Annotated in this window: 47 protein-coding genes, 1 pseudogene and 1 riboswitch (2 of these 49 running past the window's edge); of the genes and pseudogenes, 9 read left to right on the top strand and 39 right to left on the bottom strand. The window is 41.5% G+C overall.

Translation table 11 applies throughout. The annotated features are described in order from the left end of the window. The 5 genes from sftI to ACIFPW_RS08255 form a co-directional block, all read right to left on the bottom strand. Positions 1-1078 carry the 5' portion of a sulfoquinovose isomerase gene (sftI, locus tag ACIFPW_RS08275; RefSeq protein ID WP_430243419.1) on the bottom strand. It extends 266 nt beyond the left edge of the window, so the window shows 1078 of its 1344 coding nt (coding positions 1-1078); it begins with the start codon at positions 1076-1078; its stop codon lies beyond the left edge, outside the window. Positions 1079-1171: 93 nt separating this feature from the next. Then, complete coding sequence (locus tag ACIFPW_RS08270) at positions 1172-3214, bottom strand: alpha-glucosidase (RefSeq protein WP_430243417.1); 2043 nt, start codon at positions 3212-3214, stop codon at positions 1172-1174. Between the two features lie 26 nt (positions 3215-3240). Next, positions 3241-5022 (bottom strand): solute:sodium symporter family transporter, encoded by a 1782-nt coding sequence (locus tag ACIFPW_RS08265; protein ID WP_430243415.1) that lies wholly within the window; start codon positions 5020-5022, stop codon positions 3241-3243. A gap of 14 nt (positions 5023-5036) precedes the next feature. After that, complete coding sequence (locus ACIFPW_RS08260; RefSeq protein ID WP_430243413.1) at positions 5037-5702, bottom strand: DUF4867 family protein; 666 nt, start codon at positions 5700-5702, stop codon at positions 5037-5039. 164 nt (positions 5703-5866) lie between these two features. Then, a complete protein-coding gene (locus ACIFPW_RS08255) occupies positions 5867-7270 on the bottom strand; it encodes a zinc ribbon domain-containing protein (protein WP_430243411.1) in 1404 nt (467 codons plus the stop codon). A 197-nt stretch (positions 7271-7467) separates the two neighbouring features. Between ACIFPW_RS08255 and ACIFPW_RS08250 the strand changes: the two genes are divergently transcribed. Continuing rightward, positions 7468-7953 (top strand): zinc ribbon domain-containing protein, encoded by a 486-nt coding sequence (locus ACIFPW_RS08250; protein ID WP_430243409.1) that lies wholly within the window; start codon positions 7468-7470, stop codon positions 7951-7953. Between the two features lie 15 nt (positions 7954-7968). After that, complete coding sequence (locus ACIFPW_RS08245; protein WP_430243407.1) at positions 7969-9528, top strand: hypothetical protein; 1560 nt, start codon at positions 7969-7971, stop codon at positions 9526-9528. Between the two features lie 106 nt (positions 9529-9634). Here the strand turns inward: ACIFPW_RS08245 and galE (ACIFPW_RS08240) are convergent, their stop codons facing one another. From galE (ACIFPW_RS08240) to ACIFPW_RS08190, 11 genes are all read right to left on the bottom strand, one after another. Then, the gene (galE, locus tag ACIFPW_RS08240) at positions 9635-10618 is read right to left on the bottom strand and encodes a UDP-glucose 4-epimerase GalE (RefSeq protein WP_430243405.1); all 984 of its coding nucleotides are present in this window, start codon (positions 10616-10618) and stop codon (positions 9635-9637) included. 58 nt (positions 10619-10676) lie between these two features. Continuing rightward, entirely contained in the window at positions 10677-12689 is a 2013-nt protein-coding gene (locus tag ACIFPW_RS08235) for a beta-galactosidase (protein WP_430243403.1), read from the bottom strand. Positions 12690-12765: 76 nt separating this feature from the next. Beyond that, on the bottom strand, positions 12766-14298 hold the full coding sequence (gene galT / locus ACIFPW_RS08230; protein WP_430243401.1) for a UDP-glucose--hexose-1-phosphate uridylyltransferase: 1533 nt from the start codon (positions 14296-14298) through the stop codon (positions 12766-12768). A 25-nt stretch (positions 14299-14323) separates the two neighbouring features. Next, entirely contained in the window at positions 14324-15502 is a 1179-nt protein-coding gene (locus ACIFPW_RS08225; RefSeq protein WP_430243399.1) for a galactokinase, read from the bottom strand. Positions 15503-15521: 19 nt separating this feature from the next. After that, positions 15522-16511 (bottom strand): LacI family DNA-binding transcriptional regulator, encoded by a 990-nt coding sequence (locus ACIFPW_RS08220; protein ID WP_430243397.1) that lies wholly within the window; start codon positions 16509-16511, stop codon positions 15522-15524. 15 nt (positions 16512-16526) lie between these two features. Continuing rightward, positions 16527-18731: an alpha-galactosidase gene (locus ACIFPW_RS08215; RefSeq protein ID WP_430243395.1), complete on the bottom strand. Its 2205-nt coding sequence runs from the start codon at positions 18729-18731 to the stop codon at positions 16527-16529. Between the two features lie 13 nt (positions 18732-18744). Beyond that, positions 18745-20463 carry a glycoside hydrolase family 35 protein gene (locus ACIFPW_RS08210; protein ID WP_430243393.1) on the bottom strand — a complete coding sequence of 573 codons (1719 nt, stop codon included), beginning with the start codon at positions 20461-20463 and terminating at the stop codon, positions 18745-18747. A gap of 12 nt (positions 20464-20475) precedes the next feature. After that, on the bottom strand, positions 20476-21267 hold the full coding sequence (locus tag ACIFPW_RS08205) for a carbohydrate ABC transporter permease (RefSeq protein WP_048312872.1): 792 nt from the start codon (positions 21265-21267) through the stop codon (positions 20476-20478). Between the two features lie 107 nt (positions 21268-21374). Beyond that, complete coding sequence (locus ACIFPW_RS08200) at positions 21375-22226, bottom strand: carbohydrate ABC transporter permease (protein ID WP_430243391.1); 852 nt, start codon at positions 22224-22226, stop codon at positions 21375-21377. Positions 22227-22287: 61 nt separating this feature from the next. Continuing rightward, positions 22288-23568 carry an ABC transporter substrate-binding protein gene (locus ACIFPW_RS08195; RefSeq protein ID WP_430243389.1) on the bottom strand — a complete coding sequence of 427 codons (1281 nt, stop codon included), beginning with the start codon at positions 23566-23568 and terminating at the stop codon, positions 22288-22290. Positions 23569-23806: 238 nt separating this feature from the next. Further along, a complete protein-coding gene (locus ACIFPW_RS08190; RefSeq protein ID WP_430243387.1) occupies positions 23807-25099 on the bottom strand; it encodes an ABC transporter substrate-binding protein in 1293 nt (430 codons plus the stop codon). Positions 25100-25353: 254 nt separating this feature from the next. Here ACIFPW_RS08190 and ACIFPW_RS08185 point away from each other — a divergent pair, with 254 nt between their 5' ends. Next, on the top strand, positions 25354-26778 hold the full coding sequence (locus ACIFPW_RS08185) for an MBOAT family O-acyltransferase (protein ID WP_430243386.1): 1425 nt from the start codon (positions 25354-25356) through the stop codon (positions 26776-26778). Positions 26779-26799: 21 nt separating this feature from the next. Next, positions 26800-28014, top strand: a complete 1215-nt coding sequence (locus ACIFPW_RS08180) for a DHHW family protein (RefSeq protein WP_430243384.1) — start codon at positions 26800-26802, stop codon at positions 28012-28014. Positions 28015-28139: 125 nt separating this feature from the next. On the opposite strand, the gene ACIFPW_RS08175 is transcribed toward ACIFPW_RS08180, so the two are convergent. The 9 genes and pseudogenes from ACIFPW_RS08175 to ACIFPW_RS08135 all read right to left on the bottom strand — a co-directional run bounded on the left by ACIFPW_RS08175 (position 28140) and on the right by ACIFPW_RS08135 (position 37526). Continuing rightward, the gene (locus tag ACIFPW_RS08175; RefSeq protein ID WP_430243382.1) at positions 28140-28706 is read right to left on the bottom strand and encodes a class I SAM-dependent methyltransferase; all 567 of its coding nucleotides are present in this window, start codon (positions 28704-28706) and stop codon (positions 28140-28142) included. 138 nt (positions 28707-28844) lie between these two features. Continuing rightward, complete coding sequence (gene galE, locus ACIFPW_RS08170; RefSeq protein WP_430243381.1) at positions 28845-29873, bottom strand: UDP-glucose 4-epimerase GalE; 1029 nt, start codon at positions 29871-29873, stop codon at positions 28845-28847. A 196-nt stretch (positions 29874-30069) separates the two neighbouring features. After that, positions 30070-30855: pseudogene (tagH, locus tag ACIFPW_RS08165) on the bottom strand (teichoic acids export ABC transporter ATP-binding subunit TagH); the annotation flags it as partial. Between the two features lie 15 nt (positions 30856-30870). After that, the gene (locus tag ACIFPW_RS08160; protein WP_226615391.1) at positions 30871-31674 is read right to left on the bottom strand and encodes an ABC transporter permease; all 804 of its coding nucleotides are present in this window, start codon (positions 31672-31674) and stop codon (positions 30871-30873) included. 2 nt (positions 31675-31676) lie between these two features. Continuing rightward, a complete protein-coding gene (locus tag ACIFPW_RS08155) occupies positions 31677-32879 on the bottom strand; it encodes a CDP-glycerol glycerophosphotransferase family protein (protein ID WP_430243379.1) in 1203 nt (400 codons plus the stop codon). Positions 32880-33006: 127 nt separating this feature from the next. Further along, complete coding sequence (locus ACIFPW_RS08150; protein ID WP_430243377.1) at positions 33007-35166, bottom strand: bifunctional glycosyltransferase/CDP-glycerol:glycerophosphate glycerophosphotransferase; 2160 nt, start codon at positions 35164-35166, stop codon at positions 33007-33009. 47 nt (positions 35167-35213) lie between these two features. Further along, positions 35214-35609, bottom strand: coding sequence for a glycerol-3-phosphate cytidylyltransferase (tagD, locus tag ACIFPW_RS08145; RefSeq protein WP_194218652.1), 396 nt, complete (start codon positions 35607-35609; stop codon positions 35214-35216). Between the two features lie 128 nt (positions 35610-35737). After that, positions 35738-36511, bottom strand: coding sequence for a CDP-alcohol phosphatidyltransferase family protein (locus tag ACIFPW_RS08140; protein ID WP_430243375.1), 774 nt, complete (start codon positions 36509-36511; stop codon positions 35738-35740). Continuing rightward, complete coding sequence (locus tag ACIFPW_RS08135) at positions 36471-37526, bottom strand: glycosyltransferase family 2 protein (protein ID WP_430243374.1); 1056 nt, start codon at positions 37524-37526, stop codon at positions 36471-36473. The genes ACIFPW_RS08140 and ACIFPW_RS08135 overlap by 41 nt, the downstream gene beginning before the upstream one ends. Positions 37527-38381: 855 nt before the next feature. Between ACIFPW_RS08135 and galU the strand changes: the two genes are divergently transcribed. Further along, positions 38382-39272: a UTP--glucose-1-phosphate uridylyltransferase GalU gene (gene galU, locus ACIFPW_RS08130; RefSeq protein WP_303534280.1), complete on the top strand. Its 891-nt coding sequence runs from the start codon at positions 38382-38384 to the stop codon at positions 39270-39272. Between the two features lie 56 nt (positions 39273-39328). Here the strand turns inward: galU and ACIFPW_RS08125 are convergent, their stop codons facing one another. Continuing rightward, positions 39329-39706 (bottom strand): DUF4870 domain-containing protein, encoded by a 378-nt coding sequence (locus ACIFPW_RS08125; RefSeq protein ID WP_430243373.1) that lies wholly within the window; start codon positions 39704-39706, stop codon positions 39329-39331. A gap of 136 nt (positions 39707-39842) precedes the next feature. Between ACIFPW_RS08125 and ACIFPW_RS08120 the strand changes: the two genes are divergently transcribed. The 3 genes from ACIFPW_RS08120 (at position 39843) to ACIFPW_RS08110 (ending at position 42434) form a co-directional block, all read left to right on the top strand. Continuing rightward, entirely contained in the window at positions 39843-40373 is a 531-nt protein-coding gene (locus tag ACIFPW_RS08120) for an AAA family ATPase (RefSeq protein WP_430243371.1), read from the top strand. Positions 40374-40648: 275 nt separating this feature from the next. After that, positions 40649-41806 carry a response regulator transcription factor gene (locus ACIFPW_RS08115; protein WP_430243370.1) on the top strand — a complete coding sequence of 386 codons (1158 nt, stop codon included), beginning with the start codon at positions 40649-40651 and terminating at the stop codon, positions 41804-41806. A gap of 61 nt (positions 41807-41867) precedes the next feature. Continuing rightward, entirely contained in the window at positions 41868-42434 is a 567-nt protein-coding gene (locus ACIFPW_RS08110) for a histidine phosphatase family protein (RefSeq protein WP_430243368.1), read from the top strand. A 104-nt stretch (positions 42435-42538) separates the two neighbouring features. On the opposite strand, the gene ACIFPW_RS08105 is transcribed toward ACIFPW_RS08110, so the two are convergent. The 7 genes from ACIFPW_RS08105 to ACIFPW_RS08075 form a co-directional block, all read right to left on the bottom strand. Further along, the gene (locus ACIFPW_RS08105; RefSeq protein WP_430243366.1) at positions 42539-43039 is read right to left on the bottom strand and encodes a DUF6843 domain-containing protein; all 501 of its coding nucleotides are present in this window, start codon (positions 43037-43039) and stop codon (positions 42539-42541) included. A gap of 180 nt (positions 43040-43219) precedes the next feature. Beyond that, on the bottom strand, positions 43220-44614 hold the full coding sequence (locus tag ACIFPW_RS08100) for an L-cystine transporter (RefSeq protein ID WP_194218645.1): 1395 nt from the start codon (positions 44612-44614) through the stop codon (positions 43220-43222). 527 nt (positions 44615-45141) lie between these two features. Beyond that, positions 45142-46236: an iron-containing alcohol dehydrogenase family protein gene (locus tag ACIFPW_RS08095; RefSeq protein ID WP_430243364.1), complete on the bottom strand. Its 1095-nt coding sequence runs from the start codon at positions 46234-46236 to the stop codon at positions 45142-45144. Between the two features lie 100 nt (positions 46237-46336). Beyond that, the gene (locus ACIFPW_RS08090; protein ID WP_194218643.1) at positions 46337-47011 is read right to left on the bottom strand and encodes a methionine ABC transporter permease; all 675 of its coding nucleotides are present in this window, start codon (positions 47009-47011) and stop codon (positions 46337-46339) included. Next, positions 47001-48035 (bottom strand): methionine ABC transporter ATP-binding protein, encoded by a 1035-nt coding sequence (locus ACIFPW_RS08085; RefSeq protein WP_430243362.1) that lies wholly within the window; start codon positions 48033-48035, stop codon positions 47001-47003. The genes ACIFPW_RS08090 and ACIFPW_RS08085 overlap by 11 nt, the downstream gene beginning before the upstream one ends. Positions 48036-48056: 21 nt before the next feature. After that, positions 48057-48863, bottom strand: coding sequence for a MetQ/NlpA family ABC transporter substrate-binding protein (locus tag ACIFPW_RS08080; protein WP_430243360.1), 807 nt, complete (start codon positions 48861-48863; stop codon positions 48057-48059). A 169-nt stretch (positions 48864-49032) separates the two neighbouring features. Beyond that, a riboswitch (SAM riboswitch) is annotated at positions 49033-49141 on the bottom strand. 109 nt (positions 49142-49250) lie between these two features. Beyond that, a complete protein-coding gene (locus ACIFPW_RS08075) occupies positions 49251-51251 on the bottom strand; it encodes a prolyl oligopeptidase family serine peptidase (RefSeq protein ID WP_430243358.1) in 2001 nt (666 codons plus the stop codon). Between the two features lie 394 nt (positions 51252-51645). On the opposite strand from ACIFPW_RS08075, the gene ACIFPW_RS08070 reads away from it, so the two are divergent. Next, the gene (locus ACIFPW_RS08070; protein ID WP_159785356.1) at positions 51646-51795 is read left to right on the top strand and encodes a BH0509 family protein; all 150 of its coding nucleotides are present in this window, start codon (positions 51646-51648) and stop codon (positions 51793-51795) included. 139 nt (positions 51796-51934) lie between these two features. Here ACIFPW_RS08070 and murQ read toward each other — a convergent pair whose 3' ends face one another. The 6 genes in view from murQ to ACIFPW_RS08040 are tightly spaced (at most 25 nt apart) and all read right to left on the bottom strand, a layout consistent with a single transcriptional unit that may run on beyond the window. After that, positions 51935-52834, bottom strand: coding sequence for an N-acetylmuramic acid 6-phosphate etherase (gene murQ, locus ACIFPW_RS08065; protein WP_430243356.1), 900 nt, complete (start codon positions 52832-52834; stop codon positions 51935-51937). Positions 52835-52846: 12 nt separating this feature from the next. Further along, positions 52847-53815: an N-acetylglucosamine kinase gene (locus tag ACIFPW_RS08060; RefSeq protein ID WP_430243355.1), complete on the bottom strand. Its 969-nt coding sequence runs from the start codon at positions 53813-53815 to the stop codon at positions 52847-52849. Further along, on the bottom strand, positions 53802-54626 hold the full coding sequence (locus tag ACIFPW_RS08055) for a carbohydrate ABC transporter permease (protein ID WP_430243353.1): 825 nt from the start codon (positions 54624-54626) through the stop codon (positions 53802-53804). Before ACIFPW_RS08055 ends, ACIFPW_RS08060 begins: the two co-directional genes overlap by 14 nt. Before the next feature lie 12 nt (positions 54627-54638). Beyond that, on the bottom strand, positions 54639-55589 hold the full coding sequence (locus ACIFPW_RS08050) for a carbohydrate ABC transporter permease (protein ID WP_430243352.1): 951 nt from the start codon (positions 55587-55589) through the stop codon (positions 54639-54641). A 15-nt stretch (positions 55590-55604) separates the two neighbouring features. Further along, on the bottom strand, positions 55605-56873 hold the full coding sequence (locus ACIFPW_RS08045; RefSeq protein WP_430243458.1) for an ABC transporter substrate-binding protein: 1269 nt from the start codon (positions 56871-56873) through the stop codon (positions 55605-55607). Between the two features lie 25 nt (positions 56874-56898). After that, positions 56899-57671: the 3' portion of a serine hydrolase domain-containing protein gene (locus ACIFPW_RS08040; protein ID WP_430243350.1), read on the bottom strand. Its footprint extends 247 nt past the window's final position; the window shows 773 of its 1020 coding nt (coding positions 248-1020); the start codon falls outside the window, past its right edge; it ends in the stop codon at positions 56899-56901.

Here is a 57671-nt window from a genome sequence, read left to right as displayed (position 1 = left end):
CTGGCTTTAAACCGAATTCCATCGTAAAGCCGAGCTTACGGTTTGGATGAACGCCAGGTCGAGCGCCTTGATCAGGATGTGCAAGCGAATACGCGCCTGCGCCGCAATGCCAGAACACAACTGAATTACTCGCCTCGTTCACGTGAACCATATCACCAAGGTATGGGGCGCTTCCTGTTAGCTGCTGAAGAATAAACATCGAAACGGAACCATGAATATCCGATTCACACGATGAAACCACACCGTCTTCTGTAAATTGAGAAAGAGTTGAGCATGCTGCAGCGCCAAGTTCATTGAAAAAGTCAGGCCAACAACGTATCGCAAGCGCCGAAACATCTTCCGCATCAATTTGCTCCTGCACGTACGTTGTAAACTGAGCAAACCGCTGAACAGTTTCTTCGTTACGATTAAGGCCAATTACTTGCTGCTCCGCTCGTTCAATCGCGCCTTCCCATCTTTCCCGAGGGAGCTTCACACATTCCTCAAACGCTTTGTTTAAATCAAAGTTTTTCACTGTCACACCAAGCTGTTTCTGCAAGGCTTCTTCATCCGTTCCTGAGAAGAAAAAGCCTGGAGGATGCTCCCCGATCACACCAATGGTGAGACCTTTAAGATCTTCAATCACCTTTTGAACCTTTAGCTGAATCTTGATTTTCTTTTGCACCTGCGCTTCATCGCCATTCCCAAATACAAAGCTAAATGGATGATTCGCACATCGAAGCACATGACTTGTGCTATTGCCGCCGGTTAAGGAGTTTAAGCGAAGTCTCCCGCCAACACTTGGTTCACGAACGGACCAGACGATCACTGGCGCTTCTACTTTTTTAATGAGGGCCTCAATGAATTCACCGTCCGCAAACGTGACGCTTTGATAAATACTAGCAACAATGTCTTCGCTGTTAACGTTTTCAAGAAATGCTTCTAGATCTTCAGGTGATGTGATGATCTCTTCAGGCTCAATCACATTTGCCGTCACACTATGAAGAAATTCTGAACTTTTCTTTCTTTGTAGTTCCCCCGCTTCAAGATCAAACGTTTTTCTACCAATTGGTACATATAGAATGCTTGTTTTAGCCACGATTGGTCACAACCTTTCTCCTCTGTTTGTTACAAATACTATATCATACATTATTATGTTTTAAAATAGGTAGTAACCTTTATATTTACTTTCTTATTTTAACTCAACGGCTGCTTTTTGGAATACGTCTGCATAAGAAGAACCCTTTCGATAGAAAACAGGAGTTTCTCCGATTGGAGCCTTTACTTCAACTTGTCCTCCACGCATCTCTTTGCCACTCCATAAATGAACCCATTCATCTTCAGGTAAGTACACGGACCAGTTTTCTTTTCCTTCTTCATAAACCGGGGCGACAACCATATCTGATCCAAGCATATATTGATATTTAATGTCATAAGAGGCTAGATCATTCTCATATTCCATAAACAATGGACGTTGCATCGGAATTCCTTTTTCAGCATTTTCTTTGCTTAGCTCTTTAAGATAAGGCTTAAGTGCTGTATAAACGTTCGTCATTTTCACAAAATGCTCAAGCGTCTCTTCGTCTTGATCAAACTGGAAGCAATCGTCAGGACGGTTGCCTTCGTGCGTTCGCATGACGGGAGTGAATGCCGCCATATCAACCCAGCGAAGCAACAGTTCTTTGTTCCGCTTGTTCCCATGAAGACTTGTATATCCGCCGATATCACTATGGTGAACGCCATTCCCACTCATTCCAGCAGATAAAGCAGCTGGAATAACAGATGCAAGACCATCGTCAAGGCTCCAATCGACACTTTGATCACCAGCCCATAGAAGTGGACAATACCCCTGACTTCCTGAGTATCCTGCGCGCATAAAGTAAACAACATCGCCCCATCGTCCAGCTTTCTTTACAGCATTGTGATTCACTTTTGCCCACATCACTGGCCAAGCATTGTGCATTTTTGTAGCAGATTCACCATTGTGAAGTCTTAGATCAGTCGGCAAGTACTCACCAAAATCGGCCATCCACCCGTCCATACCAAAATCAATCATGTTCTTTTGAATGACATCTTCGTACCATTCACATGCTGCTTCGTTTGTAAAGTCGACCACGCCGCAATAAAACTCACCAAAGTCAACGATATAATCACCGCCATCTAACGCTGTAGCAAGATAGCCGTTGTCATAAGCTTCACGGTAAAGATCACCTTCCACAGCGACATATGGGTTAATATAGCCCATAAAACGAATCCCTTTTTGCTTCCATTCTTTCACTTTTTGGTCAAGCTCTGGGTACTCCTCCGGATTCCATTTCCAATTCCACATTAATCGCTTACCGAATGATGTCACACGCTTTCCCTGCCAGTCTTGACACCAAACAGCACCGATTTTCATCCCTTTACCAATAGCACGATCAAGCTTATTTTGTACTCGTTCTGTTCCTCCTTGCATTCCGAGCCAGATGCCATTATATGTCCACTCCGGCAGCTCGGGTTGTCTGCCGAGACGAGAAGTTAGTTTTTCAACGAGATCCTTATATGTTTGACCCGTTTCAAAAAGAATCGAGGCTGGCGCTTCCCAGATATGCAGCTCATGAAAATCGTCTCGTTGAAAATCAAAGTCTGCAAAAGCAGTTGTCTCTACATGGCAATAATATTTATTCGTAGATACATAGGTTGGTTGCGGATAATTCGTATTGTAATAGTCACCACCAGCTTGATCTTTCACGTCGGCCTGCCAAGTTGTATACGTAGATTTATTCCGCCCCACACCAGGTTCAGATGTCCATAAAGGGAAATTCTTTCCCCTTAAATTAAAGTAGGAAAGCTGTTCCCCACAACCGTAAATCTTCTCATCTGCATCGGCTACAACGCGAACCCAGAAGCGATTAAAGAGTGGATCGACGAGCTCGAAAGATACGCGAAGTCCATCTTTGTCCTGCTTTAATACCATTGTTAGTAATTCATGATCATGAGAGAAGTGACGAAAGCCAATTCGACACGTCTCTCCTTCATACCGCACTGTGGCATAACGAAGAGCTACTCGTTCCACTACATAATCCTTTATTTTAAAATTCCCTCTATACATATCAATCGTTTCTTCACCGCTACCAATGAAAATAAACGGGCGGGCAGGTGAATGCCGAAACAATAAGCGACGGTCAAAATAAACTTCGAATTCTTCTCCATTTTGCTTCACTTCAAAACCAGGTTTAGTCTTTAGTGTATTCAATGTAATTCCCCCTACGTACTTTTTGTTTAAGCACTTCTAAATTTTTTCTCAGCGTTTACCGCTTCTTCATGTTTTCTTGTTACAAAACCTGAGTATTTTTTATTCCAGGATTTTAATGCGAAAAGATAACAAAGCGTTCCGACTACAGCCGCACCTAGTATTGATGGCCAGAACCATGCTGAAACCATTCCACCCGCATAAGCAAGTCCAATAGGTGAGAATAGGATATAAACCATAACAACTAGACTAATCAGAACAACAGAGACTGGAATCGTAAACTTCCATGGAACCATATCAACCTTAGGGTTTGCTCTAAATTCATACGCTTCAGGAAGAGGACTAATGCGACCGACGACCATCATGATAGCGACTTCAATAAGGAAAAGAATCGCCGAGATATGAATAAAGTTCATCGTAATCTCAATGCTAAATAGCTGGTTTAATCCCCATACAAGCATGTAGTACGTAATCACATGGAAGATAATCGCGATTTTTGCACCAAGCGCAGGAATGCGTTTGGAAACTATCCCCACAAGAACAATCGCAATGATCGGTATGTTAAAGAATCCTGTAAAACGGCGAATCAAATCCCATAATCCATCAGGTGCGTTCATCAGCATTGGCGCAATGAAAAAAGAGACAAGTGCGAGAACGCTTCCAAAATACTTACTGACATTGATTAGTTGTCGATCTGTTGCATTTTTATTAATACCTGCTTTGTATACATCAAGCGCAAACATCGTAGCCGCACTATTTAATAGAGAGTTAAAACTTGAGAACACGGCACCAAGAAGCACAGCTAGAAAGAGTCCAGACATAAATGTAGGTAGCAAATTTGATACAACCGTTGGATAAGCTAGATCAACAGGATCCATTGAACTGCCATAAAGGTGAAAGGCAATAACACCTGGAATCATCATCATAAACGGAACAGTTAATTTATAGAATCCTGATAAAAGAACTCCTTTTTGTCCTTCAGCAAGGTTTTTCGCCCCAAGCGTTCGTTGAATCACGTACTGGTTTGTTCCCCAGTAGAACATATTCATAAAAATCATACCGGTAAAAATCGTTGAAAACGGAACAGAATCCGTACTTGAGCCAATTGCATTTAATTTCTCAGGGTTTTCTGTCGTAATGGTTTTTATCCCATCTAACATGTCGCCATTTCCAAGTGCTATAAAACCTAGTACTGGAACAATTAATCCAATAAAGAGAAGACCAATTCCGTTCAGGGTATCGGAGACTGCCACCGCTTTTAATCCTCCGAAGATCGCATAGATGGCACCGATAATACCAATAACCCAAATCACGAGCCAGACAGAGGATTGAAAGGAGATACCGAGTAGCTCTGGTACATCAAAAAGTCGAAGAATAGCAAGCACTCCTGAATACAGTACTGATGGAATGGTTACAAACATATAACCAAGCATAAACAGAATAACTGTATACCTACGAACGCTTTCATCGTATCGTTTACTTAAAAACTCAGGTAATGTTGAGAAGGCTCCGCCAAGATAGCGCGGCAGCAAAATTAATGCCATAATGACAATTGCAAAAGCCGCCGTTACTTCCCAGGCCATGTTGGAAAGATTTGTTCTATAGGCCTGTCCATTCAAACCAATTAACTGTTCTGCTGATAAGTTTGTGAGCAAAAGAGATCCTGCAATAAATCCTCCTGTTAACCCACGACCTGCGAGAAAGTAACCATCCGAGTCATTAACTGAATTTCTTGTTTTTAAGTATGAAACCCAAGCAACAAGTGCCATGAAAAAGACGCACGATACTAATGTGAATGTAATACCAGACATGAGCTTGTCCTCCTTTATAGCTTGCTGTAAGCAACTGTTATATTTTCACCGACTATTCCTTCGTGTGCGCCCTGTGCCATAAAACGTTCATGTTCACGATGAGCAAGAAGCCATTTATTTTTCATGAATAGAAGCGGATCGTGCCCTCTTTGCGATTGCGCTAATGGTAAATTTGTGCCTTCAGGTAAGATCACCGTACATTTAAATCCTTCATCACTTACTTTACAAGGAGCAAGGTGAAGCGTCGTTTGGTACATTTCAATCGCGGTGCCCTCTGGAACATAAAATACCTGGATGTTCTTCACATCGTATGTATGATCCACAACGTCATTCATATGTCCTAGTAGGAGCACAAAATCCGTCACTGCCACGTTTATCTCGCTGCCCTTATGAAACTCAAGTCCTCCAAGAGAAGAATTATTCCCGTCGCAGTACCCAATTTGGACCGGCATCCCTCCATAGTAGCTGTTCTCGATGAACTTTTTGATACGATCATCCTCAAGTTCTTCTTTTGAAGGAACGTACTGATTTCCTTGTTCAGGAATAACCGTTTCCCTCATTAACTCCGACATCTGTTCATATGGGAAATCATGAAGAATTCTGCCATACGTCTTAAAAGCTGCCGAGTCAACCGACTGCACATCCAGATTTGGATTCCGTTCCTTTACTATTTCAATCATAGCCGAACCTCCGATATAAGTAGTAATGTTTATTTAAACATCATAACCTTTTATAACATTATATTGTAAACGTATTCATGATTGCAATGGTTTTTTTGAAATTATCAGTAATTTATATCACAGAGGTGGTCAGGTACGCGCCTGACCACCTCTGCGATACCACTTTAATATACCACAGCATTTGTTAAATCGATGTTATCCACTTCTTCTCGACTATCAATCAACCATTCCCCTCCGCTTTTTACAAGTTTATAATGAAACGCACTTGAGGTTACCTCTGTCTTCACATTGCTCTCGCCTCGGTCATGGTTCGCTGAATCCATCGTAATGAGAACGTCGATTTCTGCTTTCTTTCCGGAAGATTCGATGTAGAGGCTGTCGAGGTCAAAAGCTGCTTCTAACACTACTCCCGTAAAGGCCGCATTATTTTCTTTCACTGAAATAAAGCGATCTTCAAAATATGAATTTAGCTCAGGTGTTAGATTTGAAAAGTAACCCGTATCTAAATTCTCATAAGCCATTATCCAGTCATATAAATACGTGTTTACTGCCGCTATTACTGCATTCGTCTCATAATGACCACTCTCTGGAACATCGATTGCCACTTCCTTCTCGATCACTACAGGCTCTTGTTCACTATAATCAATAACGAAATAAACATCATCACCTTCAAATTGAACGGAAGGACTTTTAACTACGCCAGCTTCGAAGTTTTTTTCTGCATGCATCACAACCGAACCGTCTGTTGGATAGGGACCTATTTGACCAGTTTTGCTAATCGTTTCCCCGGTATCTTTCCCATTAATAAACAAGCGAGCATCCTCATAATTGGAATCAGGTGTTAGAAACGCACCGTTTACAGGAAGGTCGACTTCTAAATGTTTGCCCGGTTTAATCAATTCTACTTCCGCTTCTCCCCGCATCTTATAACCTTCATTTTCTAACTTTGTTTCAAAATGATAGTCACCTGGAAGGAACGGACCCATTTTCTTCCCCTTTTCTCCAATTGTGCCGCTATCTTCCTCGTTAATAAATAGAGCTGTTTTAGCGAATTGTGTATGAAGCTGTACGTAAATAGGTACAGGTGAAATGACATAATCATTGAAAAGATAAAAAGTTTTTCCTTCCTCTACTAATTCCAATTGGATAAGCAAGTCTTCGTTTCGACTCAGGAGTGTATGGTCCTCTATCGCTCTTGCTTGTCGTTCTAAATCTTGAAGCAACAGCGTCCGTTGATCTGGATGATTCTTTAATAACGATACAAAACTCTCAATCTCAGCTTCATGTGAAAGGACAGGATTAACCTTTGGAATAGCCTTCCCGATCGCTTCATAATCCTCTTGCAACAGAGCCTCTCGAAATTGATCAACTGCACGTTCAGGAGAAGATATCCAACTTAATGTAAAAAAACTGCCTATTAGTACGATCATAATTCCTACAACGATTGCTCCCCATAACAGCCACCCATTTTTCTTTACCTGTGCAGGAGCTGTTCTCGTTACCTTTTGTCCACATTTTACACAAAATGCACCGGCCTCTTCCCTATTGCAGTGATGACACCAATTCATCTTCCCACCTCCACCCATTATTCCAAATCATATGGGAGAGATTTCTAATTATGACCACTTTTCCCTACTATTTTCCTATGCATTTTTTAACATGATTAAGGACTTTGTACATAACTATGAAAAAGTACGTGAAAAGCACAAGCTCCCTGAAAATCCTGACAAGAAACTTTTATTTCACTTAATAAGGAGGAATGATAATGTCAGATTTGCAAACTAAAATAGGCGGAGGACTATCAAAACTTCAAGATGGTCTTCAGCAAGGAAAAAGCAAGCTTCAAACAGCTCAGGAAGTTTCACAACTTAAGAAAAACGCGAGCGATGCTGCCACAAACCGAACAAGAATCATTAGTCAGCTTGGCGAACTCACCTATCGTTTGATCCGTAAAGGGGAGATCCAACAACCCGAATTAAATGAACAAGCTGAGCGCCTTCTTCAATATGATCTAGAACTCTATCAAGCGAACAGAGCTTTAGAGAGTCAATTGCGAAAGGAACCGGGTGGTGACGTATGTGAGTGCGGAGCAGCCGTTAATGAAGAGGATACGTTTTGCGGCAGCTGTGGCAATCGAGTTCAATTATCAGAAGCACCAATACCAGTACCGACAGTTCAATGTACCACCTGCAAGGAAGAAATCCCTGAGACGGCTTTATTTTGTGGGTGTTGTGGTTCGAAAAACGGCTAGGAGGTGATCAAAGTCATGTACTGTACAACGTGTGGTAACGAAGTTCCGTTTGGTGATAATTATTGCCCCTTTGATGGGACATTTCAGCTTCACACAGAACATCACACCGTCACGACTGCATCACCTAAGTTTTGTTCAGATTGTGGTACATCGAATACTTGTGATCATCCCTACTGTATTCAGTGCGGTTCTTTTCAACTCACTCTCATTCCATTTAAAGTAGAACGCGTAAAAGAAAAAGTAACAGCTCCCTCGCACACGATACCAGATCTTAGCGCCATTAATAAAAAGCTTGCGATACTATGCGGTTTTCTCGCATTTCTAGTTGTTGGTATTATGTCGTTTATTGTATCGGAGGGATTTCAGCAACAAGCCGCTACTTTTCAGCAAACCCTTGAAGAATTCACTGAGTTAGGTCCAACGGGAGTAATTAATGAATTTTATTATTACTTTGGCAACGAAAATTCCGAGTTAACTGTAGAACCTTTTTATGGAATGACAGACTACTGGATGTCAGCTCACCTTCTCAATTCAACCCTTTCTTTCAACACGCAAGGGGCGGGAAATTTATTGAGCGGAGAGATCGAACTCCATTCAGGAATGCTCATTCTTTTATTACTACCTCTCATTGCACTACTGCTTGCTGGATATATGTATGGACGAAAAACAACGTGTACCCTCCAGCAATACTGGCTTTCTTCACTTCTTATCGGAATGATTTACGGATTACTGACAGCGATGATCGCTCTTTTCGCTGGATTCAACTTTGAAGCTTCTGCACAAGAGGGTGGAATCGTTTCGAGTTTATCAATTGAAAATAACTATCCGCTTTTGAAAGCTTTATTTGGTGGTTTATTCCTTGGAACAATCTTTTTGTTTATTGGTAGTTTGTACGGCAGTCGTTCAATGAAAGAATTAACTTCTTCTCCCCTTAAAGAAGGAGTGCGCACACTCACACTAGGGGTCTCCATCTCAATCGTCTTGATGATTCTCTTCCTTTATCGCTTTATGTTCGAAGATAACTCACTTATTAGCTTTCAAGATATTCCGGCGAGTTATTTTCTTATCATCGTATTTCAAGGAGGGTTTCTTCTATGGAACACACTGAACCTTTCTTCCCTTACCTTCGATATAAATATTCCAGGCGAGAAATTTCAAATGATCTATTCAGTACTTGGTGGGATGAAGATCGAAACAAATGAATCTTTTTATATTTTCACCTACTTATTTAGCGACCCAGGTAACACGAAGATTTACATGATGATTGGTTTGCTGATTCCAATATGTTTATTCATTTGGGCAGGTTATCGGATGCACCAGGGAGGAGCGATTCAGTTCCATCGCATGATTATCTTCGGCTTGCTATACGCCTTTATGATGTCGCTATTAGCAGCAGGCTTGAATACAGGATTCACCTTTAATTTGGAGAGCTTCGCCGGAGAAATTAGCGACATAACAGAAGTCCCGTTTCTATTCATTGGTTTCTCGGCAATTGCTACATTTTTTAAGTGCTTTATCTACTCAACTCTCCTAGCCATTTGTGGCGCCTATTGGAAGAGATACCGAACACAATAAAAAGGGACTGTCTTTCGTTCCTATTCAGTCCTCTGAGGGTGGACATTTCCTTCTTTTTGTCTTTTTAGGGGGTCAGGCTCGCGCCTGACCCCCTTACATTTTCCCCTCACTCATATCCATTCGGATTATTTTGATGCCAGCTCCAGGCATGAGATACAATCTGCGCGAGCTCTGGGTATACTGGCTTCCAGCCAAGTGCGCTCATTGCTTTCGACGAAGAGGCTATCAGTGTCGCTGGATCTCCGGCACGGCGTGGCGCTACTTCTGCTTCGATCGTTTTTTCTGTCACGATTCGACACGTATCAATCACTTCTTTAACCGTAAACCCTTTTCCATTTCCAAGATTGTATACGCCGCTCTCATTCGTTTCTTTCATCTTTTTCAATGCAAGGTAGTGAGCCTGCGCAAGGTCAAGCACATGAATATAATCGCGCACACACGTGCCATCCTTCGTATCATAATCATTACCGAAAATAGATACCTTTTCTCTTTGACCAAGTGCAGCTTGTAGAACAATTGGTATAAGATGAGACTCGGGTTGATGATCTTCCCCAATTCTTCCTTCCGGATCAGCACCAGCAGCATTAAAGTAGCGAAGAGAGGTTGATTTAAGCCCATAAGCATCATCACACCAGCGAAGCATCTTCTCAATCGCTAGCTTTGTTTCGCCATATGGATTTGTTGGATTGGTAGCGTCACTCTCTTGAATCGGCGTACGTTCTGGATTCCCATAGGTGGCCGCTGTCGAAGAGAACACAATGTACTTTACATCGTGTTCAACTAACTTTGAAACAAGCGCCTGAGAACCCGCTACGTTATTTCGATAATATTCAAGCGGATTCGAAACACTTTCTCCAACTAGCGAGCTCGCAGCAAAGTGAATGACAGAATCGATCGAATGATCGGCGAAAATTTGATCAATCACTTTCCCATCTGTTAAGTCCCCTTTATACAAAGGAACGTCAAGCACAGCTTGCTCGTGACCTTTTGTTAGATTATCCAGCACGACTACGTCTTCTTTTTGCTCACGCAAGTACATAACCGTATGGCTACCAATATAACCGACTCCACCAGTAACTAAAATCGCCATGTTATTCCCTCCATTTAGTAAAACTTCGTCGATATCCATCGTTATTTCCCGGAAAATACTAATTAAGCTTTAGTACAGACGATCCAAGCGGTTTAATAGACATTTCTCCACTAAATTCATCATGAGAAACGGCATCTACCCAGGTTCCTTTCGGCAATGTTAGCGAACCTTTTTCGTCCGTCGAATGATTCACAACACATAAGAATACCGCCCCGTCTTGTCCTGTACGTGTGACAGCTTCTACGTTTTCACTTGAAGCGATCGTTGTTACGTCTGTTTCTTGGAAAACTTCTGCATAAAGAGCATCCATTATTTCCTCTTGGAGTGCAGAGCCAATGTAATAGACTGTGCCTTTTCCATATGTGTTTTTTGTAATCGCCGCCGTTTTTTCGTAGAAGCAAGAGCGATATTCAGCAAGTACTTCGGCAGTTGTCGGCTCAACAAGATCACACCAGATGGAAGCAACGGAGCTCATACCTTTCATTGCACCTTGAACGCCTTCAACCTCGTTGTTTTGTCCGAGTTGAAGTGATTCATATTCATTAATTTCTACTCCTGCAAGCTCACGTAATGCGCCTGGCAACGTATCTTCTACAACAAAGTTATTCTGTTCCTTCACACCGGCGCGATAGGATAAGATCACCGTTCCACCTTGCTCAGCAAAACGTGAAATTTTGTCGTTTACAACTGGGTCTGTAAGGAAATAAACCGGTACTACGAGCACTTTGTACCCATCCAGCTTGCTTTCTTTCGTCACAATGTCCGTCATGGCATTCATACGGTGCGCAGGGCTATAGAAGCGGAGGAATTCTCGCTTGTATTCAAATGCATTGCTTTGCGGCTGAATACCCCATGCCCAGGCGTTCTCGACATCATAATACACAGCCACATCCGCCTGGTACTTAGACGCAATCCAATCATCTCCAAACACGCTAAGAGAATCGATTACTTCTTTTACTTCATTATATTTACGCTTTGGCTTACCATCATGATCGAGCACACCATGGCAAAACTCTTCCGTCCCAAAGCGTGCCGCACGCCAGCGGAAATAAACAATTGCTTCCGCTCCACGAGCAATCGCCTGATACGTCCAAAGTTTAATATGACCTGGACGAGGTAAATAACCGATGCGACTCCACCCTTGCGCTCCTGAAAGTTCTTCCATTACCCAGAAGCCTTTTCCACCCTTTGAAGAGCGACAAAGGTCGTGTTGATGTGCGATCGCAGCAGGCGCAATCGGTTCTGGTAAACCGCCCCATACCGGATAGTTATCAAATGAAATGAAGTCAAGATCCTTTGCCATATCCCATTGATTAATCGCTAAGTCTGTAAATACGAAGTTATGCGTAATCCACTGATCCGAGCGAATATGTTTACGAAGAATGTCAGTTTGAATCTTATTATAAGACGTATACGCATCCGCACAGAAACGATCAAAATCAAGAAGCAAGCTTGGATTATGTTCCTGTAATACTTTACGAGGCACAGGAATTTGTGACCACGCTGTATACGTTTGACTCCAGAAAACCGTACCCCAAGCTTCATTTAAAGCATCAAGCGTTTCGTATTTTTGCTGTAGCCAAATTTGGAATGCTTTTTGATCCACTTCTCCATAGCTTCGATCAGATTTTTCATGACCGTATTCATTGTCTACTTGCCAGCCAATAATTCCTTCGTGCTGACCATAGCGTTTCGCCATTTTCTCAACAATCTTTGCTGTCAATTCTTGATATACTTCACTGTTCACGGTATAGTGACGTCTCGCTCCGAATGAAATGACTGTCCCGTTAGGATCCACAGGTAAAATTTCTGGATACTTTTCAACCATCCACGCAGGCGGCGTGGCCGTTGGTGTCCCAAGAACTACCTCGATGCCGTTACTTGTCATTAGGTCGATCGCTTCATCATAAAGCGAGAAATCAAACGTTCCCTCCTCAGGCTCCATCAGCTGCCAGCCGAATTCAGCAATTCGAACGACATTCACACCGAGTTCTTTCATCAATCGTACATCTTCTGTCCAACGCTCTTTCGGCCATTGTTCCGGGTAATAATCAACACCTACATACATCATGTTAGCTCCTTTTACCGATCTATTTTTTTGAGTATTACATCAATGAGAAAAGAAGCCCGCCAGAATCGGCAAGCTCTTATTGGTTTAAATGGTTGTTAAACTCATGTGTAAAGCGGTCAAATGCTTCCTGACCTGAAGCCGTTCGTTTAAAAACGCCTGCATGGCTTAAAATATTGGAGAAGATCAACCCAACCTCATGACGCAATCGTCCCTGTGCATTCGATGCATTCAGGTCTGAATACTTCTTAAGAAGAGAATCAGCCCATGTAACATGTTTCTGAATGCGATCATCTTGCTTAATACTTTCTAGCGGGTTTTCACTTATAAGAGATTCACCAAGCAAGTGAAGCTCTTCTTGTAATCTACCAGGAAGCACAGCTAGCCCCATTACTTCAATTAAACCGATATTCTCTTTTTTTATATGATGCACTTCTCCATGGGGGTGAAAAAGTCCCATTGGATGCTGTTTCGTTGTACGATTGTTCCGGAGTACAAGATCAAGCTCATAGCGCTCGCCATTTCGACGAGCTATAGGTGTAATCGTGTTATGAGACTCATTACCTGTAACCGCGCGAACATCAACACTCTCATCACTATATCCCTTCCAGAATTGAAGAATCGCATCAGCCAGTTCGCCAAGTTCATCTCGATCGTTGCTTTGAAGTCGTAGCACAGACATCGGCCACTTCACAATGCCTGCCTTCACGTTCGGATAAGCTGATAGAACGACGTTTCGCTCCATCTCTGCTTTCGCCATCGGGAACTCATGCTTCCCTCCCTGGAAATGATCATGACTTAATATCGAACCGCCTACAATTGGTAGATCAGCATTCGAGCCGATAAAATAATGAGGAAACTTGCCAACAAACTCTAGTAGTCTGTCAAACGTACCTCGTGAAATTTTCATCGGCTCGTGTTCACCGTATAACACAATCGCATGTTCGTTATAGTAAACGTATGGAGAGTACTGCAAATACCACTGTTTCTCTTCAAGGGTTATAGGGATCATCCTAAGATTTTGTCGCGCAGGATGAGTTAATCGTCCCGCATACCCTTCGTTCTCTTTACAAAGCAGACACTCAGGATAGCCGCTTGACTTCATCGTTTTGGCTGCCGCAATCGCTTTCGGATCTTTCTCTGGTTTAGAAAGGTTGATCGTGATTTCCATCTCACCATACTCTGTTTCCGTAAGCCAGTCTTCATTTTTTGCTATGCGATCGGTACGAATGTAATGAACGTCTTTTGAATATTGATAAAAGTTAGCCGTTGCTGCTTCAGGGCCGGCATGTTCATAAGTCGCTTCAAACTTCTCAATCACTTCTGAAGGTCGCTCGGTTAAACACCCCATAATTTTTGTATCGAGCAAGTCACGATAAGTTACCGTATTTTCTATTAGTCGATCATGATCATATGCCCAATTCAGGATGCGATCTAAAATAGAAACAGGGCTATCTGGAATATCCGCAGGAACATCACTTGTATCGATCTCCTCAAGCTGAAGAACTTCTAGAATTTGATTGCGAACATATGATAAATCCCACTCACGAAAAAGATGTTTATTCAATCCGTATTGGAGGAGACGGTTAATCTCTTGATCGATGTTCGTCATGGTTTCTCTCCACTCCTCTCCAGAATTACAGTGCTTCCGAAAGCTGATTTATTTCTCTTGCTCCTGCACCTATTTCCACAACGTAAAATTCAGGTGTTAAGCCCGTTTTCTCTTTATATGTTTTCGCTACATTAGTTTGGAATGATGTTAAAAATTGATCCTCCACAATGCTGATCGTACAGCCACCAAATCCTGCCCCAGTCATCCGAGAGCCAATCACACCTTCTTCTGACCATGCAGCTTCTACTAAAGCATCAAGCTCAAGACCAGTTACTTCATAATCATCGCGCAAGGAAACATGTGACTCATTCATTAACTGACCAAATGCTCCAATTTCTCCAGCCTTTAAACGTTTAGCCGCTTCAATCGTACGAACGTTTTCATAAACTGCATGTTTCGCACGTTTCTGATCAATCAGATTTGTGATGTGGTGTTTATGCGCTTCAAACGAGTCAATTGTTAAATCACCAAGTGATTGAATCGAAACATGTTCTTGAAGCTCGGCGAGTGCCCGCTCACATTCAGAACGTCGCTCATTATATTTTGAATCAGCAAGCCCTCTTCGTTTATTCGTATTTGCAATAACGAGTGAAGCTTTTTCTAGAACTACCGGGCTGTATCTATAAGCAAGCGTGTTGCAATCAAGAAGAACCGCTGCTTTTTCTTTCCCCATCCCAATGGCAAACTGATCCATGATGCCACAGTTTACGCCTACAAATTCATTTTCAGCACGCTGACTGATTTTCACCATTTCCACCATCTCAAGATGAAGGTGATTTAGTTCATTTAATAGAACAGCCGTCGCAAGTTCGATTGACGCTGAAGACGAAAGTCCCGCTCCATTCGGAATGTTTCCAAAGTAAAGGACATCAAATCCGCTAACGTCGTGATCTGACTCCTTAAAGATCGAAACAACGCCTTTCGGGTAATTCGCCCAATCATGTTCAGCATCATACGCAAGACTTGTTGAATCAACTGTCATCACACCTTGCGTTTTGAAGTTCAGCGAATAAAACCGAATAAGATTGTCTTTTCTTTTTCTAGCAACGGCATAGGTACCAATACTAAGCGAGCATGGAAAAACGTGTCCCCCATTATAATCCGTATGTTCGCCAATTAAATTGACGCGCCCTGGCGAGAAGAAGCTTCTTATCTCGCCACCTTCTCCATACACCTCTCGAAATGTTTCGTATAGGGTTTTCATTAATTTCACCCGGCCTCGTTTATTTACTGCTCTTCCGCAGCTTCAGTTTTGTCGACATCGTCACTTTTTTGGCTACTTTCCTTCTCAATAGACGCTCCATCAAAAGGCCAACAGCCGTTTCACCCATCAGTTCTGTGTACACTTTGACCGTACTCAAAGCAGGATAAACATACTTCGAAACGCTAATGTCATTCACACCAATTAAGCTGACGCGATCAGGAACAGCTACACCGTTCTCATGAAGAGCGCGGAGACATCCAATCGCCATTGTGTCATTCCCTACAAAGAAAGCAGTCGGTAGCTTCTCTCCAAGCTCTTCGATCGCACGATTCATAAGGGAATATCCATCATCTACCGTAAACGATCCTGTGTACACGTAAGATTCATGATCATGGTCACGTTCCGTCATATAGCGCTTGAACGTGAGCTCACGTTCATCAACAATTTCAGCACTAGCATCTCGAAATGTTTCTCTGCCACCAATGTAGCCAATTCTCTCATGACCTTTACTCGCAAAATAATCGAGCACTTTTTTGGTCGCCTTTTCAAAATCTACGACAACCGCATCGTACTTTTCATTATCTGGATCATAGTCAACGAATACGATATTCGGGGTGACTTTATTTAATGAAGCTATTTCTTGACTACTAAATTTACCAACGGCAATCATGCCCTGAATGTTTTCTTTTTCTAATTCATCGTAATTATCTTTAAAAATTTTCACGAGTTCAAGCCGCTCTTCCTGACAGCGCTGCTCGACTCCTAGTCGAATCGACATGTAATACAAGTCATTCAACTCTTCTTTTTCGGTATACCAATGGATAATCGCAATTTTCGGTGTTAGTGATTTTTTTCCTCTTTTTTTACTATAGGAAAGCTCTTCTGCCACTTCGAAAATCCGCTTTTTCGTATCATCTGAAACTGATAACGTTTCATCATAGTTAAGGACGCGTGAAACGGTCGATGGTGAACATTTCACTTTTTGTGCGATGTCCTTAATCGTTGCCATGGCCATCATCCTTTTTTATTCTGCTTTTAAATAAAACACTTTCGATTGAAAGTCACCACCGCGCTCAGCTTGCTCGCCATTCGCTCCATTGAACTCAACCGGAAGCGGAATGCCGTTCTGCATCAGTTCATCTCCGAAGTATGTCTCCCCATCGACGTCATATTGATGATCAGGAGCTAAACCTTTTAATTTCACAAATTGATTGGTGCGTGGATTCGGAGTGCTTGATGATTTATACCAGCCAACAAGCGCTTCTTTTCGATTAGACGAAACGATCATCCAGGCCGTTTCATTGCTGTCAAACGGACTTTTTAAGCGAATGAAATCACCATCACGGACAAGGTGTCGAAATGATTGGTATCGTTTAATTTGTTCTTTTACAATTTCTTTTTCTTCATCAGATAGGGTTGAAGGATCCAATTCATAACCAAAGGTTCCAAAATACGCGACATCTGCCCGCATTGACAGCGGAGTTGAACGAAGCGTTTGGTGGTTTGGAACGGCCGATACGTGAGAACCCATGCTATAGATAGGAAAAGCGATAGAGGTACCATATTGGATTTTCAGCCGCTCCACCGCGTCTGTATTATCACTCGCCCATGCTTGTGGGGCGTAGTAAAGGAGAGCCGGATCAAAACGACCACCGCCGCCCGCACACGATTCAAACAGTACATTTGGAAACTCTGATGTTAACCGTTCATAAAGATCATAGACACCGAGAATGTAGCGATGGAAAAACTCTCCCTGGTGCTCTAAACCTGCAGAGTAGGCCTCCGTAATGTTCCGATTCATATCCCATTTAATATAATCCAGATTTGTCGACTCAATGATCGTTTTCATTCGTTCGAAAATATAGTCCACTACTTCTGTACGCGTATAATCAAGTACGCGCTGATTCCGGCCAAGCGTAAAGTGCTCACCTGGAATACCTACAGCCCATTCAGGATGCTCTCTGTAGAGCTCACTATCAGGACTAACCATTTCAGGCTCAAACCATAAACCAAATTGCAATCCCGTTTCCTTCACTTTTTCAGCTAGAGAGGCAATGCCATCTGGGAGTTTGTTAAGATCAACCGTCCAATCTCCTAGTGAAGATCGGTCATTGTTTCTCTTCCCAAACCAACCATCATCAAGGACGAAAAGTTCAACACCAAGTTCTTTTGCCTCTTTCGCAAAATGAATAAGCTTCTCTTCATTAAAATCAAAGTAAGTAGCTTCCCAGTTATTAATTAAGACAGGACGCTCTTTCTTTTTCCACTGTTCACTAATCAACTGATTGCGGTAAAGATGATGGAACGTTTGGCTCATCCCGTTCAATCCTTGATCAGAGTAAACCATAATCGCTTCTGGTGATTGAAACGATTCACCCGGACTAAGATTCCACTGAAAACCAAGCGGATGAATACCAAGCTGCGCACGTGCCACGCCATAATGATCTACTTCCGTTTGCGCTAGAAAATTGCCGCTATACACGAACTGGAACCCAAACACCTCACCCGTATGTTCTGTTGCATCTATTGCTTTTAGTGCAAGAAATGGATTGTGATGATGAGAGCTTGCTCCACGAATACTCGAAACGGACTGAATGCCCTGCTCTAATTTCCTCGTTTTCACGTGACGCTCACGGGCCCATGTTCCTGAGAGGTGCACCATTTCCATATCAGCATAAGGAAGATCAACAGACAGTGACATCATTCGATCAATGGATAGCTCGCTATCTGTTTTGTTAATAAGACGCGCGTTCCTCGCAATCACAGATTCATTTTCAAAAATCGTGTAACTGAGATGAAGCTCAACCTTCTGATACGTATCCTCCAACACAATAAGTAACGTCTCCGCTTCTTGCGCATTCGCATAAGTGGCCGGCAAACCTTTCAAGCGAGGCTTCCCTTTCACTTGCTCATGGGATTTGTAAACAAAGTTCGCTACAGGCTTATGACCTGCTGACACCATAAAGGCAGGCTCTCGAAAATCTCCTTTTCCATAGGCAGGGTACTCCTGCCTAATTGTTTCAAGCGAAAAAGCCGCGTCGTTCTCATATGAATGACAGCTAGCCGGCGTTGGATTGTTGGTGTTCTGAAAATGACGATAATCACGATCAGGACGAAGCGCTTTTCCGAAATACAAATGACCGAGCTGACCATTTTTTAAAATATGAAAGATGTAGCTGATCTTTCCATTCGTTAGATGAAACTGCTGTTGGTTAACCAGAATGCTCATTGCCATCGATCCTTTATCCGAGTTTAGGTTCGTTCACTAGTTTTACGCTGTTTGCAGTATGTCCTTCTAATTCCAGAACGACAATTTCATTTGTATCTTCATTTAACAGTGGACCTGGCAAGTAAAGGCGCTGCTGTGGCCCCATCGTTTGCCAGTAGCGACCAAGACTAAAGCCATTAATATAAACATTCCCTTTTGTAAACCCTTCCAAATCAACAAATGTATCATAGCATTGATCAGCATGAAATTCGCCTTTGAAATATTTCGGATAACGTTCTCCTGATGAATACGTCTTCGGTAAACGATCTCCTTCAATTTTGATCATTTCCCAGTCAAACCAATACTGGTTGTTTAGCCAGAGATTTTGCACAATCCCCTTCTGGTCAGATAGATTTTTTCCATAATTCACTCTTCCAAGGTTTTCAACAAGTATTTCAAGAGCATTTACTTCATTCGGAAACGGAATCATAACCGATTTTGACTCATCATTTACTGAAACCGTCGCCTCATGTTTCCCATTGACGTAAAGAAAAGCTCGATCATGAATTGGCGTTGTATCAAGCTCAAACGTTCCAGTGTCGTTAATCGACGTTCGATAAAGCGTGTAGCCGAAACTCTGATCAATCTTCTCCATGCTCCGTGGTGCAACGTGCTCTACCCTGGTTCCTACTTCTTGGAGAACATCGAACAGGCTTGCGCTCTCCACTAGCTTCACTTCTCCATAGCTTTTCGTCTCAACTTTAGAAACATCTTCAATCGAAACGTCTGCTACGCTTTTCAACACCTCCGCCATTGCGAGATACTTGTCTGTCACGTCGCCCCATTCTGTTAAAAGCGAATCGTAGTCATAGCTAGTAATCGTCGGAGCATATTTTTCGTAATGATTCGCACCGTTATAGAAACCAAAATTTGTTCCACCGTGGAACATGTAGAAATTCACAGATGCGCCCATATCCATTAACTTCTGGAACACTTCCGCTGCTTCCTTTGCGTCACGTGTATGATGCTCGCCGCTCCAGTGATCAAACCAGCCGATCCAAAATTCCGCGACCATTTTAGGTGAATCAGGTTTCATCGCTTCAAGTGCCGCAAAGGCTTCTTCTGGCCTTGAGCCAAAATTCAGCGTCGTTACGACATTATCCATTGAACCTTGTTTAATGAAATCCGGTCCGTCTGATGTGAAGTAAAACGTATCAATGCCATGTTTCTCGTACTGTTCTTTATGAAACTCAAGATAGTTCTGATCGTTGCCATATGCGCCATATTCATTTTCAATTTGAAAGGCAATCACCGGACCGCCGTTCTTTTGTAAGAAAGGCTTCAACCGTGGAAGAAGGTCATTAAAGTATTCCTCTACATGTTTTAGAAAAGCAGGATGACTACAGCGAAGTGCCATGTCATCTTCTTTTAGTAGCCAAGAAGGAAGTCCCCCCATTTCCCACTCTGCACAAATATAAGGAGAAGGACGAACAATAACATAAAGCCCAACGTCCTGTGCTTCAGCTATGAACCGCTCCACATCAGCCATTCCTTCAAAATGAAACTGACCCTTCTTCGGTTCATGAAAATTCCATGGTATATACGTTTCTACTGTATTCAGTCCAAGTGCCTTCAGCTTCTGAAGGCGATCTCTCCAATACTCAGGGACAACTCTGAAGTAATGAAGACCTCCTGAAAGAATTTGGAAGGGTTCGTCATTTAAGTAAAAGTGGTTCTTTCTCGCTTCCAGCATAACAGCCTCCTACTATTTCAAGGCGCTTCCGAGCATACCTGAAATAAATTGTTTTTGCAGTGTTAAGAAGAATGCAATGATCGGAACAGTCGCTAACGTAACGCCCATCATCACTTGACCGTAGTCGATATAAGAGAGTCCCATTAAGCTAGATAGCGCAACAGGGAATGTGTACATATCGTTCGTATTCAATACAACGAGCGGCCACATAAAGTTGTTCCACTGCGTCATGAAAAGGAAGATCGAAGCAGCTGCTAAAGCTGGTCGCATCGATGGAATGACGATCGAGATAAAGATACGCGTTTCGCTTGCGCCATCAAGACGTGCTGACTCCATCAACTCTGTAGGGAATGCCAGGAAGTTCTGTCTTAATAAGAAAATCGCAAATGGGAAGCACAATTGCGGTGCGATAACTGCAAAGTACGTGTTTAATAGATTAAAATCAGACATCATTTGGAACAACGGTATCAGTGTTGCCTGGTAAGGAATCATCATGGAAAGCAAGAATGCAGTAAAGATGAACTTTTTCCCTTTGAAATTGTACTTCGCTAGAACGTAGGCTGCGCTCGCACAAACTGCAAGGGCAATCACTACATAAAGTCCTGAGACGAAGAGAGAATTAAACAGTACTCTGAAAATACCAATTGACTCATTTAGATTGGTTAAGTTCGTCATAAACTGATCGCCAGGTAAAAGCGTTGGCGGGTTCGTAAACATTTTACTAGAGTCGTTCGTCGCTCCGATAAACATCCAGTAGAACGGGAAGATCGAAACAACAAGGAAAATACTTAGTAGCGTATACATCCAAACAGCTTTTAGCTTATTTTTCTTTTTCTTAGGTTTCTTTTGTTGCCTTTGAGCAAGGGTGAGTTTATTCGTCGACTGTTCAATTACCTCAAGGTTCTTAGCCATTAATCATCACCTGCTATCTTAAATTGGATAATGGAGAGAATACCAACCATCACAACAACCGCGTATGCAATTGCGGAAGCGTAGCCGAAATCAAAGTATTCAAATCCACTCTGGTAAATATAAAGTCCAAGGGTCATCGTTGAATCCGCCGGTCCACCGCCTGTTAAGTTAAATGGCTCGTCGAAAAGCTGAAGCGTTCCGATGGTTGATAGAATACCTGCAAAAAGAATAACGGGTTTTAGTTGTGGAACAGTAATGTAGAAAAATTGCTTAAACTTATTCGCTCCATCAAGAGAAGCGGCTTCGTATAAATCTTCTGGAATGTTTTGAAGAGCTGCTAAGAAAATAACCATGTTATATCCTGTCCATCTCCACGTCATGGCGATAATGATCGAAGCCTTTGCCCAAAACGGATCAGATAACCACGGAATTGCGGTAATCCCAATGTAGCTTAATGCCGTGTTAATAATTCCTTCTTCTTGAAGCATGATCGAAAATAAAATCGAGTAAGCTACAAGCGATGTAACTGTTGGAAGAAAGAATGAGACGCGGAAAAATCCTTTTAGCTTTAACAGCTGGTTGTTCAACACATTGGCTAGTACCATTGCAAGAATGATCATAACTGGGACTTGAACAACAAAGATAATGAATGTGTTCTGCATCGCCGTCCAGAAAATATCATCATTCCAGAGACGCGTATAGTTTTTCAATCCTGCAAAAACGTATTCTCCACCAACTCGTTCCTGAAAACTGAGAACGAAGGAAGCGATAATCGGATAGACGGTAAATGCTAGGAAAAGCAGAATGGCCGGAGCTGCGAATAAATATGGAAAACGTTTCGCTCGATTCATGAATATCCCACCTTAACATGACAGGGGTCGAAATGAATCAACCCCTGATGATTTCTGTAGCTTATTGAATACGGTTTTTCAAACGATCTTCTGAAGCTTTTAATGCTTCTTCAATGCCTTTACCGTTCGCAATTTCAGATTGCGCTTTAACAGCTTCATCCTTCGCTACGGCATAGTCTCCTGTGTAGTTAACAGCAGGAATGCTATCCATTTCGTCAGCAAGTAGACTCCAGATCGGCTGATTGTTAAAGAACTCAACTTCTTTTGTAAATGCCTCGTTACCATAAATCGTGTTTAGTGAAGGGAACAAACCACCTTCCATTGCAGTTAATTGAACATCTTCATCTGTTGAGAAGAATTCCATAAAATCATACGCTAGATCAGCATTGTCGCTTGCACTAGGAATCATGTAGTTACTTCCGCCCAAGTTAGATGCGCGATTGCCACCTTCTTCAAACGCCGGTAGCTCAATTAATCCCCATTTTCCTGAAGTATCCTTGCCCTGCTGAGTGATCGAACCATACAACCATGCACCCGATGGAGCTGTCGCAACATCTCCACTAGTCATAGCGCTAATCCATGCGTCCCACCCTACTGTTTCTTTAACTAGTCCTTCTTCATTTAGATTCTTTTGTACTTCCATTGCCTTTTTCGACTCTTCTGAAGTGAGGGCTACATTTTTCTCATCGTCAAAGTAGAATGTGCCTTGCTGATTGAGCATCATACGATAAAGACCGTCATCACCGTTCAGATCAAGACCAATCATTGCTTTATCCGTTTTTTCTTTAATTGTTTTACCAGCTTCGATATAGTCATCCCACGTTTTAATATCTTCCGCATTTACGCCAGCTTCTTCAAAAATATCGGTGCGATAGAAAACTCCTGTTGGTCCACCGTCAAACGGGAATCCGTACATGGCGCCGTCTTTTGAAACAAGCTCTGTCTTATAAGACGGGAAGCTCTCTTTCATTTCGTCAAATCCTTTATCGGAAACGTTTACAAATGCGTCCGGAAAAGCACTCATATAACCTTGAACGCGGTCATCTTCCACAAGAACGATATCTGGTAAACCTTTACCTCCTGCTTGAAGACCAGTTGTTAACTTCGAGTAAACATCGTCAGTACCCATTTCAACAACTTCTAGTTCAAAATCCGGATTTTCTTCTTTAAATTTCTCGGCTGCTTCTTCAAGCACCGGTACATTAATATTCCAAGCCCAAGCTGTTACTTTATTGCTATCGCCTGATCCTTCACTATCATCTCCACCATTCCCACACGCCGCAAGAAACAGACTTAAGACAAGCATCATACTTATACTAACTAGACCCGTTACCTTCTTCATCGACTACCCCTCCAATTAATTACTGAAAACTTTCAAAATTCGTAATGAAAGCGTCTACACTTATTAGAATAGTCGAAGAGGTAAACATAGTCAAGTAAACTTTTACTAAAAGTTTACTACTTTATTTAATTGACAATTAATGGAAGTTTTTACACAAGAAGAAAGTGTCCATCTGTGACGGACACTTTCTTCTTTTTGTCTTTATAGGGGGTCAGGTGCGTACCTGACCCCCGCACTATTATTGAATCCGATTCCTCAACCGATCTTCCGCCGCTTTATAAGCCTCTTCAATCGATTTCTGACCATTCATCACTTCGGATTGTGCTTTGATTGACTCATCACTTGCAAGCGCATAATTACCTGTATAGTTCACAGAAGGAATATCATTCATCTCGCTTGCAAACAGCTCCCAGATTGACTGATTGCTAAAGAATTCCACATCCTTTGTGAATGCATCATTTTCATAAATCGTGTTTAGCGTTGGAAATAAACCATTGTCCATCGCCGTTAGCTGTACGTCATCACTAGTAGTAAAGAACTCCATGAAATCGTAAGCCATATCCTGATTCTTGCTCGCGCTTGTAATCACATAGTTACTTCCACCAAGGTTCGCTGCACGGTTACCATCTTCTTCAAACGCCGGAAGCTTAAACACTCCCCAGTTACCTTCTGTGTCTTTAGCTTGCTGTGTAATAGAACCGCTCAACCACGCGCCAGAAGGAGCCGTCGCAACATCACCTTGTGCCATTGCACTAATCCACGCGTCCCAACCCACTGTATCTTTAACTAGTCCAGCTTCTTTCATCATTTGTACTTTCTCTGCCGCCATTTTAGATTCTTCAGAAGTGAAGTTCACATTCTTTTCATCATCAAAATAGAATGTTCCTTGCTGCGTCATCATCATACGGTAAAGACCGTCATCACCATTCAAATCAAGGCCAAGCATTGCTTTTCCTGTAGCTTCTTTGATCTTTTCCCCCGCTTCAATGAAGTCATCCCACGTCTTAATATCATCGGGATTTACACCAGCTTCTTCAAAGTAATCTGTTCGATAAAAAACGCCCGTTGGACCACCATCAAATGGGAAACCATACATTGCATCTTCTTTTGAAAGAAGGTCTATTTTATAAGTAGGAAAGCTCTCTTTGCTTTCATCAAATCCCTTATCAGATACATTTACGAACGCATCAGGGAATGTTTCCATATAACCCTGAATACGATCATCCTCGACAAGTACGATATCTGGCAACCCTTTCCCTCCAGCTTGAAGGCCAGTCGTTAATTTCGAATAAACATCTTCACGACCGAGTTCTACAACCTCTAGTTCAAAACCCCGGTTTTCTTCTTTAAACTTCTCTGCCGCTTCTTCAAGAACTGGAACATTAATGTTCCATGCCCATGCTGTCACCTTTTTACCATTACTATCTCCGTCTCCCGCCGACCCTTCACTTGAGCTATTATCACTAGAACAAGCACCGAGAACTAACATCAGAACAAGCAAGAAACTAACTCGACCGATTACCTTTCTCAAAATAACCCCTCCTGTTTGTTTACTAAAAAATATTGAACGACAAAAATGAAAGCGCATTCATGTTTATAGATTAAGGTACATTCAAAACTTAGTCAAGTAAATGTTTACTGATTAATTTACTTTTTTGACGGCTATATTCTTTTCATTCTGCCTCATGTATTTTACGTTTTTGTAAAATATTGAAGAAAAGCAAATTTCAAAGATATAAATGCTATAGTATTAGGTGGATTATATTTAATTATTGGAGGAGCTATATGGTATTTAGTAATCTCGTTTTCTTATTTGCTTTTATGCCGATCGTCTTATTTTCTTATTTTTTTGCTAGAAAAAGTTTTCGAAACATCGTGCTTCTTATTGCTAGTCTTGTTTTCTACGCATGGGGAGAACCACAGTATGTCTTTCTGATGCTCTTCTCTATTATAATGAACTATGGTTTTGGGAGAGGAATTGGCTATTTTCATAATCAGCTCGCAATAAAAAAATTCCTCCTAACGTTATCGATTGTCGGTAACATTGCAATTCTTGGTTACTTTAAGTACGCAGGCTTCGTATTAGCTAATGTTAATGGCTCCTTTGGGACAAGTTTTGAACTTGGAGAGCTGCCTCTTCCAATTGGAATCTCGTTTTTTACATTCCAGGCGATGAGCTATGTCATTGATATTTATCGAAAAGACGCACCCGTTCAGAAAAATGTTTTCTCACTAGCACTTTATATCTCTCTTTTCCCCCAGCTCGTTGCAGGGCCAATTGTTCGATACAATACCGTTGATCAACAAATTCATTCTCGCTCTATAACTGCTGATAAGGTACACGAAGGAATCAAACGATTTATTATTGGTTTATCAAAGAAAGTACTGTTAGCTAATAGTTTCGCAGTTGTTGCGGATCAGGCATTTAACACTCCCGCAGGTGAAATGAGCGTGATGATGGCGTGGATTGGTGTTATTGCTTATACACTACAAATTTACTTTGATTTCTCAGGGTATAGTGACATGGCCATTGGTCTAGGAAAAATGTTTGGCTTTGATTTTCTAGAGAACTTTCGATACCCCTACATATCTAAAAGCATTTCAGAATTCTGGAGAAGATGGCACATTTCTCTTGGGACATGGTTCAAAGATTACGTTTATATCCCACTAGGTGGGAATCGCCATGGAAAGCTTGTGCAGGTACGTAATCTTCTAATCGTGTGGACGATTACTGGGTTCTGGCATGGCGCTAGCTGGACGTTTATGGCCTGGGGATTCTACTACGGGGCAATTATCGTAATTGAAAGCCTCGGATTTGGTAAATGGTTAAGTCGCCTATGGTCGCCTCTTCAACATATCTATGTCCTACCGCTCGTCATGATCGGCTGGGTCTTTTTCCGCGCTGATAACTTTACGTATTCATTTGAATACTTACAAACGATGTTCGGCTTTAATCAGGCTGCTTTCGCAGATTCAATGTTCCTATTGCAGTGGAATGATAACTGGGTGTTATTCCTAGCTGGCGTTATTTTCAGCACACCTTTCATAGCGAATATCGGCAACATTTACAATCGAATGGCGACGAAAGCAAAGGGACTACAGGTCGTCACGCTTTTCTCAGAACCAGCGATTTATATGACGCTAATGATTTTCGCTATGGTTCGATTAGTCAATTCTAGTTACAACCCATTTATTTATTTCAGGTTTTAATGCCAATAAAGGAGCTTTGCTATGATTCAGCGAATTGAAAAGGCAAGGAAATGGATGCTCATTATCTTATTCTTTGCGTTTATCTTTACCGTTTTCTTCTACCTTACAGTTTCAGCAGATATCGAAGTATCTGACGTAGAAAAAAGAGAACTAACTCAAAACCCTGACCTTTCGATTGAGAATGTTTCGAACGGAGAATACATGAACGATTTTGAATCGTATTTTCTTGATCAGTTTCCCGGTCGAAATATCTGGTTGAAATCATATCTTCAATATCAGCAAATGACGAACAAAACCTATATTTTTGATTACTATGTATCTGACTCGAATTGGATCATCCCAAAACCGAGTTATAGTAAGCCTTCTACCTATATTGATAAGGCAGTTGATAACTTAAACGAATTTGCGGCGGCGATGAAGTATGAGGGAAAGGAAGTTTATTTTGCTTCTCTTCCTCATAAAGTGAATACCATCGACATCCTGCCGTCTTATATTGAAGAGGGAACAGGAATAGAAAAGAAAGATCATTTTTTCTCAGAATTTAACCAAAAGAGCATCCCAACAGTTGATGTTGGGAAAGAATTTAAAGAAGAATATACTGATGATGAATTGAAAGAGCGCTACTTCAAGACAGACCATCACTGGAACATGTTTGGGGCGTTTGAAGGCTATCAAAAAGTAGCAGACCTTCTCTCTGAGAATTCAACTTACTACACAAACATGAACGAAGACGACAGTGACTATGAATTAAAGTGTTATAACGACAAACAATTTATTGGAAGCTATAATAATCAGCTTTATTTAACGGTTGATGCAACAGGTGAAAAGATCTGTCACATGTTACCTAAAGATAATCTATTTGATAACTATCAAATTACCTGGAACGGCAAAGAGCGTACATTTAAACAGGTATATGGTACTGACATATTTAGAGATAACGATCCTATCGATTTTGGTGGGCTGTACATGAACAATACAGCTGAAATTACAATTGAGAACCCTGCCGTTCAAGAAGAAAGTCGACTATTGATTTTAAAAGATTCCTACGCAAACCCAATTGCGTTCCACATTGCCCAGCATTTCTCCAATACTACTGTTTATGATATCCGTTATAACGATGATCAGATTTTAACAGAGTATATGGCGGATAAGGATTTTGATGTAGTCCTGTTCTTGTATAATGACGCCATGCTTCAAGGCGAATCCTTCCGCTTCTCAACACCAATGGAAGACTAAATCGAACGAAGTTTTAGTTGAGCAAAATAAATGAAACCAGCTCTCAATGAAGAGAGCTGGTTTTTTGTCTTTGTTTTGAGGACAGCCGTCTTTTGTTGGGGACAGGTACGCACCTGACCCTCCCCTCATACTTCCGCAGTTACCCCATATACAGACTCATGAAAATGGTGAATTTGAGGTTCAAGTCCATTCTCTTTAAAAATCTGCATCATCTTCTCAGAAGAAATTCGCTCATGAAGTGGTGGGCCCATATCCATTTCAATGGCTTCCCATTCAAGTACAAGCAATTTCTGTCCCGCCTTAATAATTCGCTTAAATTCTTGGAATGCTCTCGTAAGATCAGGCACTTCATGAATCACAAATGCCGATATGGCTTTGTCAGCTACGTGATCTGCCAGATTAATCTGCTCAAGGTTACTGACAACGTACTCGATATGCCCTGATAGATTTTCTTCTGAAACACGCTTTTTAAGAAGATCTAGCATCTGCCTTTCAATATCAACCGCATAAACCTTTTCAGCTGCTTCCGATAACGGCAATGTAAAATACCCATTTCCCGCTCCTAAATCAGCCACATGATCAGTTGCCTTTACACCAAGATGATCGATAACTTGTTCAGGTGAAATAATTTCTTTTCGTTTCGGATCAAGTAGTCGATCCGCATTACCTGGTTTGAATCGTTTACCAGCCACAACGAGAACCTCCTTAGAATTTCTTTCTAATTCTTCACAACACTACTGGCAGTTATACAATATTTAAACACTAAAGCCCGCTCATTAATGAGCGGGCTTTAGTGTCCTCTATAGAAAGACAGCTGTCCTCCGTGGGGGTCAGGTACGCACCTGACCCCTCTTATACCCATCAGGATTTTCCGACTGCCAGCGCCACGTGTCGCGGCACATTTCTTCAATGCCTTTTTCCGCTTTCCAGCCAAGCTCAGCTTCAGCTTTCGCCGGATCTGCATAGCATTCTCCAATATCGCCAGGACGGCGCGGAGCAATGGAGTACTTCACTTCTTTCCCAGTCGCTTCTTCAAAAGCCTTCACCATCTGAAGCACGCTATACCCATTTCCCGTGCCAAGGTTATACGCTTCTACTCCCGTTGTACCTAGGATATGCTCTAACGCTTTCAAATGACCGTTAGCCAGATCCTCCACATGGATATAATCACGAACGCCTGTACCATCTGCTGTATCGTAGTCATCTCCAAACACGCTAAGCTTTTCGAGTTTTCCAACCGCAACCTGACTAATATACGGCATGAGGTTATTTGGAATCCCGTTAGGATCTTCCCCAATTCTTCCGCTCACATGAGCTCCGATTGGATTGAAATAGCGAAGAAGGGCAATGCTCCAGTTTGAATCAGAAACATGAAGATCACGAAGAATCTGTTCAATCATGAGCTTCGTTTGTCCATACGGATTCGTTGCGCTTAAAGGGGCTTCTTCAGTGATTGGCATAAGATCAGGCATACCATAAACGGTTGCAGATGAGCTAAACACAATGTTTCGAACGTTAAATTTCTCCATCACTTCACAAAGAATGAACGTCCCTGTTAAGTTATTATGGTAATAATGAAGTGGCATGGAAACCGATTCGCCAACAGCTTTCAAGCCTGCAAAATGAATGACTGCTTCAATTTCATTTTCTTCAAACACCATTTCTAAAGAAGATCGATCAAGTAGATCCACTTCATAAATCGGAAAATCTCGCTCAGTTAACTCTTTCACACGATCAAGCGATTCCATTTTACTATTCGAAAAGTTATCCACGACAACAATATCGGAACCTTGATTAAGTAACTGAACACACGTATGACTTCCAATATATCCAGCACCGCCTGTTACTAATATAGCCATTCTTACTCCCCCACTTCTTGTTATGTCACCAAAAAATTCCTTCTCATCATATCACATTCATTCCCATAAATTCAGCGCAAATAATGAAAAAATCGCTCTCTATGAGAGCGATTCTGCTATAGAAGGAAGCAAATCATCTAGACAAGAGTCTGGATTTCTTTCGTTTTCCTTTCTCTTCTGAATCAGCAGCTAAAAGACCTTCCTGCTTCTTCATTCCTTCTTCTTTGAAGCGACGCTTTTCTTCTTTCGACCACGATTTATACTCTTTAATAAAAGCTTCATACTTCGGCATGATATCTTTCATTGCGCCATACTCACGGATCGTGCCATGTTCAAGCCAGATTGCTTTATTACAAAACTTCTTCATCTGGCCGTTTGAATGACTAACAAAGAAAATTGTTTTTCCTCGTTCCTTAAACTCCTCCATTTTGACAAGGCACTTATCGGCAAACGTCTTGTCACCTACAGAAAGGGCCTCATCGACGATCAGAACATCTGGGTCAACGCTAATGGATATTGAAAAACCTAGACGTGATTTCATACCACTGGAATATTTTTTAACAGGCATATCGATAAATTTACCGATATCTGCAAAATCAATAATGTCAGGCTTCATCTTTTCAATAACGTCTTTCTTATATCCCATCATAAGCAGCTTCAATTCGATATTCTCGCGCCCTGTTAGCTCTTTATTTAAGCCAGCAGAAACAGCGATAAGGGAAACATCACCTTTTACGTCAATTTCCCCACTAGTTGGTGGCGTGATATTAGCGACAAGGTTTGAGAACGTTGATTTCCCGGACCCGTTCACTCCGATGATACCAACGACATCACCTTCACCTGCTTCAAATGTTAAATCACGAATGGCATAGAAATCCTCCCCGTAGCCACCAGGGAGAAGAATATCCTTGAGCTTATCAGAGTTCTGCCTGTGCATTTTATATTTTTTTGTAATCCCGTTTAATTTAACTGAATAACTCATAAACGACAGTCCTTATTAAATATAGTCTACGAAATGACTCTTGAACTTCATATGCAGGTAGGAACCAATCATCAGTAAGAGCACAACGACTACCCAGTAGTAAAGGGTATATTGCAGTGTCTGATGAACCCAGCCCATGCCGAGAAGTGCATCTCTGTAGCCTTCCACTATATAGTATAGCGGATTAAGTTTCATCCCAATCTGAATAAATCCAGGAAGATCATCAATTGTCCATAAAATTGGTGTTAAATAAAGAAACATCCGAATAAACGACTGAAGCATTTTGTGCACATCTCGAACGATTGTCGATAGCGTCGACGTAATGAGAGAGATGGCAAAAATGAGAATAATTAAAGCAAACATATAATACGGTAGTTGAAGCAAATGCCAGGATACCCCCTGGCCAGTTAATAACACTGCTGCAAAGTATATACCAAGTAAAATCAAATGTTGATAAAAGACTGACATAATCACATAGCTCGGAATCGTACTCATTGGAAAGTTCATTTTGGATACCATTGATATCCTAGTATAAATCGACTTTGATCCTTGAATAACAGCAGGATTAAAGAAGAACCATACAACAAGACCAGCGGACATCCATAGAACAAATGGGACGCCATCAACCGGGTTCCCGTTTCGTATTCCAAAGCCAAATACAAACCAGTAAATACTCATTTGGAAAAGGGGATTTAGAATCTCCCAAACCATACCAAGATAATTATTGCTATTCGTGCTCTTTACCTGATAAACCGAAAGCCGATTAATTAGGTAGAAGTTGCTAACTTGTTCTTTTAAAACTGCAATCATAGAATTCATGCTTATTTTGCCTCACTAACAAAAATTTGGTCAACAACCTTTTTGGTAGCAGACCCTCCTTCAAGGTAACAATAAGTGTTATAGAAATCGTTATACTTTTCTTCAAATACGCCAAATCCTTCATTTTCAAACGTTTGAATGGCGTGTAAAACTTCTTCAGATGTTGTCACGACAGGACCTGGCGCCTCTTCTTCAAGATCAAAGTAAAAGCCACGCAATTTATCACGATATGAAGCAAGATCATAAGCGAAGAAAATAATTGGTCTCCTCAAATTAGCATAATCGAAAAAGACAGATGAATAATCTGTAATCAACACATCAGAAATTAAATAGAGATCATTGACATCGACACCAAGTGATAAATCAAAAACAAATCCTTCATATGGAGAAAGATCAAACTGCTCTGCAATTAAATAGTGCATCCTTAATACAATAACATATTCCTCGCCGATTTCACGTCTCAATAAATCAAGATCTAATTTCAGCTCATGTTTATATTTCCCCGGTTGATAAAATTCATCATCTCTCCAGGTTGGGGCATAAAGAACCACTTTTTTTTCTGTAGGAATGCTATACTCCACTTTCAATGCATCAATTTTTTCTTGATGATTTTCAAGATGAAGACGATCATTACGTGGATAGCCCGATTCTACCATTTTTTTCTTAAAACCAAATGCTCTCTTAAAAATCTCAGATGAGTACCGATTCGGCGAGATTAAGTAATCCCACTTCGCTGCTTCCTTATAGAAATTATCTTTATAGGAAAGCGTGTTTGTTCCAGGCATGTACACTTCTTCCATATCACCTGCAAGCTTCTTAAGCGGCGTTCCATGCCAAGTTTGTACATAGACAGTGTGAGAAGGCTTAGGAATCCAAAGCGACATCCGACTATTAGTCACCCAATAACGAGCACGAGCCATGAGATAAAACCATCTTAGCGAAAAACGCTTTACAGTAGGTATACCCCTTTTACGGAAAGACTCAGCATGAGATTCTTCAACACTCCAAATCATGTCTAAATCATAGTCGTGCTCTAACAGATATTCGTAGATCGCCCTTGGATTACAGCTGTACTGCTTTCCAGAAAAGCTCTCAAAAATAACAAGGCGCTTGTTTGCTGGAAAACGGCCCAACGCCACAAAAAGAAGTCGACTAAACGCCTTCATTAATGGATATATTTTCAACATTCTCAATAGCTTTTTCATGAAATGGACACCATACTCCCGACTAGTAGTAGATTACCTCTATTCGAAATGCGCTGTCGCTTTGAAAAAACAGGATAGTGCCATATCGCCTTCACCAGCGGCAGTACCCTGTTTCTCTAAAGTCTATCTACATTTCAGCTTTCTCGGGCTCAAATACCCTATTAATTACTTTTCTAGAAGCGTGCCCATCATCAAGATGACAATATTTATCATAGAATGCATCAAAATTGCTTTGATAGGTAGCTTCTATTTTCTCGATATGCTCAATCGCATCTATGACACCGTCCGACGTTTTAAGAAGCGGACCTGGTGCTTCATTCTCAAAATCCATATAGAACCCGCGAAGAGAATCGCGATATTTTTCAATATCATAAGTGAAAAATAAAATGGGACGACGTAAATTTGCGAAATCAAAGAATACGGATGAATAATCAGTAATCAGAATATCTGATAATAAATAAAGCTCCGCAATATCTCCGTAGTCAGATAAATTGTATACAAAATCGCTCATTCCAGTCGTATCAATATGCTCTGCAATTAAATAATGCATGCGTAGACCAATCACATATTCGTCACCAAGACGTTCCTGCATTTCGCTAAGGTTCAGCTTTAAATCAAACTTATACTTCCCCTTACCGTGAAACTCGTCATCACGCCACGTTGGGGCATAAAGAATGACTTTTTTATCAGCAGGAATACCAAGCTTAGCCTTTATTTCCTGCTGACGTCTAGCCTTTTCTTCATCCTCAAGATAGAGGATATCGTTTCTCGGATAGCCCACATCAAGAACTTCTTTCCCGAACTTAAAGGCTCTTCTGAAAATAGAAGTCGAATAATCATTTGGCGAAACGAGATAGTCCCATTTTTGGGCTTCATTGTAAAAGTTCCGCTTATATTTTTCAGTTGTCGTGCCAGGCATACGTACTTCTTTCATATCAGCTGCCAGTTTTTTGAGCGGTGTACCATGCCATGTTTGTAAATAAACTGTCTCAGGACGTTTAATCGCAAAGTTTGGCATTCTAGCATTCGATACCCAGTACTTGGCAGTCGCAAGATGGTAATAGTAAGCGGGGCTTAAGCGTCGCACCTGCTTAGGATTCCCCGGTATATCCTTTTTCTTTTTATCATATACCCATAAATAATCATACTTATGATCGCTTTTTAACAGTTCTTCATAAATGTAGCGAGGGCTATCTGAATACCCCTTACCACCGAAGCTCTCAAGAAGTACTTTTTTCGGTTTCATTGGCATTTTCACAAGAACCGTTCGATAAAGCTGACGCATGAGTAAGTGCTTCTTCCTCAATGATCTACGCCACTGCCTTAAGCGTACACGAAACATCATTGACTTCAGAACAGCTTCCTTTTTCCCCTTTTGTAGAAGACGATGCTCTCTTCGTTCGATGATATTCCGTCTCTTAATTCTTCCAGGTGCTACTAAAGAGAGACTGTTCTTTAAAGCAGTGAAATGATCAAATAAAACGTTAGAGTCCTTCACGGCTTTATTAGTAATGCTCTTTGAATAATAATTTAACAAGAGAAGGTCCAAATAGCGACTAATGCTTTTCGTATCAGCGTACGACATCTTCATTTTATGATAGACATAAAATAAATCAGGCAACTTCTCCTCTACAGAATGGAGCATGAGAGTTGGGTGGTCGATCGGATCATAGCATTCTCCTTTTAAATAAGTGGGAACGCCTGTAATCATCGGAATCTCCTCTGTATTTACTATTGCTGGAATGGAGAAGGTAAGGTCCGTGTAAAAGGTAGCTTGTTCATCAAAACGAAGCTCATGAACATCCACAAAGTCTTTGCGTAGCAACAAGTTAGTAGCACTCCTACGACGAAGTGCTTTGATTTTTCTTCCACCACTTAATCTACGCAAATAGTAGGAATCTTCCCCGATTTCCATTGGAATAGCAATTTTTCCAGCTTTGAAAATAGAACCACCAATGAAGTGATCTTCTCCTATGTTGTTTAGGAGAAGGTCTAGTGTGTATGGCGCCAGGTAATCGTCACCGTCAACAAAATAGATAAACTCGCTTGAAGCGTACTCGATCCCCATGTTGCGCGCTTTTGAGACACCAACATTTTTATCTAGATGATAGCAAGTCATTCTCGAATCGCTGTAACGCTCAATAATCCCCTTACTATTATCAGTTGATGCATCGTTAATCAGAATGATTTCTATATCCTGAAAAGTCTGCTGTAATAGGGAATCAAGGCATTTTTCGATATAGTCTTCTTTATTATAAACGGTTACTATTACACTAATTTGTCCCATAACAATTCCTAGCACCTCAACTATTTATTCTTTCTTTCTACAATTGCTTATCCGTTAGATACAAGTAGCTCTTTCTTGATTTTCGATGTCGAAATTCCCGCTGTGCGAGGAAGATAAATGACTTCACAATGATCTTTCAAGAAATCAAATTTCCCTTCCCAATCATCACCCATCACAAAGATGTCTACATCGTGATTTTTTACGTCATCTACTTTTTGCTCCCAGTGTTCTTCTGGAATCACTTCATCAACATAGCGAATTGCTTCTAATATCATTTTGCGATTTTCATAGCTATGATATGCTTTTTTATTTTTAATTTCATTAAATTCATCTGTTGAAATAGCTACAATAAGATAATCACCAAGATCTTTCGCTCTCTTCAATATATTAATGTGGCCCCAATGCAATAAATCAAATGTACCGTAAGTCAAAACCTTCTTCATTTCGACCCCTCCAGTTAGTAGTGTTTAATAATTTTTACGAGACGTGAATTAACATACAATTTACAATCTTTAATAACACTTAACATCACGCGAGTTCATTATGATTTATAATGGATTTATATTGAATATTAGCTTTTATCAAATGAACGTGATGTAATGAAGACCCGTAGGCCTGTCTTTAATACAAGCATGGCAAGGAAAAAGGATATATAGTAAAGTAGCAGATCTACTCCTGTTAGTTGTTCAACAATGATGATAACAACGACAGCTACAAAGAAACCAGGTAGACCGAGCAGAACAGCTACAATATCAAAGAATAATGATCCATCTCGAATCGAATTAACAGGATCTTGAGTGGTTGATTGTGACATCGTCAGCTTCGTTAATTGATAAGCAATCGGAACGAGTAATGCCATAATAATCGCAACAAACGTCGCATAAACAAGAACCATTTCGAGAATACTAACATCTAGCATTCCAGCTTGTCTTAATACCGTTAAAACGATCGATAAAAAGACAGGTAGAGCAGCTGCTTGGATAATAATATCAATATAATAACCTTTCGACGACGTTTGCTTCGTAATGCGAGCAACTTCACCATCTACACAATCAAGTAGATAACCGAGATTGTAGAAGAGCGCCGCAAGTATAATGGATAGTGGTGTAGCGATCACAAGTGATAAGCCTGAAATGAGAATGAAGAATACACTCATCCAGCTTATCGTATTTGGTTTTATACGCATCTTACAAAAAAGAATTGTAAGGTAAATCGAAATTCGACGCAGTACGTACCATGACCACAGGTCTTCTTTGTAACTTAATGTTTGAGACTGCTTACGATATGCAAGGATCGTCTCATTATCAAGAAATGTGGTCGGTAGTAATTCTTGCCCATTTTTCATGACCGGTCTTCACCTTCCAGTATTGTTTGCTAAAGTATCCGCCTACTAGTCCAAGTCCTCTCGTAAAGTGAAGCAAAAAGAACTGCATCACAGTTGGGAAATAAGCGCGGAAACCATGTTTTTTAATAACTCCTAGCGAAGAAATGCCGATCATCATCATATAAATAGTAACGAGCGTGATTAAGCTGATTAGAAACCCATTGTTAAATAGCGCTCCAATTCCAAGACCTGTTCCAGTTAGAAATGCTATTAACGGAGCAAGCTGTCGGAATCTCATCACACCTCGAGTACTTCTCGATGCAATAATACCCCATTTTCCATCTGCATAGGATTTCTGAACAAATGCTTTCAGACTATCTCTTGCGTAGTAAGTGGAAGCAATTTCGCTTGATAAATAAAACTTGCCACCCTGATTCCGTACTCTCGCATGAAATTCAATATCTTCACTTCTTCTTAAGTTTTCGTTGAATAATCCGGCTTTCTGGAACACTTCACGTTTGTAAGCGCCATAGGGCACGGTATCTACTCGCCCTTCCCATTTGCTAGAGCTCTTTGTGATGCGGAACATAGAGTTCCCAACGCCCATAGGATGTGAGTAAACATAAGCATTAATCGTTCCCCAGAACCCTTTTCCTTCTGTTCGAATGACTCCACCAACGCAGTCCATATCTGGCTGACGCTGAGTTAAGTCGTAATAACTCGTAAGGAAATTAGTTGGAATCATAGTATGACCATCTACTCGAAGAATGTATTGCCCCTTCGCGTTTTGAATGGCAAGATTCCATCCTGTCGGCAACGTCTCTTTCGGATTTTCAAACAACCGTATTCTTCCCGGGTTCTTACTACTAACATCTTCTATAATATCCTTCGTTCGATCGGACGACATTCCATCTACTACTAGAATTTCATATGAATCTTGAGGAAACTCCTGTTGCAAGACACCTTCCAGCAACTTTCGTATATACCTCTCTTCATTCTTCACGACGAGAAGCACGGAAAAGAACAATTCTTTCATTTCTTTTCATCCCTTCACAACTTCGCCTTATCTCTCTTTTAATCTAAGAGACTTACATAAACCTTTTCAATCTAATATTTAAGTATACATGATACAGGTTAAAGAATCATTGTAAAAATAAGGGAAAAGTAATTTATTTTCTTTCAATTGTGTGAACAATCATTGGCCATTGCTGTCGTTTTCTAAGAATAAACAAAGACTTATCGCAGAAAAGCGAGTTTGAAATGAGCAGTATTTTAATATTTCATAATGCATTTACGTCTTAATTAACATACTGACATCCTTCGTCACTCTCATTAAGATTGTGGCCCTACAATCACTTGCAATAAATGGATGCTTAGTTAGAATCACGTACTTTAGTGACCTATGCAATCTAAATCCGGCACATACTTTTTGATTGCTATGGGAATAGGAGATTCTATCGTTGAAAAAAATGATCCATTTTATGCTTAAACAGACTTATACATAGTTAACCTACATTACCCTTTTAGATGTAATTAAAAACAATGAAGAAATGAGAAGTAAAGGTCAATAAAAGCAAACAAGACCCAATAAATACAAAGGAAAGCGTTATTTCGTTATGCTTTATCATAACATTACCCAAATGAGAAGGATACCGACTATCGCTGTCGAAAAATCTGTTATGGAGGCTAACGATAATGAAGAATGGCTTCTTATTTGGAAAGCTACGTTAGCTTAAATTGTTGATTCTTGATTTTAGGCTAATTCGAGTGAAGTCTTCCTATCGTCATGTCTTTTCATTATGAAAATGCAGGAAAATAGTCATGATATATGTTAATATTAGTAAGCACTTATTGGGATTTTGAAAACAATTAGTTACTGGGAGGATTCAACATGAGAGTTAGAAAGGCGATTATACCTGCCGCTGGTCTTGGAACAAGGTTCTTACCAGCAACTAAGGCACAGCCAAAAGAAATGCTACCAATCGTGGACAAGCCAACGATTCAATATATTGTAGAAGAGGCTGTCGCTGCTGGAATTGAAGACATTATCATCGTTAGCGGTCGCGGAAAGCGTGCTATTGAAGATCATTTCGATAAATCATATGAGCTTGAAGAAACGCTTATCAAGAAGCAAAAAGACAAGATGTTAAAAGAAGTACAACAAATTTCTAATCTCGCTAACATTCACTACATTCGTCAAAAAGAACCTAAAGGACTTGGGCATGCCATTAATTGTGCTAGCCGCTTTATCGGCAATGAACCTTTCGCTGTTCTCCTTGGTGATGACATTGTAAAATCAGACCAACCATGTATCGGCCAGCTAATGGATAGCTACAATCGTTACCGCACTTCAATCGTAGGTGTTCAACAAGTGGCTGACGATGCTGTTTCTAAATACGGAATCATCTCTCCTAAGGGAGAACAAATTGACAACGGCATTATTCCAATTAAGTCACTCGTTGAGAAACCATCCCTTGAAGAGGCACCTTCTAATTATGCCATTCTTGGACGTTATATCTTAACTCCTGAAATCTTCTCCATTCTTGAGAACCTACCTAAAGGTGCAGGCGGAGAAATTCAGCTTACAGATGCGATTAAGGTGCTAAATGAGCAGCAAGCAGTCTTTGCTCATGAGTTCGAAGGTCAGCGTTATGACGTTGGTGATAAATTTGGATTCATAAAAGCAACAGTTGATTTTGCCCTTAATCGTCCAGATCTCCAAAAAGATGTGATGAACTATTTAAAACAAGTTGTGGATCAAGAACTCACAACAAAGAAATAAATAAGTAAGTAAGACAAAAACCGCACTCCTCCCATAATAGAGGAATGCGGTTTTTATTATTTGATTTTCTCTAGCTGTTTCTCTGCAAATTCACCACCAATCGGTAGCTTATACATCTGTCCCTGATAAGCTTTTACCATTAAGACAATCCAAACAATTAAGCTTAGCGGTGGCAATATAAGAAGAGAGACAAGCGATCCTATAATTGGAATCACATTCATAACAAGACTTGCGACAAATAATGTTCCGAACACAACGATCGACTGCATGGCATGAAAACGCACAAACTTGTTTTCCTTTTCAATCAACAAGAAAATAATACCTGTCACGAACCCCAGCACATAGGTCAACAGTCCTGCGACATTTTCCTCCATACCACTCGATGTTTTGCGAGGGGTTTGGCCCATTTTTTCAGGGTTATTCCCTGTTTCCACTGCGATACCTCCCTTATTTTGTAAATTCTGAATATTGTTTAAATTAATTTTATCAAAAGAAGGAATTGGAGGGTAGTATACGAAAGTATACTACTTAGACAAAAATCGAGTACTTTTTCAGTGGAGTGTGATAAGGATGAACCTTCCAGATAACCCCAATCAAGAACAAATTCAGTCGAAGGCTTTTCCGTTTAATATTACGAGAGAAAAAGAGTTAGCCGTATTTTCTCGTTTGCTAGATCAAAACGGTAGCAGCATTCTATCCGTATATGGACAGCCCGGGACAGGAAAAAGTGAGCTAATGACGCATTATCAAAAGGAAGCGTCAGACAGAGATATTGTTTTCTACCTTGTAAACGCACAGTATTCAAAGGCTGAACCATCCGCTTTTCTCCAATTACTATTGGAGCAAATGGGAGCATCTAACCTATACATTTCGCCTCTTGAGGCAATTAATATGCATATTCAACATCTTGAACAACAAGGAATTCGTTTCGTCATAGCCATTGACTCCTATGAACGCTTTGAGAAATTAGATGAATGGTTTAGACAATCTTTCCTTCCATCTCTTCCCTCTTCAAGCATTCTTTTTTTTGCGGACGTAAAAAGCTCAGGGAATCCTGGAGGGCATCGATCTGGTATCCGTTCATTACTTCCATTGAATTAAAAGGTTTCACCATCGGACAGTATGATTCTGCCTTTCGCACTCTTAAACCAGAGCTCACTAAGTTAGCCTGGCAATTTTCAAGTGGTAATCCCTATGCATTATCGCTTTGCGTTCAGAAACTAAACGAGACGCAGGAATGGAATGAAAAGGATGAGCAGAAAATTTATAGAACCGTCGTCCAAGAATGGCTAAGTGAACTTGAAGATGATCGCCTCCTTCCCTACATAGAAGTGGCGTCGATTGGTCACTACATTCAACAGGAAAAGCTTGAAGTAATGCTGGATCAAACGATCTCGCGAAAAGATTTTGAAGCACTCGTATCCCTTTCCTTTTTTGAGGAAACAGAGTCAGGGTGGCAGCTTAACACTCTTTTTCAACGGGCAATGAGAGACGACCTGCGTAGAAGAAAACCCACGTATTATCATCAATTATGGAAACGCGCCCTGCTCTATTGTCGATCCTTTTTTAAGCATGACCGAGTCATGGATTCCACCGAAATTAGCGAATTCTTCTACTTGCTTGGTGAACCAATGATGCGTGCTTCTTTATTTGATCATGACACGCTCTCTACTTATAGCATGACATCTGCTAGCTCAGACGATTGGGACGTGGTCCTACCTTATTTGAAGAGTCCTCCCACGATGAATGAAGCGTTGTTTGATGATGATCAAAGTACCAAGGGTTTTCAGCAACATGTTCCAAAGAGCCGTGATAAGCAATCAGCCTATATAACGAAGGAAATGATTGAGTCTGTAGGGATTCAGCATGTGAAACTGCTACGTCACCGTGGTGGAAAAGTCATTGGAATCGCGTTTCTTATTCCAATCCAGTCCAGCACGCTTAAGAAGCTACAGCAAAGCCCTGTTACAAGAAGTTATTTTAAGAGGCTGTCTTCTGCAGAAGAAAAAAGTATTTTGTCTCAGGATAAGCCGGCAGGGTGGGTCATTCGATACCTCGGTGTTAAAAATGTGAGTCAAATGGAAGATCGCCAGGCACTTTTGTATCATCTTCTGCCTCTTGTTCTAACAGAAGGAATTCTCGTTGCATCGACACCGCTTCCTTTTTATCAAGATTTATCAGAGCAGTTCCGTTTCAGCGAAGTACACGAGGCAATGCATTTTGACTATGGTCCAGACCGACCTTCCAGGACTTATGAACTTGATTTAAGAAACGCTCGTCTTTCCCAGTACCTTGAAACATTCGCCCAGGCGCTCGGCGTAAATCTAACCGAAACACCACACCATCCATTTCAGTTTACTCCGCGTGAAGAAGAAGTTGTTACACTCGTCATCCAAGGATACTCAAATGCTAATCTTGCTGCTGAACTCTCCTTAAGCGAAGTGACTATCAAAAAGCATTTAAGTCGAATTTATGAGAAAACTGGTGTAAAGAACCGCACGCAGCTAACGCGTATTATGCTTGAGAGGAAATAATGGAAGAGCGGGGGTCAGGTGCGGACCTGACCCCCGCTCCTTTAAAGAGGTGAAGCACTAAATGAATGAAACGAAAATTTATCTTGTACGTCATGCTCATTCTTCTTATACACCTGATGAATACGGACGAGGATTATCACCGAAGGGCAACAGGGATGAAAAGAGCCTTACACATCTAATGAAAGAAAAACAAATTGATGTTGTGCTTTCTAGCCCTTATAATCGAGCGATTCATACAGTTGAAGGCATCGCAAAACATCACTCGATAGACATTCAAGTTATAGAAGCATTTAAAGAGCGAACACTTGCTGGACAACCTGTTGATGATTTTCAATCCGCGATCGACGCTGTTTGGCAAGATGAAACGTTTAGCTACCCTGGTGGTGAATCCAACGAACTCGCTCGTAGCCGAGGAGTGAGCGCCCTACAAAACGTACTAAAAACATACAAAGGAAAAAGCGTAGTGATTGGTACTCATGGGAATTTAATGGTTCTCATGATGAGTCATTTCGATGATCAGTACGATAGACACTTTTGGGAAAATCTCGATATGCCTGATGTCTATTGCCTCACCTTTCAAGGAGAAGAGTTAATGAAGGTGGAGCGTATTTGGGAAAGAACAGCATAAAAAATGACGGCCCTTATGCGCCGTCATCTTTTATGCTGTTCAAGTGTGTGGTTTACTTTCTTGCGAAGAACTTGAACCCTCGATATGTCTCAATTTAAAGAACCTTACTCTAAAATCCCCTCTTTCTTTAACTTCTCCTCTACGCTAGCGAGAATGTTTCGATTCCCTTCATTTTCAGGACCTTTACCATGAAAATCTTCACTACAGTGTGACTCTGTTAAATAAAAAGCATTATAAAGGAGGCGGCGATCTTCTATAGTGATTCCGCTATTTGGGAACAAATACGTACAGCTTGTATCAATTTCAGTACGCTTGTCTTTTTGATCCACATAATAGAATTCATCCGTTACTGCCCCGTATTTCATATCTTCCGTTGAAGTTAAATACGTACCGTCTTCGCTATAGGGAATAACCGTAAAGCCTTTTTCTTGTTTTAATTTCGGAGCGCCTTCCACGTTGTAAATCACGATCAATTTCCCCTCAAACCCTTCAGGAACTAAATGAACGGTATCTGTTTTTTCATGATGAACGGTAGTAGCCTTAGACGAACATGAAGCGGCCATCAACATTATCAAAACCACGATGAGTAATCTGATCGCATGCATACGCTTCTCCCCCTGACCGTTTGTACCTTTATCTTTTTCGACGGTGATGGTTGCACTTCCTTCACATGGAAAAATTCCTAACAACAAGCTGACTGGGTTTTGACGATGCACTATGTCAATCGAGTTATTCTTCTCATAAAAAAAGCCCGCCTTCTTTGGAAAGCGGGCTTCATCCGTTAGTTAAACGGCAATATCTTTTTCAACAGCATTTGAATCATTGAACTTATCGTGGTTCAACTTGCCAAGAATTCGTGATGTTAGTGTACCTGAAGTCATCGCACCATTCACATTTAACGCCGTCCGCCCCATATCAATGAGTGGCTCAACAGAAATGAGAAGACCGGCTAAGTAAACGGGTAGGTTCATAGAAGAAAGAACGATTAACGCAGCAAATGTCGCTCCGCCTCCGACCCCAGCCACACCAAACGAACTAATACCAACGATTAAGACAAGTTGGATTAAAAAGCCAGGACTGAGCGGATCAATACCTACCGTTGGCGCAATCATAACTGCGAGCATCGCTGGATAAATTCCCGCGCAACCATTTTGGCCAATCGTTGCACCAAAGGATGCAGACATGTTCGCTGTTCCTTCATCAACACCAAGGCTATTTTTCTGAGCGGAAATATTCAAAGGAATTGTCCCTGCACTTGAACGAGAAGTGAAGGCAAACGTAAGAACAGGTAATACTTTCTTCAAATATGTTAGTGGATTTAATCCACCTGTCGCAACCAAAATCAAATGAATGATAAACATCACAAGCAGTGCTAAATAGGATGCAAGAACGAATTTCCCGAGTTCGAGAATACCGCCTACGTTCGTTTGAGCGACGGTAGTTGCCATCAAGCCCATAATCCCGAATGGAGTTAACCGAAGAACTAGTGTGACGATTCTCATAACGATGGCATAGACAGCATTCACACCTTTCGTGAAGACGGCTGCTTGCTCTGGATTTTTACGACGTACACCGAGTGCCGCGATTCCAACAATAGCTGAGAATATAACAACGGCAATCGTTGAGGTCGGGCGAGCTCCTGTCATATCTTCAAACGGATTTGCAGGGATAAACGCAAGAATTTTGTCTGGCGTACTCATATCTTTCACACTACCAAGCGTTTCTTCTAGATAGCTGCCACGATCCTGTTCCGCTTGCCCTGCTTCAATTTGCTCTGCATTTAAATCAAAGACGAGCGAGCTACCTACACCAACGATCGCTGCAACCATTGCGGTTGATACAAGAATTCCAATAATCCAGCCTGACATTTTGCCAAGCTCTGAAGTCTTCTCAAGGTTCGTAATCGATTGAATGATCGAAACCATGACAAGGGGTATAACAATCATCATTAGAAGGCGTACATATCCGCTCCCTACAATGCTATACCAATCTGATGTTTGACTCACAATCTCTGAGCTAGCTCCGAAGACAGCTTGCAAGTAAACACCTAACACAACCCCAAATCCTAAACCAGCAAACACACGCTTACTAAAAGACACATGCTTCTGTTGCATCTTAATTAAAACACCAATAAGAACAAGTAAAATGGCAATATTCACAATGACTAAAAATGTATCCACGCTATTTCCTCCTTTTATTTTCTCTATAAAACCAAAACTTTATAATCCACATAAGTTTAGTCGGCATTAATCTAAAATACTACCAATTTGTGGCACTGTCAAGCGCTGGTGCCTGTCACTCCCCGCTATTTGTCGAATGGAGGAAAAGGCTTAGGAAATCTCCATCTTAAGTATGAGTTGAAAACCGAACTGGTGACTGGTTTATTTGATAAGCATACGGCGTAGACTGTAATTAACAAGGAAAGAGAGAAACAAGGAGGTGCTGGACATGGAGAACATTTACGTTCTTGAACAGGAAATTATTAATAGGCGCTAAACAATACATTCGTTGAATCGGAGGGGAACATTTCAATGATCTTATTACTCATCAAGAACTATTTTCAACCAGGTGCTGATCAACAATGTCAATGGAAGGAACATCGCAATCGCCATCTTGATCTACTCGCAAAATCTATCTATCATATTTAGCCCCCTAGAAGTTGAACCGTAACTTCCAGGGGACTTTTTTTCTCACTAGATATGCCTAATCAACTTAACGTAACTTGTAATGCTTCTAATCCAAGAATCGCTTCCACTACATCATTTTTCGTCACATGACCTGAAGGGAAATGAATGGACTCCCCATCTCTCGTAGCGTATTCTGCGATAACTTGACCTATGCTCTCCACATTTGTTGGTTCAATGCCAATTGACTCTAACGAGAGGGGCAAACCTATTTCTTTATAATAGGCAAATAAACCTCTCACCTCTTCCCACTCACCTTCTAGTACAAGTTGCACAAGTATGCCATAAGCTACTTTCTCACCGTGAAGAAACGAATGAGCTTCAGATACGTGTGTTAAACCGTTATGAATGGAGTGTGCCGCTGCAATCCGACCATAGCGATCGCCAAGACCTCCTACCATTCCTCCTGATAAAAGATTTGTTTCAATCACCCGAATAAACGCATCACTCAAACGACCATTCTGTTGATCCCTAACCGCTTTTTCTCCGTCTGCTACAAGGACATCACGGCAGCTTCTTGCTACTTCATACGCTAGTTTTATGGGAATTGGCGTTGAACGCAGTTCCTCAATGAGCGCTTTCGCTTCATACCATTTGGCCAGCGTATCACCAATACCTGCTTTCAAATAAGCGATTGGTGACTGCACAAGAATTTCAGGCTCTACAAGAACAAGATATGTACTTCTTGGAAAAATAGTATACTCAATAAACTCTCCCTCGTCTGAATACTTCACACTAAGTGGCGTCGTTGCGGCACAAGTAGACGCGAGCGTTGGCACAAGAGCCACATCTCTGTTTACTTCATTACCAACCGCTTTCGCTACATCCAGAACCTTTCCACCACCTACACCGAGTATCAAATCGGCACCGTGAATATTGGCTAATTCAGATTGCCTTTTAATTTCCGTTTCTGAACATTCACCACTGTACGTAGAATAAGCTACATGAAAGGCAGATAGATCTGGAAAATAACCCTGAGCTGCTCCCCAAGATTGATGTCCAGAAATCACAAACACTTTTTGAAACTGCCCTTCCTTAAGCAATCGTGGTAATTCTTGAAGGATACCTGATCGACATTCATAATGTCCTGGCGTTGCTCTTACCTGAATTGATTCCATCTTTTCTTCCTCCTAAATCTGATGAACAATGTGCTTACCAAGTTCATTTATTGAAGACACACCTGCTAATAACAATAAAACAAAAAGATCTTCTTTTAACTTAATCCTTTTTCAAACGAGCGGAGAGAACATTTCCAAACGATTGTAGTCCCTGAACAAGGACAATAAGGAGAAATACCGTAACGTACATCACATCGACTTCATATCGCAAATGACCGTATCGATAAGCGAGATCACCAAGCCCACCTGCTCCAACGAGCCCAGCCATTGCCGTTGCCCCAATCAGTCCAATTGTCGCAATCGTTAATCCAAGAACGATCGATGAACGAGACTCCCTTACAAGAACATGCCAGATAATATGTCTGGTTTTTACCCCCATTGCTTCGTAGGCTTCTACTACTCCACGATCTACCTCAAGAAGAGCGGATTCCATCAACCTTGCGATATACGGCGCCGTAAAGACAACGAGCGGCACAATCACACCTTTTACTCCAATTGTTGTACCTGCAATCATTTTTGTAAAAGGTAAAATGAAAAACAGTAAAATGATAAATGGAATCGACCTGATCACGTTTATAGCCGCATTTAATATACGGAAAAGAACTTTATTTTCTAATGCTTTTTCAGGTCTAGTTAAAACAAGTAGCACACCAAGCGGCAGGCCAATCAATACTGAAATCAGTAGTGAGATCCCAACCATTTGAAATGTTTCAATAATCGCGTTCCAAATGTCTGCACCCCAAAGATCAATAAACTCCGATACCTTAGCTGACATGAGCTTCCACCTCCTGAACATAGCCTTCTACTACGACGCCACTTTCCTCTAAAAAGGCAACGGCCCGAGCCGTCTCTTCCGCTTCCCCATCTAAATGAACGACTAGCCTACCAAAAGGCTGATCCTTCAGTTGTGTAATGTTCCCTGCTAAAATGGACGGATACACGTCGAACTTCTTACTAACAAGCGCAAGAGCGGGACTACCTGATTTCTCCCCAATAAATGAAAGATTCACGATCTGACCACGCTCTTTCAATCGCGACACAAGTGATTCTGGAAGCTCATCCTGGAATAACGACTGAACAAATCGTTTGGCCGTCATTGTAGCAGGCTTACTAAAGATATCGATCACTCGTCCCTGTTCAATCACCTTCCCGTTCTCCATCACAGCCACTTCATGACATATTTTCTGGACAACGTGCATTTCATGCGTAATGAGTAAAATCGTGATTCCAAAATCACGATTGATTTGTTCCAATAAAGATAGGATTGATTCTGTCGTATCTGGGTCAAGGGCACTCGTTGCCTCATCGCATAGTAGCACTTCAGGTTCATGAGCAAGCGCACGGGCAATCGCCACACGCTGCTTCTGACCACCTGATAGCTGGGAAGGATAAGCATCCCGCTTATCCGATAACCCAACGATACCTAAATATTTATCAACTCGCACTTCAATCTCTTTTTTACGAAGACCCGTAAGCTTCAGCGGAATGGCAATGTTTTGATACACAGTGCCTGTTTTCAATAAATTAAAAGACTGAAAAATCATCCCGATGCGCTGTCTTGTTTTTTGAAGCTTTCCAGTAGACAAAGAAGTGAGCTCAATGTCATTGATAAATACCTTTCCATCTGTCGGTCGCTCCAGAAGATTCACCATTCGGACAAGCGTGCTCTTTCCAGCACCACTATAACCGATGACGCCATAGATGCTTCCTTTCTTAACTTCTATGGAAACATCATCAACCGCCTTCGTAATCGTCTCACCGCTTTTATACGTTTTCGTTATATTTTCTAATCGAATCATCGTGCTCACTCCTCTTTCGAATTACCAGGATGCAACTACAGAACCGTTAAATTCGTCCTGGATAAATTGCTTCACTTCATCTGATTGATAGTAGTTCACTAGCTTTTGAATACGTTCATCATCTTTGTTCTCTGTTTGTGTTGCAATCACGTTCACCCATGGGGAATCTTCTGGTTCCATTTCAAGCGAATCTTCTTTCGGTACGCGTCCACTTTCCATTGCAAAGTTCGTATTAATTGCTGCAATCGCAAGCTCACCAAGCTGTCTTGGAATTTGCGAAGCTTCTAATGGAACAAATTCGAGATTGTAAGGATTCTTCTCAATATCTTTGATCGTTGCTTTAACACCAACGCCATCTTTCAACTCAATAATGCCAGCTTGCTCAAACAACATTAGCGCTCTCGGTTCGCCTGTTGAATGGTTAGGCAACCCAACTTTGTCACCTTCTTGCAATTCATCAAGACTCTTATATTTGTCAGAATAAATTCCCATTGGAAAAGTAATCGTAGTTGCTACCTTGGAAAGATCGAGTCCTCTTTCTTTTACATAATCATTCAGATAAGGTTCATGCTGAAATACGTTCGCATCCAATTCCCCTTCATCAAGGGCTGTATTTGGCATCACATAATCATTAAACGCAATCACTTCAATTTCAAACCCGTCTTCCGCTGCGATTTCCTTCACCTTGTTCATCACATCTTCATGCGGACCAGCCGTTACCCCTACCTTCAGTGGGCCATCTTCTGAAACTCCAGAAGCCTCATTTCCAGAACAACCTGCCAAAAGAACTAAAATAAGTGCACCTAATAAATACAATGATTTCTTCATTTCTCAATCTCCTTTAAAATTCATATAGTAATGTAAAGCGTTTTAGCACTAAAATATAAAAGCGCAAAAGTACTTCGATCTGCTAAAATCCCCTCCCAATAAAAAAACTCCCTCTGTAAAGTACAGAGAGAGTTGTATCATTTCATCATTATCAGCAGCGCTGAACTCTCTCTCATCTTTCAAACGATTGCTCGTCTGCTGGAATTAGCACCTTTCTCACGAACTGAGATGGTTGCTGGGCGTCACAGGGCCAGTCCCTCTGCCACTCTTGATAAGAGTTTTCAATATTATTTAACTATTTTCAATAGTATAGTATCTTTCTCGAAGGGCGTCAAGGGAAGATCTCAAAAAGTGCCTGTCACCGCCCGCTATTTGTCGAAAGATTTCTTATTGTCTTCCTTCTAGATAATTGTCGAACCAGTTTCCTAGATGCTTAAGTCGTTCCACTCGTAGCTCTGGATAACCGCTTCGTGATAAATTATGATCAGAATCTGGGAATCTTACAAACATCGTTTCCTTCCCACGATGCTTTAAAGCCACATATAACTGTTCTCCTTGCTCTATAGGGCACCTGTAATCATTTTCGCTATGAAGAATTAAAAGTGGGGTTTCGATTTGGTCCACATACTTAAGCGGTGAATGATGCCATAGCTTAGCGGGGTTTTCACCTAAATCACTTCCAACTTCCCACTTTGTGAAAAAGTATCCGATGTCACTAACGCCATAGAAACTCTGCCAATTCGAAATGGAGCGCTGGGTAACCGCTGCTTTGAATCGATCGGTTTTCCCAACAATCCAGTTCGTCATAAAGCCACCGTAGCTTCCTCCCGTCACGAAAAGTTGAGCTTCATCAATAAAGGAATACTTATTCAACGCGTTATCAACACCCGCCATCAAATCCTCATAATCACCCCCACCATAATCTCCTCGGCAACCATTCACAAACTCTTGTCCATATCCCTGACTACCACGTGGATTCGTATAAAGGACAACATATCCTTTTGCTGCAAGAAGCTGAAATTCGTGCATAAATGAATTACCATACATCATATGTGGCCCACCGTGAATTTCAAGAATAAGGGGATGTTCCTGATCTTCCTTAAAATCCTTTGGCTTCATGAGCCAGCCCTGAATCTCCAAACCGTCTTTCCCAGCGTATGTAAACATTTCTGGTGTCGAGAGATCCAAGCATTCGAGAACGTCAGCATTTGATTGAGACAAACACAGTTCATTTACTCGATCTCCATGAAACGAAAGCGTATAAATATCGCCAATGTTAAGTGGATCACTAATCGCAACAGCCGCTTCATTCGCGCCTGGCAAATAGTGAAACGCGTAATGGTGCCTGTCACCACCCGCTATTTGTCGAACCGTGCAATCTTCTCCGACGAAATAAACACCAGTGTTTCCTTCTTTACTAGCAAGGAAATAGAGTCCATCTCCATTTTGGCTCCACATCGCACCAGGAGAAGCGCCGCCCCAGTGCATATCTGAAATCAATACATCCGAACACTCTAAATCAACCTCCTCTGTTAAACAAGTAAACTCTTTCTTCGCTATGTCAACAGTCCAGATTTTATTCAACGTAGCTCCTTTATGCTCAAAGTTATGCCCAATGAATGAGAGCTTCTTCCCATCTGGTGACCAGTTCGGTGTGCTAAAGCTCCCACCCTCACGATTTAACTGATCAGGCTCTGATCCTTCATTCAGACCCTGAATAAAGATGTCGGCTCGCATGTAGGACCCCTGTTCTTCATATCTATCTCTCACATATACAATGGATTGTCCATCCGGTGACCAGTTAGGGCTAGAATGATTAAATGGTGCATCTGTTAGCCATTCTATTCTCTTTTCACCTGAGGTTACCTCGATCAAGACAACTTGCAAATAGTTATTGTCAAGAAAACCACTGCCGTCTGCTTTATAGCGCAAGTCAGTCACAACGAGAGGCTTACGTCCTTCTTCTTTCTCATTTGTATCCTTACTTAAAACAAGTAGCGAAGAACCATCGGGTTTCCAAACAGGAGCGGAAACACCACTTTTTAAATCAGATAGTTGTCGCGCTTCGCCACCATCAGTTGAGATAAGCCATATTTGATTTTCTCCTGATCGATTCGAAACGAAAGCAATCGTCTTCCCATCAGGCGACCAGCGCGGAGAGTGATCTTTTTTCTCCCCAGAAGCATATGTCCAATCATGCTCAATTCCAGTATCGCGATTTACTATGACTAAATTTGAAGTATATTCTTTGTTCTCATTTATCACTTTCTTTACATAAACAACGTAGCTCCCATCCGGTGAAAGTTGGGGATCACCAACAAAAGTGAAATCATAAAGGCTTTCTTCCAAATTCTTTTGTTTCTTGTCACTTCCAATTTCTATTTCCATCATCCACACTCCCTTTCTACATCTTCTCTACTTCCATTGAATAGGAAAAAACTCCTGCAGAGGGAACAAATCTCCTTCTAAATCCATCTCCGATTCTGATTTCAACCATCCATCCTCGAATAAAGATCACTTCATCCAACTTATTAAAAAAGGAGGAAACAACCAAAATACACATTTTTTTCAAGTTAAATCACAATAACAAGAACGTACATTCTCTTTTAGCGGCGTATTCCCCGAATCACCGCTCACTTTCATAACAATTTCACATCGGTTCCCTGCAATATATCTCATTTTGGTATTTGAATCATCTCATTGTGAGATGTATAATAAAATTAACAAATTGAAAGCGGTTACCAAACAGGGATTGCCGCTTAAAATACAGGGAGGATTTACAATGAGCCAGCAAGCACGAAACCAATTTATTGATCTTTTGTGCGACAAAACGACAATGAACAGAGAAGAAGTTCTGAGAATGTCTGATGCGGAAGTAGAATATTTTCACTGGCTCTACTTTGATGACTCACCAGCGGACTTAATGATGTAATAAATATTTACAGCCCCTGCGGTAACTCCGCAGGGGCTGTTTTAATAGAAAGAATGCGATGTGTCTTTGTTGAGATTACAGATGTATTTAATAGGGGTCAGGTACGTCACCGGTAACGCACCTGACCCCTTACCTATCTTCACCCCTCCATCGCAGCCACAAAATCCCCATCCTTCTCCTCAAGCAGTTGCCTCGCTCGATCCGCATCAACTCTCCGCAAAATCATCAGCACCGCTACCCGCGCATCACCTTCTGCCTGTTCACTGTAGCGTCCAGCTTCTTCTTCACTCACTCTCGTTAACTCCTGAATAATCGAAACTGTTCGCTTCCGTAGCTTTTCATTCGATGCTTTAACGTTCACCATTAAATTACGATAGACCTTCCCAAGCTTGATCATCGAGGCTGTCGTAATCATATTTAACACCATCTTCTGTGCTGTTCCTGCTTTTAGTCGAGTTGAACCTGTCACCACTTCGGGACCTACTGGTAATTCAATCGGGTATGTAACCATTTTTGAAAGCGATGCGCCTGTATTACACGAAATCCCTGCTGTCACTACACCCATTTTATTCGCTTCTTCGATAGCGCCAAGCACATAAGGGGTTCTTCCGCTTGAAGCAATACCGATAACCAAATCGTGTGCACTTACATGCTTCCTTACATCCTCTCCCCCCGTTTCCCGACTATCTTCAGCCCCCTCGATTGGATACCTGAGCGCTCGGTCTCCTCCAGCAATTACGCCATTCACTAGGTCAGCCGCAACACCGAATGTCGGCGGGCACTCAGAAGCATCTAACACGCCGAGACGCCCGCTCGTACCAGCTCCAAAATAAAAGAGCTTTCCTCCTTTTTTCATCACAGCAACAACTTGATCAACCACTTTCTCAATCTCGGGGAGGGCGGTTTTCACAATCCCAGCTACGCTCCCATCCTCTTCGTTCATCAGCTCGATTATTTCAAGCGTTGAAAATTGGTGCAGATTTTCCGATTTTGCATTTCGCATTTCTGTCTTCATCTCATTCACGTCTGTCAACGTCATCTCTCCCCTAGTTTAGCCGTCCATTCCGTGATGAGACGACATCAGATTTGCTTTCCGTTCGTCTACGATCGGTACGCCACAACAAAGGAGTGCACAAATGCATGCCCCTACAGCTGGAGATAAGTTAGGGTAATACACATCGCTTACCCCTCTTGTTTTCAATTCTTCAAGAAACCCATTTCGAAAGAAGGAGGATTGCATTAGCCCTCCGCAAATCACAAGTTGATTGCCCCTAATCTCGATAGCACGAACTAATTCACTCAAACTTTCACAAGCTCTCTGAACGATCTTCAACGCCGTTTGATTTTGTCGCTCAGCAAGCTCGATGACGTTCTCAGCAACAGAAGCGATTTTCATACGCGCATAGGAATCCTCATAAATCGCCGTAATTATTTCAGGCGCACCGTTTACCTGTAAGAAGGAAAGGATGTTACTACAAAAAGCTTCGTCCAACATCATTCTTCCATCATGCATCATCGCAACTGTCCGGAGCGCCTTACTCCCAATATCGTAGCCGCTTCCTTCATCACCAAACAAATAGCCCCAGCCTCCCACACGACGGGAACCATTTGCATCGATCGAATAGGAAATCGAACCAGTACCCGCAATGAGAACGGTCCCTTCCATCGAAAATGTACCGCTTGCAAGCGCACCGTAAGCATCGTTCTTAACCTTGAGAATCCCTTCAAAACTCGGAAGCCTTTCCCTCAGCCATCTTTCCCAGCGCTTCTGATCCTCTTCTCGGTCACCACCCGCCGTTGAAACAAAGATTCCTGCAAGCTTTCCATCTTTTAATCCCGACGTTAATTCTGTAATCACGTGATGAATGGCAGATCGCACCTCTTGTTCTGCGCGAGATTTTAGATTTGTCGAACCTGCCGTACTTTTAGCTAAAATCACTCCATTTTGATTGCACAATAACCCAAGAGTTTTCGTTCCTCCGCCGTCTATGCCAATGTAGAATCGCTTATTTAATTGCACCTTGAGTAAGTCCTTCCATAAATTGTTTTGATGCGATGAAGAAGAGGACAATCATCGGAAGTGACGCAAGGGTCAGACCTGCAAAAAGGGCTCCCCAATCTGCAGAGTATTCGCCAAATAAGGAAAGCATGCCAACTGGGATTGTCTTTTTCATGTCATCGGTAATAAAAATAAGTGGGAAGAAAAAATCGTTCCAGGCTTGGATAAATTGGATGATCATCACGGTTCCAAGCGCCGGTCTCATCAGTGGTAGCACAACACTCCATAAAATACGAAGGTTTCCAGCTCCATCAATACGTGCAGCTTCTTCTAGTTCACGAGGCATCGTTCGAAAGAATCCAGTCAAAATCAAAATCGACAGTGGTATTCCCGTGGCAACATACATAAAGATCAGTGACCAGAGCGAGTTTAGTAGATTGAGATCTTTCATTAAAATAAACAGTGGTACAATGCCTAGTTTGATCGGAAGCATCATTCCCATTAAGAAGAAAAAGAAGATGATGTTATTCCATACAAACGTGAAGCGTGCGATATAGAAGGCGGCAAGTGACGAGGTAATCAAAATTAACAGGACAGAAACGACGCTCACAAACACGCTATTCATGAAATACGTTGTAAACGGTATAATCTCCAGTAAGTTCCGATACGTATCAAGCGTGAACGTCTTCGGTAATGAGAGTGGACTTGTGAAAATCTCTGCGCTTGTTTTAAAGGAAGAGAGGATCATTAATAGAATTGGATAGATGCTAATGGATGCGATGAGAAAAGCAAATACATAGTAAAACGGTCTCGTCCAAATCGTATGGTTCATAGTATCGCCTCCTTACATGTCCACTTGTTTTTTCTGCATATAGCGTAAATAGAGTGCGGTAAAGAATGAGATAAAGAGAAAGAGCACAACCGCAAGTGCTGATCCTAATCCGACTGCCGTTGTCGATCCTCCTGCAGAACCTCCGAATGCAAGACGATAAAAGTAAATCGCAAGCGTATCAGTAGAATGGTAAGGTTCTCCCTGCGATCCCTGCATCGCGTAGACGAGTTCAAACGCTTCAAATGACTGAATAAATGTGAGGACTGTCATAATCATGAACGAAGGAACCATTAACGGAAGCACGATTTTACGTATCATCGACAAACCATCTGCGCCATCAAGCTTGCCTGCTTCGAACAGTTCTTTCGGGATCGACTGAAGACCGGCAAGAAAAATAAGGACACCGAACCCAATACCATACCAGCAGTTAACGAGAATAATAGAAATCAAAGCTGTATCTGGATCACCAAGCCACGCTTTTTGAAGCTGTTCCAAACCGAGCTTTTCAAGAATCACATTCAGTGCACCGTAGTTAGGATTTAGAATCAGCTTCCAGAGAAAACCGACAACGATGACGGATAGAAGTCGCGGCAGGAAATAAGCAATTTTAAGAAATTCCGATCCCTTCACTTTTTTATAAATAATATAGGCAAGTACAAAAGCAAGGCCGTTCTGGAAAATCATCTGTAGTACAAAATAAAGAATGTTATGGCCAAACGCACCCCAAAACAGTCCCGAAAAAGGCTCCAGCGTAAACAGATCTTTAAAATTTTTCAGCCCCACGAACTCCCCACGTACAATTCCTTTCCAATCAAAAAAGCTGTAGGTTAAGGCTGCAAACAAAGGATAAACGATGAAAAGTCCATATATAATTAGGGCAGGAATCGGGAAAAGGTGGATGGTCCACCTTTTCCAATTCCTTTGTTTTTTGATCTTCACGATTGAATTTGTAGCTAGTTTCATATTGTCCGCCCCTTATTACTGTAGTGGCTCATACCAGGACTGTGCGCTTTCTTGAATAGTCTTTGCTACTTCTTCTGGTGTACGTTCGCCAAGATACATCCCCTGAAGCTCTGTTTCGATCGTCGCTTTTGTGGAAGGATTTCCACCAGCGAAATGAACGAGCATCATGTACGGTGTTGACTGTTCTTCTGCTGCTTTTCCAAGCGCATTGACAAGTTCATCTTCCGACTCAATACCAGGGATTGCGCTGATCATTTTAAATTCTTCTGTGAACATCGTGCCAAACTCTTCTGTTGTCATAAACTGAAGAAATTTCTTCGCGGCATCTTTATGCTCCGAGCTTGCATTGATTGCATACGATCCATCTACCCAAGTTGTAATCGTAGGTTCTTTTCCTACAGCAGACGGCATTGGGAAGAAGCCAAGTTCAAGATCAGGATTCATTTCACGTAGCACTTCAATTTCCCAGCTTCCAAGTGGGAACATCGCTGCATCACCTGTAAAGAACATCGTACGAATATCTTCCATTCCAAGACCTTCGTAATTTTCTGGGAAGTATTCTTTCAGTTCATCCATCGCGTCAATCGAACTCTGAAATTCATCACTTGTAAAATCCGTCTCACCAGCTGTAATTTGATCAACAAATTCATTACCACCATAGTGAGCTGGACCAATAATTCCGTGCGATAATGATAAGAGCCACCCTTCCTTTGTTCCAAGAGCGATCGGTGTAGTACCTTCCTTCTTTATTTTTTCATTTAGCGTCATGAACTCTTCCCATGTTTGCGGTTCTTCAAGACCCATTTCTTCAAACATTTTCTTGTTGTAGAACATTTGCGTCGTGCTCATATTTAGCGGCACACCGTACTGCTTATCATCCGATCCTTTCGAAGCGGCAAGGGTTTCCTCTGGATATTGATCTAGTCCTTCCAGATCATCCAGCGGCTCAAGATATCCAGCATCCGCAAGCTCGATGCCCGGTGTATAAGGGCGGAGGTGAATGATATCAGGACCTTCCCCACTTTGAAGGGCCGTATTTAAGATCGTGTTATACTCCGTATTCTTTGAAGGCTTGAATTCCACCTTAATGTCCGGATTTTCTTCATTAAAAGCATCAATCATTTTTTGATAGCTTCCTTTGTCTTCTGTTCTCCAGCTTCCGATCGTTATCGTAACGCTATCTTCACTTGCTTCAGAGTCTCCCGAATTCCCACCACTTTCTGAGCTACACGCAGATAGAACAAGAATCAACGCTAGAAAACCAGAAAAAGTAAACGCTTTCATTTTATCCAAAATATTTCCCCCTCATTTAATTAGTAAAAGAGTCATGAATCAAAGAATGAAGATGAAGTCTAATCTGACTCATGTTGTGGTTTCTTCCGTAATGCACGATATTCGTTAAAAAAGTGACGATCAGCTCTTCTTTAGGATCAATCCATAAACTAGTACCAGTAAACCCTGTGTGGCCGAAGCTTCCTTCTGACCACCTCCTTCCACATGATAATGCCTTTCCTTCTCCGTCCCAAACCTCAAAGCCAAGCCCACGATTTTGTATCACATGCTTTCTAGCATTCCTAATCGTCTCCGGTGACAGCACCTGCTGCGTTTCTGGATACAAGAAATATCGACCGAATTTTCCGACATCTTGAGCTGTAGAAAATACACCTGCACTTCCGCTTGCTCCGCCGAGGTGGAGCGCTTTCTCGTCATGCACCTCCCCCTGAACGTAATGATCGTTATGCCACTCTGTTGCAGCAATTCCCTGATGTTGCGGGGGATTGAACATCGTTTTTGTTAACCCCCATGGCTTGAAGAGTTTAGTATTCGTGAAGGTAGGTAAATCCACACCGCTCACACGCACTATTACTTCTCCAAGTAAAATCATGCCTAGATCACTATACTGCACAACGCTCCCTGGTTGATGGATAAGATCTGCGTTGACAACTTCTTGCAAAATCAACCGCTTTTCGTCTCTTTTGATAGGTGGGTCAAGGTCTGCAGGTAAGCCTGTTGTATGAGTGAGTGCTTGGTGAATCGTGATATCTGAATGGTTCAATTCTCGGATGTAGGTTTGAATGGTGT

The sequence above is a fragment of the Pseudalkalibacillus sp. NRS-1564 genome, from assembly GCF_050467905.1.
In the GTDB taxonomy this organism is placed as follows: domain Bacteria; phylum Bacillota; class Bacilli; order Bacillales; family Guptibacillaceae; genus Guptibacillus; species Guptibacillus hwajinpoensis_B.
Note: the sequence above shows the minus strand (reverse complement) of the source record. Positions and strands in the feature narration are given on the sequence as shown.

Excerpts from the sequence above, each read along its gene's own strand:
- ACIFPW_RS08245 (WP_430243407.1), top strand. The coding sequence starts at position 7,969 with ATGTACTGTACAACGTGTGGTAACGAAGTTCCGTTTGGTGATAATTAT.
- ACIFPW_RS08260 (WP_430243413.1), bottom strand. The coding sequence starts at position 5,702 with ATGATTGAAATAGTAAAGGAACGGAATCCAAATCTGGATGTGCAGTCG.
- ACIFPW_RS08120 (WP_430243371.1), top strand. The coding sequence starts at position 39,843 with ATGAACCTTCCAGATAACCCCAATCAAGAACAAATTCAGTCGAAGGCT.
- ACIFPW_RS08050 (WP_430243352.1), bottom strand. The coding sequence starts at position 55,589 with ATGAAACTAGCTACAAATTCAATCGTGAAGATCAAAAAACAAAGGAAT.
- ACIFPW_RS08160 (WP_226615391.1), bottom strand. The coding sequence starts at position 31,674 with ATGAATTCTATGATTGCAGTTTTAAAAGAACAAGTTAGCAACTTCTAC.
- ACIFPW_RS08135 (WP_430243374.1), bottom strand. The coding sequence starts at position 37,526 with ATGAAAGAATTGTTCTTTTCCGTGCTTCTCGTCGTGAAGAATGAAGAG.
- ACIFPW_RS08080 (WP_430243360.1), bottom strand. The coding sequence starts at position 48,863 with ATGAAGAAATCATTGTATTTATTAGGTGCACTTATTTTAGTTCTTTTG.
- galU (WP_303534280.1), top strand. The coding sequence starts at position 38,382 with ATGAGAGTTAGAAAGGCGATTATACCTGCCGCTGGTCTTGGAACAAGG.
- ACIFPW_RS08255 (WP_430243411.1), bottom strand. The coding sequence starts at position 7,270 with ATGAATTGGTGTCATCACTGCAATAGGGAAGAGGCCGGTGCATTTTGT.
- ACIFPW_RS08210 (WP_430243393.1), bottom strand. The coding sequence starts at position 20,463 with ATGCTGGAAGCGAGAAAGAACCACTTTTACTTAAATGACGAACCCTTC.
- ACIFPW_RS08150 (WP_430243377.1), bottom strand. The coding sequence starts at position 35,166 with ATGGGACAAATTAGTGTAATAGTAACCGTTTATAATAAAGAAGACTAT.
- galT (WP_430243401.1), bottom strand. The coding sequence starts at position 14,298 with ATGACGAACATCGATCAAGAGATTAACCGTCTCCTCCAATACGGATTG.
- ACIFPW_RS08140 (WP_430243375.1), bottom strand. The coding sequence starts at position 36,511 with ATGAAAAATGGGCAAGAATTACTACCGACCACATTTCTTGATAATGAG.
- ACIFPW_RS08205 (WP_048312872.1), bottom strand. The coding sequence starts at position 21,267 with ATGTATACGCTACTAAGTATTTTCCTTGTTGTTTCGATCTTCCCGTTC.
- ACIFPW_RS08185 (WP_430243386.1), top strand. The coding sequence starts at position 25,354 with ATGGTATTTAGTAATCTCGTTTTCTTATTTGCTTTTATGCCGATCGTC.
- ACIFPW_RS08180 (WP_430243384.1), top strand. The coding sequence starts at position 26,800 with ATGATTCAGCGAATTGAAAAGGCAAGGAAATGGATGCTCATTATCTTA.
- tagD (WP_194218652.1), bottom strand. The coding sequence starts at position 35,609 with ATGAAGAAGGTTTTGACTTACGGTACATTTGATTTATTGCATTGGGGC.
- ACIFPW_RS08155 (WP_430243379.1), bottom strand. The coding sequence starts at position 32,879 with ATGAAAAAGCTATTGAGAATGTTGAAAATATATCCATTAATGAAGGCG.
- ACIFPW_RS08115 (WP_430243370.1), top strand. The coding sequence starts at position 40,649 with ATGCTGGATCAAACGATCTCGCGAAAAGATTTTGAAGCACTCGTATCC.
- ACIFPW_RS08075 (WP_430243358.1), bottom strand. The coding sequence starts at position 51,251 with ATGGAAATAGAAATTGGAAGTGACAAGAAACAAAAGAATTTGGAAGAA.
- ACIFPW_RS08045 (WP_430243458.1), bottom strand. The coding sequence starts at position 56,873 with ATGAAAGCGTTTACTTTTTCTGGTTTTCTAGCGTTGATTCTTGTTCTA.
- galE (WP_430243381.1), bottom strand. The coding sequence starts at position 29,873 with ATGGCTATATTAGTAACAGGCGGTGCTGGATATATTGGAAGTCATACG.
- ACIFPW_RS08070 (WP_159785356.1), top strand. The coding sequence starts at position 51,646 with ATGAGCCAGCAAGCACGAAACCAATTTATTGATCTTTTGTGCGACAAA.
- ACIFPW_RS08090 (WP_194218643.1), bottom strand. The coding sequence starts at position 47,011 with ATGTCAGCTAAGGTATCGGAGTTTATTGATCTTTGGGGTGCAGACATT.
- ACIFPW_RS08235 (WP_430243403.1), bottom strand. The coding sequence starts at position 12,689 with ATGATGTATGTAGGTGTTGATTATTACCCGGAACAATGGCCGAAAGAG.
- ACIFPW_RS08225 (WP_430243399.1), bottom strand. The coding sequence starts at position 15,502 with ATGAAAACCCTATACGAAACATTTCGAGAGGTGTATGGAGAAGGTGGC.
- ACIFPW_RS08110 (WP_430243368.1), top strand. The coding sequence starts at position 41,868 with ATGAATGAAACGAAAATTTATCTTGTACGTCATGCTCATTCTTCTTAT.
- ACIFPW_RS08250 (WP_430243409.1), top strand. The coding sequence starts at position 7,468 with ATGTCAGATTTGCAAACTAAAATAGGCGGAGGACTATCAAAACTTCAA.
- ACIFPW_RS08265 (WP_430243415.1), bottom strand. The coding sequence starts at position 5,022 with ATGTCTGGTATTACATTCACATTAGTATCGTGCGTCTTTTTCATGGCA.
- ACIFPW_RS08220 (WP_430243397.1), bottom strand. The coding sequence starts at position 16,511 with ATGGCAACGATTAAGGACATCGCACAAAAAGTGAAATGTTCACCATCG.
- ACIFPW_RS08055 (WP_430243353.1), bottom strand. The coding sequence starts at position 54,626 with ATGAACCATACGATTTGGACGAGACCGTTTTACTATGTATTTGCTTTT.
- ACIFPW_RS08215 (WP_430243395.1), bottom strand. The coding sequence starts at position 18,731 with ATGAGCATTCTGGTTAACCAACAGCAGTTTCATCTAACGAATGGAAAG.
- galE (WP_430243405.1), bottom strand. The coding sequence starts at position 10,618 with ATGGCGATTTTAGTTACTGGTGGAGTCGGTTATATTGGTAGCCATACG.
- ACIFPW_RS08105 (WP_430243366.1), bottom strand. The coding sequence starts at position 43,039 with ATGCATGCGATCAGATTACTCATCGTGGTTTTGATAATGTTGATGGCC.
- ACIFPW_RS08200 (WP_430243391.1), bottom strand. The coding sequence starts at position 22,226 with ATGAATCGAGCGAAACGTTTTCCATATTTATTCGCAGCTCCGGCCATT.
- murQ (WP_430243356.1), bottom strand. The coding sequence starts at position 52,834 with ATGACGTTGACAGACGTGAATGAGATGAAGACAGAAATGCGAAATGCA.
- ACIFPW_RS08095 (WP_430243364.1), bottom strand. The coding sequence starts at position 46,236 with ATGGAATCAATTCAGGTAAGAGCAACGCCAGGACATTATGAATGTCGA.
- ACIFPW_RS08085 (WP_430243362.1), bottom strand. The coding sequence starts at position 48,035 with ATGATTCGATTAGAAAATATAACGAAAACGTATAAAAGCGGTGAGACG.
- ACIFPW_RS08195 (WP_430243389.1), bottom strand. The coding sequence starts at position 23,568 with ATGAAGAAGGTAACGGGTCTAGTTAGTATAAGTATGATGCTTGTCTTA.